Source organism: Pseudomonas sp. GW823-FHT03E05 (assembly GCF_058796855.1).
Window position 1 is genome coordinate 170717 of sequence record NZ_JBXAJB010000002.1, and the last position, 52830, is coordinate 223546.

Annotated in this window: 66 protein-coding genes and 2 pseudogenes (2 of these 68 only partly in view); 37 read left to right on the forward strand and 31 right to left on the reverse strand. The window is 62.2% G+C overall.

All coding sequences use genetic code 11. The features are described from left to right. From phhA to AC1RCO_RS08430, 3 genes are all read left to right on the forward strand, one after another. Positions 1 to 247, forward strand: partial view of a phenylalanine 4-monooxygenase gene (gene phhA / locus AC1RCO_RS08420; RefSeq protein WP_011059947.1) — the 3' portion only. It extends 545 nt beyond the left edge of the window; the window shows 247 of its 792 coding nt (coding positions 546–792); its start codon lies beyond the left edge, outside the window; its stop codon occupies positions 245 to 247. 70 nt (positions 248 to 317) lie between these two features. Beyond that, entirely contained in the window at positions 318 to 674 is a 357-nt protein-coding gene (locus tag AC1RCO_RS08425) for a 4a-hydroxytetrahydrobiopterin dehydratase (protein ID WP_007930096.1), read from the forward strand. After that, entirely contained in the window at positions 674 to 1870 is a 1197-nt protein-coding gene (locus AC1RCO_RS08430; RefSeq protein ID WP_065363354.1) for an amino acid aminotransferase, read from the forward strand. Before AC1RCO_RS08425 ends, AC1RCO_RS08430 begins: the two co-directional genes overlap by 1 nt. Before the next feature lie 104 nt (positions 1871 to 1974). Here AC1RCO_RS08430 and AC1RCO_RS08435 read toward each other — a convergent pair whose 3' ends face one another. Together AC1RCO_RS08435 and AC1RCO_RS08440 are read right to left on the reverse strand one after the other, a co-directional pair. Beyond that, complete coding sequence (locus AC1RCO_RS08435; protein WP_492617765.1) at positions 1975 to 2745, reverse strand: anti-sigma factor family protein; 771 nt, start codon at positions 2743 to 2745, stop codon at positions 1975 to 1977. After that, on the reverse strand, positions 2745 to 3251 hold the full coding sequence (locus AC1RCO_RS08440) for a sigma-70 family RNA polymerase sigma factor (RefSeq protein WP_065363353.1): 507 nt from the start codon (positions 3249 to 3251) through the stop codon (positions 2745 to 2747). The genes AC1RCO_RS08435 and AC1RCO_RS08440 overlap by 1 nt, the downstream gene beginning before the upstream one ends. Positions 3252 to 3399: 148 nt before the next feature. On the opposite strand from AC1RCO_RS08440, the gene AC1RCO_RS08445 reads away from it, so the two are divergent. From AC1RCO_RS08445 to AC1RCO_RS08465, 5 genes are all read left to right on the forward strand, one after another. After that, entirely contained in the window at positions 3400 to 4371 is a 972-nt protein-coding gene (locus AC1RCO_RS08445; protein ID WP_492617630.1) for a metallophosphoesterase family protein, read from the forward strand. Positions 4372 to 4383: 12 nt separating this feature from the next. Further along, positions 4384 to 4701: a plastocyanin/azurin family copper-binding protein gene (locus AC1RCO_RS08450; RefSeq protein ID WP_065363351.1), complete on the forward strand. Its 318-nt coding sequence runs from the start codon at positions 4384 to 4386 to the stop codon at positions 4699 to 4701. A gap of 228 nt (positions 4702 to 4929) precedes the next feature. Next, positions 4930 to 5061 (forward strand): hypothetical protein, encoded by a 132-nt coding sequence (locus AC1RCO_RS08455; RefSeq protein WP_015634613.1) that lies wholly within the window; start codon positions 4930 to 4932, stop codon positions 5059 to 5061. Positions 5062 to 5144: 83 nt separating this feature from the next. After that, positions 5145 to 5327, forward strand: coding sequence for a hypothetical protein (locus AC1RCO_RS08460; RefSeq protein WP_011059945.1), 183 nt, complete (start codon positions 5145 to 5147; stop codon positions 5325 to 5327). A gap of 116 nt (positions 5328 to 5443) precedes the next feature. After that, on the forward strand, positions 5444 to 6643 hold the full coding sequence (locus AC1RCO_RS08465) for an MFS transporter (RefSeq protein ID WP_011059944.1): 1200 nt from the start codon (positions 5444 to 5446) through the stop codon (positions 6641 to 6643). Here AC1RCO_RS08465 and arfB read toward each other — a convergent pair. The 3 genes from arfB to AC1RCO_RS08480 all read right to left on the reverse strand — a co-directional run bounded on the left by arfB (position 6640) and on the right by AC1RCO_RS08480 (position 9651). Further along, positions 6640 to 7053: an alternative ribosome rescue aminoacyl-tRNA hydrolase ArfB gene (arfB, locus tag AC1RCO_RS08470; RefSeq protein ID WP_011059943.1), complete on the reverse strand. Its 414-nt coding sequence runs from the start codon at positions 7051 to 7053 to the stop codon at positions 6640 to 6642. The two genes, AC1RCO_RS08465 and arfB, sit on opposite strands and share 4 nt — an antisense overlap. A gap of 204 nt (positions 7054 to 7257) precedes the next feature. Continuing rightward, positions 7258 to 8679 carry an amino acid permease gene (locus tag AC1RCO_RS08475; RefSeq protein ID WP_011059942.1) on the reverse strand — a complete coding sequence of 474 codons (1422 nt, stop codon included), beginning with the start codon at positions 8677 to 8679 and terminating at the stop codon, positions 7258 to 7260. A 651-nt stretch (positions 8680 to 9330) separates the two neighbouring features. Then, a complete protein-coding gene (locus AC1RCO_RS08480) occupies positions 9331 to 9651 on the reverse strand; it encodes a hypothetical protein (RefSeq protein ID WP_125062206.1) in 321 nt (106 codons plus the stop codon). A 49-nt stretch (positions 9652 to 9700) separates the two neighbouring features. Here AC1RCO_RS08480 and AC1RCO_RS08485 point away from each other — a divergent pair, with 49 nt between their 5' ends. Beyond that, complete coding sequence (locus AC1RCO_RS08485) at positions 9701 to 9838, forward strand: hypothetical protein (RefSeq protein ID WP_011059941.1); 138 nt, start codon at positions 9701 to 9703, stop codon at positions 9836 to 9838. A gap of 63 nt (positions 9839 to 9901) precedes the next feature. Then, positions 9902 to 10867: a CgnE/CgnB domain-containing protein gene (locus AC1RCO_RS08490; protein ID WP_015634612.1), complete on the forward strand. Its 966-nt coding sequence runs from the start codon at positions 9902 to 9904 to the stop codon at positions 10865 to 10867. 140 nt (positions 10868 to 11007) lie between these two features. Here AC1RCO_RS08490 and rluB read toward each other — a convergent pair whose 3' ends face one another. The 6 genes from rluB to AC1RCO_RS08520 all read right to left on the reverse strand — a co-directional run bounded on the left by rluB (position 11008) and on the right by AC1RCO_RS08520 (position 15961). Beyond that, positions 11008 to 12198, reverse strand: coding sequence for a 23S rRNA pseudouridine(2605) synthase RluB (gene rluB, locus AC1RCO_RS08495; RefSeq protein ID WP_041116636.1), 1191 nt, complete (start codon positions 12196 to 12198; stop codon positions 11008 to 11010). A gap of 145 nt (positions 12199 to 12343) precedes the next feature. After that, positions 12344 to 12535 carry a DUF1289 domain-containing protein gene (locus AC1RCO_RS08500; RefSeq protein ID WP_011059938.1) on the reverse strand — a complete coding sequence of 64 codons (192 nt, stop codon included), beginning with the start codon at positions 12533 to 12535 and terminating at the stop codon, positions 12344 to 12346. 77 nt (positions 12536 to 12612) lie between these two features. Beyond that, positions 12613 to 13626: an SMC-Scp complex subunit ScpB gene (scpB, locus tag AC1RCO_RS08505; protein ID WP_019093745.1), complete on the reverse strand. Its 1014-nt coding sequence runs from the start codon at positions 13624 to 13626 to the stop codon at positions 12613 to 12615. 12 nt (positions 13627 to 13638) lie between these two features. Beyond that, a complete protein-coding gene (locus AC1RCO_RS08510) occupies positions 13639 to 14457 on the reverse strand; it encodes a segregation and condensation protein A (RefSeq protein WP_011059936.1) in 819 nt (272 codons plus the stop codon). Continuing rightward, entirely contained in the window at positions 14458 to 15087 is a 630-nt protein-coding gene (locus AC1RCO_RS08515; RefSeq protein ID WP_041120586.1) for an L-threonylcarbamoyladenylate synthase, read from the reverse strand. It lies immediately after the preceding gene. Between the two features lie 13 nt (positions 15088 to 15100). Next, a complete protein-coding gene (locus AC1RCO_RS08520) occupies positions 15101 to 15961 on the reverse strand; it encodes a PHP domain-containing protein (RefSeq protein ID WP_011059934.1) in 861 nt (286 codons plus the stop codon). Positions 15962 to 16048: 87 nt separating this feature from the next. Between AC1RCO_RS08520 and AC1RCO_RS08525 the strand changes: the two genes are divergently transcribed. The 6 genes from AC1RCO_RS08525 to AC1RCO_RS08550 all read left to right on the forward strand — a co-directional run bounded on the left by AC1RCO_RS08525 (position 16049) and on the right by AC1RCO_RS08550 (position 20140). Next, positions 16049 to 16645, forward strand: a complete 597-nt coding sequence (locus tag AC1RCO_RS08525; RefSeq protein ID WP_011059933.1) for a septation protein A — start codon at positions 16049 to 16051, stop codon at positions 16643 to 16645. Between the two features lies 1 nt (position 16646). After that, a complete protein-coding gene (locus AC1RCO_RS08530; RefSeq protein WP_011059932.1) occupies positions 16647 to 16946 on the forward strand; it encodes a YciI family protein in 300 nt (99 codons plus the stop codon). Positions 16947 to 17056: 110 nt separating this feature from the next. After that, positions 17057 to 17467, forward strand: coding sequence for an SH3 domain-containing protein (locus AC1RCO_RS08535; protein WP_019093743.1), 411 nt, complete (start codon positions 17057 to 17059; stop codon positions 17465 to 17467). 7 nt (positions 17468 to 17474) lie between these two features. Further along, positions 17475 to 18152, forward strand: a complete 678-nt coding sequence (locus tag AC1RCO_RS08540; RefSeq protein WP_011059931.1) for a response regulator transcription factor — start codon at positions 17475 to 17477, stop codon at positions 18150 to 18152. A 143-nt stretch (positions 18153 to 18295) separates the two neighbouring features. After that, on the forward strand, positions 18296 to 18733 hold the full coding sequence (locus tag AC1RCO_RS08545; protein WP_015634603.1) for a Spy/CpxP family protein refolding chaperone: 438 nt from the start codon (positions 18296 to 18298) through the stop codon (positions 18731 to 18733). Between the two features lie 66 nt (positions 18734 to 18799). Next, positions 18800 to 20140 (forward strand): sensor histidine kinase, encoded by a 1341-nt coding sequence (locus AC1RCO_RS08550; protein ID WP_011059929.1) that lies wholly within the window; start codon positions 18800 to 18802, stop codon positions 20138 to 20140. Between the two features lie 81 nt (positions 20141 to 20221). On the opposite strand, the gene AC1RCO_RS08555 is transcribed toward AC1RCO_RS08550, so the two are convergent. Beyond that, entirely contained in the window at positions 20222 to 20788 is a 567-nt protein-coding gene (locus AC1RCO_RS08555) for a nitroreductase family protein (protein WP_011059928.1), read from the reverse strand. Positions 20789 to 20910: 122 nt separating this feature from the next. Between AC1RCO_RS08555 and AC1RCO_RS08560 the strand changes: the two genes are divergently transcribed. Next, positions 20911 to 22365, forward strand: coding sequence for a TrkH family potassium uptake protein (locus tag AC1RCO_RS08560; RefSeq protein ID WP_011059927.1), 1455 nt, complete (start codon positions 20911 to 20913; stop codon positions 22363 to 22365). On the opposite strand, the gene AC1RCO_RS08565 is transcribed toward AC1RCO_RS08560, so the two are convergent. Further along, positions 22322 to 23383, reverse strand: a complete 1062-nt coding sequence (locus AC1RCO_RS08565) for an AraC family transcriptional regulator (protein WP_492617631.1) — start codon at positions 23381 to 23383, stop codon at positions 22322 to 22324. The genes AC1RCO_RS08560 and AC1RCO_RS08565 overlap by 44 nt on opposite strands. A gap of 159 nt (positions 23384 to 23542) precedes the next feature. Between AC1RCO_RS08565 and AC1RCO_RS08570 the strand changes: the two genes are divergently transcribed. Further along, complete coding sequence (locus tag AC1RCO_RS08570; protein WP_011059925.1) at positions 23543 to 23854, forward strand: Mpo1-like protein; 312 nt, start codon at positions 23543 to 23545, stop codon at positions 23852 to 23854. A gap of 74 nt (positions 23855 to 23928) precedes the next feature. Further along, positions 23929 to 24519, forward strand: a complete 591-nt coding sequence (locus AC1RCO_RS08575; RefSeq protein WP_015634600.1) for an HD domain-containing protein — start codon at positions 23929 to 23931, stop codon at positions 24517 to 24519. Positions 24520 to 24541: 22 nt separating this feature from the next. Here AC1RCO_RS08575 and AC1RCO_RS08580 read toward each other — a convergent pair whose 3' ends face one another. Further along, entirely contained in the window at positions 24542 to 25363 is an 822-nt protein-coding gene (locus AC1RCO_RS08580; RefSeq protein ID WP_015634599.1) for a UDP-2,3-diacylglucosamine diphosphatase, read from the reverse strand. 132 nt (positions 25364 to 25495) lie between these two features. On the opposite strand from AC1RCO_RS08580, the gene AC1RCO_RS08585 reads away from it, so the two are divergent. Together AC1RCO_RS08585 and AC1RCO_RS08590 are read left to right on the forward strand one after the other, a co-directional pair. After that, entirely contained in the window at positions 25496 to 26311 is an 816-nt protein-coding gene (locus AC1RCO_RS08585) for an AraC family transcriptional regulator (protein ID WP_077933576.1), read from the forward strand. A gap of 51 nt (positions 26312 to 26362) precedes the next feature. Beyond that, positions 26363 to 27256 carry a DMT family transporter gene (locus AC1RCO_RS08590; RefSeq protein ID WP_015634597.1) on the forward strand — a complete coding sequence of 298 codons (894 nt, stop codon included), beginning with the start codon at positions 26363 to 26365 and terminating at the stop codon, positions 27254 to 27256. On the opposite strand, the gene AC1RCO_RS08595 is transcribed toward AC1RCO_RS08590, so the two are convergent. Beyond that, positions 27250 to 27537 (reverse strand): Rdx family protein, encoded by a 288-nt coding sequence (locus AC1RCO_RS08595; RefSeq protein ID WP_011059920.1) that lies wholly within the window; start codon positions 27535 to 27537, stop codon positions 27250 to 27252. The two genes, AC1RCO_RS08590 and AC1RCO_RS08595, sit on opposite strands and share 7 nt — an antisense overlap. 71 nt (positions 27538 to 27608) lie before the next feature. Between AC1RCO_RS08595 and AC1RCO_RS08600 the strand changes: the two genes are divergently transcribed. Further along, positions 27609 to 29798 (forward strand): patatin-like phospholipase family protein, encoded by a 2190-nt coding sequence (locus AC1RCO_RS08600; protein ID WP_492617632.1) that lies wholly within the window; start codon positions 27609 to 27611, stop codon positions 29796 to 29798. A gap of 96 nt (positions 29799 to 29894) precedes the next feature. Here AC1RCO_RS08600 and AC1RCO_RS08605 read toward each other — a convergent pair whose 3' ends face one another. Next, a complete protein-coding gene (locus AC1RCO_RS08605; protein ID WP_011059918.1) occupies positions 29895 to 30329 on the reverse strand; it encodes a MarR family transcriptional regulator in 435 nt (144 codons plus the stop codon). Between the two features lie 119 nt (positions 30330 to 30448). After that, positions 30449 to 32575: a DNA helicase RecQ gene (recQ, locus tag AC1RCO_RS08610; RefSeq protein ID WP_065363346.1), complete on the reverse strand. Its 2127-nt coding sequence runs from the start codon at positions 32573 to 32575 to the stop codon at positions 30449 to 30451. A 274-nt stretch (positions 32576 to 32849) separates the two neighbouring features. Between recQ and AC1RCO_RS08615 the strand changes: the two genes are divergently transcribed. After that, positions 32850 to 33437 (forward strand): UPF0149 family protein, encoded by a 588-nt coding sequence (locus AC1RCO_RS08615; RefSeq protein ID WP_041116614.1) that lies wholly within the window; start codon positions 32850 to 32852, stop codon positions 33435 to 33437. 10 nt (positions 33438 to 33447) lie between these two features. Beyond that, positions 33448 to 33843: a YbaN family protein gene (locus AC1RCO_RS08620; RefSeq protein ID WP_011059915.1), complete on the forward strand. Its 396-nt coding sequence runs from the start codon at positions 33448 to 33450 to the stop codon at positions 33841 to 33843. Between the two features lie 80 nt (positions 33844 to 33923). On the opposite strand, the gene AC1RCO_RS08625 is transcribed toward AC1RCO_RS08620, so the two are convergent. Both AC1RCO_RS08625 and AC1RCO_RS08630 read right to left on the reverse strand, forming a co-directional pair. After that, the gene (locus AC1RCO_RS08625; protein WP_015634594.1) at positions 33924 to 34520 is read right to left on the reverse strand and encodes a tRNA-uridine aminocarboxypropyltransferase; all 597 of its coding nucleotides are present in this window, start codon (positions 34518 to 34520) and stop codon (positions 33924 to 33926) included. Between the two features lie 9 nt (positions 34521 to 34529). Continuing rightward, positions 34530 to 35423 (reverse strand): LysR family transcriptional regulator, encoded by an 894-nt coding sequence (locus AC1RCO_RS08630; protein WP_011059913.1) that lies wholly within the window; start codon positions 35421 to 35423, stop codon positions 34530 to 34532. 359 nt (positions 35424 to 35782) lie between these two features. Here AC1RCO_RS08630 and speB point away from each other — a divergent pair, with 359 nt between their 5' ends. The 6 genes and pseudogenes from speB to AC1RCO_RS08660 all read left to right on the forward strand — a co-directional run bounded on the left by speB (position 35783) and on the right by AC1RCO_RS08660 (position 39689). Next, a complete protein-coding gene (speB, locus tag AC1RCO_RS08635) occupies positions 35783 to 36733 on the forward strand; it encodes an agmatinase (protein WP_011059912.1) in 951 nt (316 codons plus the stop codon). A gap of 165 nt (positions 36734 to 36898) precedes the next feature. Then, positions 36899 to 37090, forward strand: a pseudogene (locus tag AC1RCO_RS08640) (DUF4440 domain-containing protein); the annotation flags it as partial. Positions 37091 to 37111: 21 nt separating this feature from the next. Further along, positions 37112 to 37327, forward strand: a complete 216-nt coding sequence (locus AC1RCO_RS08645) for a hypothetical protein (RefSeq protein WP_053149687.1) — start codon at positions 37112 to 37114, stop codon at positions 37325 to 37327. A 132-nt stretch (positions 37328 to 37459) separates the two neighbouring features. After that, positions 37460 to 38839, forward strand: a complete 1380-nt coding sequence (locus tag AC1RCO_RS08650; protein ID WP_011059911.1) for a sodium:solute symporter family protein — start codon at positions 37460 to 37462, stop codon at positions 38837 to 38839. A 304-nt stretch (positions 38840 to 39143) separates the two neighbouring features. After that, entirely contained in the window at positions 39144 to 39401 is a 258-nt protein-coding gene (locus AC1RCO_RS08655; RefSeq protein ID WP_019093736.1) for an acyl carrier protein, read from the forward strand. Between the two features lie 27 nt (positions 39402 to 39428). After that, positions 39429 to 39689, forward strand: coding sequence for a hypothetical protein (locus tag AC1RCO_RS08660; RefSeq protein ID WP_011059909.1), 261 nt, complete (start codon positions 39429 to 39431; stop codon positions 39687 to 39689). An 88-nt stretch (positions 39690 to 39777) separates the two neighbouring features. Here the strand turns inward: AC1RCO_RS08660 and AC1RCO_RS08665 are convergent, their stop codons facing one another. Next, entirely contained in the window at positions 39778 to 39906 is a 129-nt protein-coding gene (locus AC1RCO_RS08665; protein ID WP_011059908.1) for a PA1414 family protein, read from the reverse strand. 133 nt (positions 39907 to 40039) lie between these two features. After that, positions 40040 to 40933, reverse strand: a complete 894-nt coding sequence (ptrR, locus tag AC1RCO_RS08670; RefSeq protein WP_011059907.1) for a putrescine utilization regulator PtrR — start codon at positions 40931 to 40933, stop codon at positions 40040 to 40042. A gap of 104 nt (positions 40934 to 41037) precedes the next feature. On the opposite strand from ptrR, the gene AC1RCO_RS08675 reads away from it, so the two are divergent. Continuing rightward, positions 41038 to 42198 (forward strand): YbfB/YjiJ family MFS transporter, encoded by a 1161-nt coding sequence (locus AC1RCO_RS08675; protein WP_053156889.1) that lies wholly within the window; start codon positions 41038 to 41040, stop codon positions 42196 to 42198. Between the two features lie 8 nt (positions 42199 to 42206). Here AC1RCO_RS08675 and AC1RCO_RS08680 read toward each other — a convergent pair whose 3' ends face one another. From AC1RCO_RS08680 to AC1RCO_RS08690, 3 genes are all read right to left on the reverse strand, one after another. Further along, on the reverse strand, positions 42207 to 43130 hold the full coding sequence (locus AC1RCO_RS08680; RefSeq protein WP_047284674.1) for a DMT family transporter: 924 nt from the start codon (positions 43128 to 43130) through the stop codon (positions 42207 to 42209). A gap of 86 nt (positions 43131 to 43216) precedes the next feature. Continuing rightward, positions 43217 to 43639, reverse strand: coding sequence for a DUF2177 family protein (locus tag AC1RCO_RS08685; RefSeq protein ID WP_072444252.1), 423 nt, complete (start codon positions 43637 to 43639; stop codon positions 43217 to 43219). A gap of 28 nt (positions 43640 to 43667) precedes the next feature. After that, a complete protein-coding gene (locus tag AC1RCO_RS08690) occupies positions 43668 to 44504 on the reverse strand; it encodes a CvfB family protein (RefSeq protein ID WP_026020046.1) in 837 nt (278 codons plus the stop codon). A gap of 342 nt (positions 44505 to 44846) precedes the next feature. Between AC1RCO_RS08690 and AC1RCO_RS08695 the strand changes: the two genes are divergently transcribed. The 3 genes from AC1RCO_RS08695 to AC1RCO_RS08705 all read left to right on the forward strand — a co-directional run bounded on the left by AC1RCO_RS08695 (position 44847) and on the right by AC1RCO_RS08705 (position 46887). Beyond that, positions 44847 to 45035, forward strand: a complete 189-nt coding sequence (locus tag AC1RCO_RS08695) for a PFL_1563 family small protein (protein WP_016962619.1) — start codon at positions 44847 to 44849, stop codon at positions 45033 to 45035. A gap of 197 nt (positions 45036 to 45232) precedes the next feature. Continuing rightward, positions 45233 to 45952: a TorF family putative porin gene (locus AC1RCO_RS08700; protein ID WP_065363342.1), complete on the forward strand. Its 720-nt coding sequence runs from the start codon at positions 45233 to 45235 to the stop codon at positions 45950 to 45952. Positions 45953 to 46017: 65 nt separating this feature from the next. Further along, the gene (locus tag AC1RCO_RS08705) at positions 46018 to 46887 is read left to right on the forward strand and encodes a DUF6279 family lipoprotein (protein ID WP_492617633.1); all 870 of its coding nucleotides are present in this window, start codon (positions 46018 to 46020) and stop codon (positions 46885 to 46887) included. A gap of 7 nt (positions 46888 to 46894) precedes the next feature. Here AC1RCO_RS08705 and AC1RCO_RS08710 read toward each other — a convergent pair whose 3' ends face one another. Further along, positions 46895 to 47287 carry a hypothetical protein gene (locus AC1RCO_RS08710; RefSeq protein WP_011059899.1) on the reverse strand — a complete coding sequence of 131 codons (393 nt, stop codon included), beginning with the start codon at positions 47285 to 47287 and terminating at the stop codon, positions 46895 to 46897. Between the two features lie 197 nt (positions 47288 to 47484). On the opposite strand from AC1RCO_RS08710, the gene AC1RCO_RS08715 reads away from it, so the two are divergent. Together AC1RCO_RS08715 and AC1RCO_RS08720 are read left to right on the forward strand one after the other, a co-directional pair. After that, on the forward strand, positions 47485 to 48228 hold the full coding sequence (locus AC1RCO_RS08715; protein WP_053149676.1) for a DUF899 domain-containing protein: 744 nt from the start codon (positions 47485 to 47487) through the stop codon (positions 48226 to 48228). A 117-nt stretch (positions 48229 to 48345) separates the two neighbouring features. Beyond that, positions 48346 to 49293, forward strand: a complete 948-nt coding sequence (locus tag AC1RCO_RS08720; protein WP_041116594.1) for an AraC family transcriptional regulator — start codon at positions 48346 to 48348, stop codon at positions 49291 to 49293. Between the two features lie 141 nt (positions 49294 to 49434). On the opposite strand, the pseudogene AC1RCO_RS08725 reads toward AC1RCO_RS08720, so the two are convergent. Continuing rightward, positions 49435 to 50016, reverse strand: a pseudogene (locus AC1RCO_RS08725) (hypothetical protein). Between the two features lie 291 nt (positions 50017 to 50307). Here AC1RCO_RS08725 and AC1RCO_RS08730 point away from each other — a divergent pair. Further along, on the forward strand, positions 50308 to 50580 hold the full coding sequence (locus AC1RCO_RS08730) for a hypothetical protein (RefSeq protein WP_492617634.1): 273 nt from the start codon (positions 50308 to 50310) through the stop codon (positions 50578 to 50580). A 69-nt stretch (positions 50581 to 50649) separates the two neighbouring features. On the opposite strand, the gene AC1RCO_RS08735 is transcribed toward AC1RCO_RS08730, so the two are convergent. From AC1RCO_RS08735 to AC1RCO_RS08755, 5 genes are all read right to left on the reverse strand, one after another. After that, complete coding sequence (locus AC1RCO_RS08735) at positions 50650 to 51042, reverse strand: DUF2846 domain-containing protein (protein ID WP_181000770.1); 393 nt, start codon at positions 51040 to 51042, stop codon at positions 50650 to 50652. Between the two features lie 180 nt (positions 51043 to 51222). After that, the gene (locus tag AC1RCO_RS08740; protein WP_492617635.1) at positions 51223 to 51708 is read right to left on the reverse strand and encodes an immunity protein RhsI2 family protein; all 486 of its coding nucleotides are present in this window, start codon (positions 51706 to 51708) and stop codon (positions 51223 to 51225) included. A 12-nt stretch (positions 51709 to 51720) separates the two neighbouring features. Next, on the reverse strand, positions 51721 to 51912 hold the full coding sequence (locus tag AC1RCO_RS08745) for a hypothetical protein (RefSeq protein WP_492617766.1): 192 nt from the start codon (positions 51910 to 51912) through the stop codon (positions 51721 to 51723). Between the two features lie 412 nt (positions 51913 to 52324). Next, complete coding sequence (locus AC1RCO_RS08750; RefSeq protein WP_259744395.1) at positions 52325 to 52531, reverse strand: RDD family protein; 207 nt, start codon at positions 52529 to 52531, stop codon at positions 52325 to 52327. Between the two features lie 186 nt (positions 52532 to 52717). Beyond that, positions 52718 to 52830 carry the 3' portion of a pentapeptide repeat-containing protein gene (locus tag AC1RCO_RS08755; protein WP_265577992.1) on the reverse strand. It continues 373 nt past the right edge of the window, so 113 of the gene's 486 nt are visible here — the last part of the coding sequence; its start codon lies beyond the right edge, outside the window — the gene reads right to left on this strand; its stop codon occupies positions 52718 to 52720.

Genomic DNA, 52830 nt, shown 5'->3' on the forward strand with positions numbered 1-52830 from the left:
CATCCTGTCCTCGCCCAAGGAGACCGTGTACAGCCTGTCCGAAGAGCCGGAACACCAGGCCTTCGACCCGCTGGAAGCCATGCGCACGCCGTATCGCATCGACATCCTGCAGCCGATCTATTTCACCCTGCCCAACCTCAAGCGCCTGTTCGACCTGGCCCACGAAGACATCATGGCCCTGGTCCACCAAGGCATGCAGCTGGGCCTGCACGCCCCCAAGTTTCCGCCAAAACCCAAGGCGGCCTGAGCGGCCCGCACTCGCGAGCCGCTGCGAAAGATAGTAACTTCCAACAAGAATTGAATCCTGGGAACCCACCATGACCGCTCTGAACCAAGCCCATTGCGAAGCCTGCCGTGCCGATGCTCCTCAAGTCAGCGACGAAGAACTGCCGGTACTGATCAAGCAGATCCCTGACTGGAACATCGAAGTTCGCGATGGCGTGATGCAGCTGGAAAAAGTCTTCCTGTTCAAGAACTTCAAATTTGCCCTGGCTTTCACCAACGCCATGGGCGAGATCTCCGAGGCCGAAGGCCACCACCCGGGCCTGCTCACCGAGTGGGGCAAGGTGACCGTGACCTGGTGGAGCCACTCGATCAAGGGCCTGCACCGCAACGACTTCATCATGGCAGCCCGCACCGATGAAGTGGCCAAGACCGCAGAAGGACGCAAGTAATGCACTTCGACGCCATCGGCCGGGTTCCCGGCGACCCGATTCTCGGCCTGATGGGGGCCTACGCCAACGATCCCAACCCGCGCAAGTTCGACCTCGGCGTGGGGGTCTACAAGGACTCCCAGGGCCTGACGCCGATCCCGCGCTCGGTGAAGCTGGCCGAACAGCGCCTGGTGGACAGCCAGGACACCAAGATCTACATCGGCGGCCATGGCGACGCGGCCTTCGGCAAGGTGATCAATGAACTGGTACTGGGCAGCGATTCGAAACTGATCGCCACCCAGCGTGCCGGCGCCACGCAGACCCCGGGCGGCACTGGCGCCCTGCGCCTGAGTGCCGACTTCATCGCCCACTGCCTGCCGGGCCGTGGCGTGTGGCTGAGCAACCCGACCTGGCCGATCCACGAGACCATCTTTGCCGCGGCCGGGGTCAAGGTCAGTCACTACCCCTATGTGGGCAGCGACAACCGCCTGGACGTCGAGGCCATGCTGGCGACCCTGAACCAGGTGCCCGAGGGCGACGTGGTGCTGCTGCACGCCTGCTGCCACAACCCCACCGGCTTCGACCTCGGCCACGCCGACTGGCAACGCGTGCTGGACGTGGTACGCAGCCGCAAGCTGCTGCCGCTGATCGACTTCGCCTACCAGGGCTTCGGCGACGGCCTGGAGCAGGATGCCTGGGCCGTGCGGCTGTTCGCCGCCGAACTGCCGGAAGTGCTGATCACCAGCTCCTGCTCGAAGAACTTCGGCCTGTACCGCGACCGGACCGGCGCTTTGATCGTCTGCACCCAGGACGCCGAGAAACTGCTCGATGTGCGCAGCCAACTGGCCCATATCGCCCGTAACCTGTGGTCCACGCCACCGGATCACGGCGCGGCGGTGGTCGCCACCATCCTCGGCGATCCGGAGCTGAAAAGCCTCTGGGCCGACGAAGTGGAAGCCATGCGCCTGCGGATCGCGCAACTGCGCGCCGGCCTGGTGGAAGCCTTGCAACCCCATGGCCTGGCCGAGCGCTTCGCCCATATCGGCGTGCAACGGGGAATGTTCTCCTACACCGGCCTGAGCCCTGCCCAGGTCCAGGAACTGCGTGACCACCACAGCGTGTACATGGTCAGCTCCGGCCGCGCCAACGTGGCCGGAATCGACGCCACGCGCCTGGACTTGCTGGCTAGCGCCATCGCCAGCGTCTGCAAGGGCTGATCCCTCCCCTACCGGCAAGCCCGGCCTCTGCACTGCGGTGCCGAGGCTGGGCTAGCTTCCCCAGTTCGCAAGCCCTGGCCCCACCCTCGCAACAACGCCCCGCCTCAAAGATCTTTCTGAATCAACTGCCCCAACGCCGCCAGCTCGCTCTGCTCCAGGTCGGACACCAGGATGAAGCGCAGGTGATTGCGCCGCCATGCCACCAGGTTATAGCCGCGCAAGGAGAGGTTTTGCGCTGCTGCATCGGCATCCGCCGTGGGCAGGATGAACAGGTTGATCAAGTGCCGCCCATGACCATAGGTCAGGGCCGCCGCACTTTGCTGCTGCAGGTAGTCCAGGCGCCCGCCCAGCAGCGGATAGCCCTGCTGACTGAAGTCGAAGACCGGCGGGGCAAAATCCAGCTTGCCGGTGAACCAGGGCTTGACCGTGTGCCGGTCCGAGGACACCACGTCATTCAAGTGATCAACCATCAGCGAACGCACATGACTGGACACTGCCTCATCCAGCCATGGCCGCTCGACAGTGGGCGCTGCCAGGTAGAACACCAGGGCCAGGGCCAGCGCCAGGCTCGAAAATCCCGGGGCCAGCCAGCGCCAGCCGCCACCTCCCAGCCAGCGCTGGAACAACCCCGCAGGAGGCGAGGCAGGTGCGTCGATGCTGGCCAGCAGACGCTGGGCCAAGCCTACCGGCGCCTGGTGATAGGACATGTGAGCCTTGAGCTGTGCCACCAGACGCCGGGCGTCGGCATATTCCCGAGCACATTCGGCACAGTGGCGTAGGTGCTCGGCCACCTCGGCAGCGGCATTGGTTTCCAACTCGTTGTCTAGGTAGCCATGCAGCCACGCCCTACAGGTCTTGCAGTCGATATCGTTGATCATGGCCGGGACTTCTGCAGTTGCAGCCGGAGCATGGAACGTGCCCTGGCAAGACGCGACATGACCGTTCCCAGGGGGATATCAACGATCTTCGCAATGTCCTTGTAGGGCATATCTTCCAACTCCTTGAGCACTATCACCTCACGAAACACCGGAGCCAGAGCCAGGAGCGCCTGCTGCAACTGCTCCACCTCCTGCCCCTGGATCAGTTGCCACTCCGGTGTTCGTCCATCGGCCAGGGCCGGATCGTCTTCGCCACAGGTCTCGTCGAAAGCCACCGCGCCCTGGCGTGCCGATGCCTTGAGCCAGTTGTAGCTTTCGTTGCGCACTATGGTCAGGAACCAGGCCTTGGCGTTGCTGCCGTCGAAACGATGGAGGAACTTCACTGCGCGAAACGCGCTTTCCTGAACCACGTCCTGGGCCGCGCTGTCGTTATCAGTCAGCCAACGCGCGAGGTTATAGGCCGCATTCAGATGCGGCAGGAACAGTTCCTCGAATCGCGTCATGGTGGCTCCGTCTCCTTTGCACCCTATAACGGTGAAAGCCGGCGTTTTATTCCCGAAATAAAAAACTTCTTTCCTGGAATAAAGCCCCGCACCGCACGGTTTTACAGATGTGAGACCCATCACTGTAGACCGCTACCGAGGGCGCACCATGGATACCCATGCCACATCGCACACCCGAGCCACCGACAGCCCGCAGAACCCCGACCGACGCACTTTGCTCAAGTGCTCGGCCTGGGCCGGCGCCGGCGTCATCTGGGCCTTGAGCGGAGGGATCCCGCGGGCCTTTGCCCTGGACCAGACAGGCCAGCCAAGCGACCCCACCGCACTGAACAGCAGCTTTCACTTCGTACAGATCAGCGACTCGCATATCGGCTTCAACAAGGAAGCCAACCCGGAACCGGTGAAGACCCTGCAAGTGGCCATCGACAAGGTCATTGCCCTACCCAGACGGCCCGCACTGATCCTCCATACCGGGGACATCACCCACCTCTCCCGGGCCGAAGAGTTCGACACCGCCGCCCAGTTGCTCAAGGGCCTGCCCTCCACCGTGCACTACGTACCGGGCGAGCATGACACCCTGGATGAAGGCGGCGGCCAGCTTTACCTGCAGCGCTATGGCAAGGGCACCCGGGGTAACGGCTGGTACAGCTTCGACCAGCAGGGTGTGCACTTCATTGCCCTGGTGAATGTCTTCAACCTGCAACCCGGACATGAAGCCACCCTGGGCGCCGAGCAACTGACCTGGCTGGCGGACGACCTGCGGGCAGTGGCCAGCAGCACGCCGATCGTAGTCTTCACCCATATCCCGCTGTGGACCATCTATCAGCCCTGGGGCTGGGGCACGGAGGACGGCGACCAGGCCATCGCCCTGCTGCGCCGCTTCGGCTCGGTGACTGTCCTCAACGGCCATATCCACCAGGTCATCCAGAAAGTCGAGGGCAACATCACCTTCCACACCGCTCGCGGCACGGCCTACCCGCAACCAGCCCCCGGTGCCGCGGCCAACCCCGGGCCGATGACCGTGGCTGCCGACCAGTTGCGCAATTACCTGGGCATCACCGATGTTCGCGCAACCCAGGGCGAGCACCCCCTGGCCCTGCTCGACTCCACTCTGGTCTGAGGTCCTCGTGCGATGAAGACATTGCTCACGCTGCTGCTTCTGGGTTGCCTGGCGACGCCGGCCTGGGCCCAGGAGGTGAAGATCGATATCCGCGCGTTCATGTACAACCCCCAGGATGTGCAAATCACCGCGGGCACCCGGGTCACCTGGGTCAATGACGACCAGATACCGCACACGGTGACCGAGACCCACAAGCTGTTCCGTTCCGCCGCACTGGACACCAACGACAGTTTTTCCTACCAGTTCGATACCCCCGGCATCTATCAGTACTTCTGCGTGCTGCACCCACAGATGATCGGCAAGATCATCGTCAACCCGCCACAACCCTAGGCAACAGGCCCGTTGCAACGCCTTATGCGGCGCTGCACCGGGCCGCCATCGCCGGCCCGCACATGCCGTTTCATGCGCGGCCAAAGCACCCAGAACCTGACGAATAACCCTCGACCGAGGGGAAATAAAAATCTTTCTGTCATTTGTACTGCTGTATCCTGCCCAGGCTTTTTAAAAGCGCGGATCTACCCAGCGATTTAAAAAACAGACTTTGCGAGGAGCAACGACATGCATGAGATCCCGAATCTCCCCTTCCCAAGCCTGCACGAAACTGAGCAGACAACTCCGCCACAAGCCAGTGCCGACAAGCCTGTAGTGCAAGAAGCCGCCGACAGCCGCAAGGCCGACAGCGAAGACTGAAAGCTGTAACCAGACCGTGTGGAAAGCGCTACTCAAGCGCTTTCCACACCGCCTGAAACCCTCCTCCCGAGCCCCGCCGCACCATGACCGAATCCTTCAGCGAAACCCAAGCCAGCGTGCTGATCGGCACTGCCGAACAGATGATCGACGTGTGGAATCGCCTCAGCGAAGAAAAACAGGCCGCTCTGCTGGCCCGCTTCGGCACCCAGGAAAATGCCCTGGCCGCCTTGGTCACCACCCGGTTGCTGGGCAACAATGACGCCTGAACCGACTCCGGCCAGGTAAAAATCTGAACAACACATCGATTTCCCCCACAACCCCTCCCTGCACATCGGTATCATAAGCAGCCTATCTATTGAGCTGTCGCAGTGGTCCGATCCCCATGCCAGATACCCAGCGCCCCTTGACGGTCACGCTGCACGTCGTCTCCATCGTCCTGTTCACCTTTATCGGCTACCTGAATATCGGCATTCCGCTGGCGGTGCTGCCGGGCTACGTGCACAGCGAACTGGGCTTTGGCGCGGTGATCGCCGGCCTGGTGATCAGCGTGCAATACCTGGCCACCCTGCTCAGCCGGCCCTATGCCGGGCGCATCATCGACAATCTGGGCAGCAAGCGCGCGGTGATGTACGGCCTGGCCGGCTGCGGCTTGAGCGGGGTGTTCATGCTGCTTTCGGCCTGGCTGCACAACCTGCCGACCCTGAGCCTGATCAGCCTGCTGATCGGCCGCCTGGTCCTGGGCAGCGCGGAAAGCCTGGTGGGCTCGGGCTCCATCGGCTGGGGCATCGGCCGGGTCGGGGCGCAGAATACCGCCAAGGTGATTTCCTGGAACGGCATCGCCAGCTACGGCGCCCTGGCCATTGGCGCGCCGCTGGGGGTGTGGCTGGTAAGCCGGCTGGGGCTGTGGAGCATGGGAGCGAGCATCATCCTGCTGGCGCTGCTCGGCCTGCTGCTGGCCTGGCCGAAACTCGCCGCGCCGATCGTTGCCGGCGAGCGCTTGCCGTTCATCCACGTGCTGGGCAAGGTGTTTCCCCACGGCTGCGGCCTGGCCCTGGGCTCCATCGGCTTTGGCACCATCGCCACCTTCATCACCCTGTACTACGCCACCCGGCACTGGGACAACGCCGTACTGTGCCTGAGCCTGTTCGGTGCCAGTTTCATCGGCGCGCGACTGCTGTTCGGCAACCTGATCAACCGTCTCGGCGGCTTTCGCGTGGCGATTGCCTGCCTGTCGGTGGAAACCCTCGGCCTGTTGCTGCTGTGGCTGGCCCCGGATGCCAATTGGGCCCTGGCCGGCGCAGCCCTGAGCGGCTTCGGCTTCTCCCTGGTATTCCCGGCCCTGGGGGTGGAAGCAGTGAACCTGGTGCCAGCCTCCAGCCGCGGCGCGGCAGTGGGGGCCTACTCGCTGTTCATCGACCTGTCGCTGGGCATCACCGGCCCGCTGGCGGGGGCGATTGCTGCCGGTTTCGGCTTTGCCTCGATCTTCCTGTTCGCCGCCATCGCTGCCTGCACCGGCCTGGTGCTGAGCCTGTACCTGTACCACCAGGCGCCCAAGCTGCGCCAGGAACGCGAGGCGCGCTAGAAGTCCACTTTGCCGCGCCCGGCCTTGATGCTGCCGCGCTTGGCCTTGGTCTCCAGGCGGCGCTTCTTCGAACCCAGGGTCGGCTTGGTCGGGCGGCGCTTCTTCTCCACCTTGATGGCGCTGAGAATCAGCTCGGTGAGGCGCTCCAGGGCATCGGCGCGGTTCTGCTCCTGGGTGCGGTACTGCTGGGCCTTGAGGATGATCACGCCGTCACTGGTGATGCGGCTGTCGCGCAGCGCCAGCAGGCGCTCCTTGTAGAACGGAGGCAGGGACGAAGCCGGAATGTCGAAGCGCAGGTGCACCGCGCTGGACACCTTGTTGACGTTCTGCCCACCGGCGCCCTGGGCACGGATGGCGGTCAGCTCGATCTCGGCATCCGGCAGATGCACGTTGTTTGAAATCACCAGCATGGAACAGGGATCCGTCTTCAGGGCGCATAGGATACCCCCATTCCCCACGCTCTTGCGGGTCTCTTCGCTGGCAAGCCAGCCCCCTACAGCGGGCAGGCACACCGTAGGAGCCGGCTTGCCGGCGAAAGCGATCTCAGCCCCCGACAAAAATCACGGCCATGAAAAACCCGGCCGGAGCCGGGTTAGTCGTTGCCAGGGCCGCGCTTACTTCAGCGAAGCACTGGCTGCCTGCAGCGCGTGCTGGGCACTGCGCTTGTTCTTGATGCAGTAGCAGACCCACATGAACACCACCCACACCGGGATCGCGTACACCGAGATCTGGATGCCCGGAATCATCAGCATGATGCCCAGGATGAACACCACGAACGCCAGGCAGACGTAGTTGCCGTAGGGGTACCACAGCGCCTTGAACAGCGAGGTCTGGCCGGTACGCTCCATGTGCTGGCGGAACTTGAAGTGCGAGTAGCTGATCATCGCCCAGTTGATCACCAGGGTCGCCACCACCAGGGACATCAGCAGCTCCAGGGCGTGCTGCGGAATCAGGTAGTTGAGCACCACGGCGACGAAGGTCACCAGCGCCGAAGCGAGGATCGACATCACCGGCACGCCGCGCTTGTCGATCTTGGCCAGGGCTTTGGGCGCATCGCCCTGCTCGGCCATGCCCAGGAGCATGCGGCTGTTGCAATAGGTGCCGCTGTTGTACACCGACAGCGCCGCGGTCAGGACCACGAAGTTGAGGATGTGCGCCGCGGTGTTGCTGCCCAGCATCGAGAACACCTGGACGAACGGGCTGCCGCTGTAGGCATCGCCGGAAGCGTTCAGGGTCACCAGCAGGGTGTCCCACGGCGTCAGCGACAGCAGCACCACCAGGGCGCCGATGTAGAAAATCAGGATGCGATAGATCACCTGATTGATCGCCTTGGGGATCACGGTCTTCGGCTTGTCGGCTTCCGCTGCAGTGAAACCGAGCATTTCCAGGCCGCCGAAGGAGAACATGATGATTGCCATGGCCATCACCAGGCCGCTGACCCCATTGGGGAAGAAGCCGCCGTGGGACCACAGGTTGCTCACCGAGGCCTGCGGGCCGCCGTGGCCGCTGACCAGCAGGTAGCTGCCCAGGGCGATCATGCCGACGATGGCGACCACCTTGATGATGGCGAACCAGAACTCGGCCTCGCCGAAGACCTTGACGTTGGCCAGGTTGATGGCGTTGATCATGACGAAGAACACGGCTGCCGAGGCCCAGGTCGGGACGTCCGGCCACCAGTAGTGCACATACTTGCCGACCGCGGTCAGCTCCGACATGCCCACCAGGATATAGAGGATCCAGCAGTTCCAGCCCGAGAGGAAACCGGCAAAGCCGCCCCAGTATTTATGGGCAAAGTGGCTGAAGGAGCCGGCCACCGGCTCCTCGACGATCATCTCGCCGAGCTGGCGCATGATCATGAAAGCGATGAAACCGCAGATGGCATAACCGAGGATCATCGACGGGCCGGCGGACTTGAGCACCCCGGCCGACCCCAGGAACAAACCGGTACCAATCGCGCCGCCCAGGGCGATCAGTTGAATATGGCGATTCTTCAGGCCGCGTTTCAGTTCGCCCGAATGCGAGTTTTGTCCACTCATGAAAAGGCTCTCACGCAAGGTAATGTGTGTCAGACGTTGCCGCCCGGTAAAGGCTTAAGCGGCGCGGATCAAACCCCAGCGCAGGCACCAGAAGTTCAGCGTTCTTTTAACGGTCATGCGTCACCTGTTTGTTTTTATCTGTGACGAAATCGAACCCACCACGCTCGTGACGCGGCGGAGTGAACAAGGTGGATAACCTTGAGTTTATTGGCCTTGCAGCGAGCTCTTCAGCGCCTCGCAAGCGGTCTGGAAAGCACGTTTCAGGCGCAAAATGCGCGGGTACGCAGTTGGGTCACAGTTAAAACGCCGCGCATTGTACACCCCTGACTCCCTGCCGCCAGACACCGCTTTATCAGCGTGCCGGTAACCGGAATCCTGCGGGGCCAGCCCGATGCTCGGCATCGGCGGCGCGAAAGTGGACGGACCGAGTGGGGTCGTCGATGAATGAGCGAAGGCCATCGCCCATCGAAGGGTGTGGGTGAAAATCGGTTACGGCGTTCATTGCGCCTCCTTCTTGTTATGCACCTGTACGCAGGCAGGTGTGCATCTCACCTGCCTTGGCGCCCCGGAACAAGCGGGCTAGAGCCTCGGCGGTGGCTTTCCCGAACAACTGCCGGCAGCTTTTCCTTACAGCACATCCATCGCCGCGGATTACAGGCGGATCACGGCGCATTTCGTAATTTTTTCTTTACGAGTCGTAACGATAAATTGCCAAACCAGATCAACTGGCGAACCGACTGCAAATTGACACCCACGCCGCCCGACAAGCGGAAAAGCCTTAGCTTTTTGTTTTCTGGGAATAAATATTTCACCTAAAAATAGAAAATAAAGTTCAGCAGAAAATAATCTAATTATTTTTTTGCACTTCAAAATGCCCTGAACTAGGTTTCCAGCCACTTGCCGGCTCAGCCAGCCGACAAGTTCCGGGAGTGGATGAGCGGCCCAGCAACCTTCCCGTTCTCCGCTGTTCAACTGCTCCGCCAATGGACTGCTTACACGCACTGTATCTAGGAGAGACACCATGCAAGCACTGGAACAAGACCTGGAAACCGAACTGCAACTGGACGACTGGTTCGAAGCCGCCACCCATGAAGCAGCAGTGGAAATGATGCAGGCTGACGCGGTGGTGCCATTCGGCACTGCCATGTGGCCGATGTAAGGCGCCCGGACCGGTGCAGGCCTGGTGCCTGCGCCGGTCACCTTTGTCCTCCAGGGAGGTTTTATGGACCAGACCCGCGCCATCCGCCATTTCCTGTACTACCTCGAGCGGCATCCGGCCTTGAGCGGCGCCCAGCCCTCCAGGGTGGTGATCGGCCACACCGCCGAGTACCAGGCCATGGTCAGCGCCATCCTCGAACAGTCGCGCCAGGCCACCCCACTGACGGTCAGCGCCCTGCGCCTGGACCAGGAGCCGGCGGCGACCCTTGCCCAGGCCATCATCGACTGTGACCTGTACATCTTCTTCTACGACTCCTCGACCCTGCCCCAGCCACGCCCCGACGGCCCGGAGTTCCTGCGGCCACTGCATGGGCTGATGGCCGAGCACTGGAAGAAATCCCTGCTGTTCAAGGATTACGGCGAGTACTTCTACGACACCTTCAGCGTCGAGCCGCAACGCATTGCCGACCTCAACGCCACTCTGATCCGCCGCCTGTCCCAGGCCACCACCCTGAGCTTCAGCGACCTTCAGGGCTCATATTTCGAAGCGCCCTTGAACAGCGTGAAGAAATGGACCGACATCAACGGCGTCGGCAACTACGACCTGGCACCGGGGGAAATCGCCACCCACAGCGATGCCATCAACGGCCATGTGAAGTTTCTCGGCACCTTCCTCAGCACCATCCCTTTCGCCCGCAAGTACGGGGTGCTGAAAGCACCGCTGGAACTGTGGATCGAGAACTCCAGCATCAGCCGGGTGGCCACCGAGGTGCCGGGGCTGGCCAATGACTTCAACAAGTACCTGGATGCCAACCCGTCCAACCGGCGCATAGAGGAACTGGGAATCGGCACCAACGAGGGCATCAGGTCCCTCTACGGGCGCAACTCCGGCTTCGAAGAGCGCCATTGCGGCCTGCACCTGGGCCTGGGGGGCGGCGCCAAAGGCAGCCATCACCTGGACCTGATCTTCAGTTCCGGAGTGCTGGCGGTGGACAACAAGCCTGTGTTCGACGGCCAGTTCGCCTTCTAGCGTAGGAGCTGGCAAGCGAAGGCCGCTATCAGCCTGCGCAAGCCGGGCGGCCCGGTTCGCCGGCAAGCCGGCTCCTGCGCAGTTGCAGGCAAAAAAAAACGCCAACCCGGAGGTTGGCGTTTTTGTCGGCAGGCCGGGAATCACTCCGGCTTGCGGCGACCAAAACCGGGACGCTGGCCGGAACCGGCCGGGGCGCCACGGCGCTTGCCGGACGGTGCGTCCTTGTCCAGCACCAGGCTTGGGCGCTTGGACTTGGGCGCCGGCTTGGCCGGACGCTTGGTGTCCGCCGGGCGTTCGGCCACCGGAGTGCCGCGGCCAGTAGCCGGACGCGGAGCACGGGAGCCACGCTCGCCATCCGGACGGGCAGCCGGCTTGCGGCCAGGGCGCTCGCCTTCGATCTGCGGCTCGCGGGAAACACGCGGGGTGGCAGCGCTGCCATTGGCCGGACGCAGGGTGCGCACGCGCTCGCTCTTGCCCACCGGACGCGAGGATTTGCGCTGCATGCGCTCCAGCTTGTCCTTGGACTTGGCATTGAGCTGCGGCATGGCCACCGGCGTCAGGCCGACTTCGGCGCTGAGCACATCGACTTCGTACTGGCTCATTTCGCGCCAGCGGCCCATGGGCAGGTCGGAGTTGAGGAACACCGGACCGAAGCGCACGCGCTTCAGGCGGCTGACCACCAGGCCCTGGGATTCCCACAAGCGGCGCACTTCACGGTTGCGACCTTCCATCACCACGCAGTGGTACCAGTGGTTGAAACCTTCGCCACCGGGCGCCTGCTGAATGTCGGTGAACTTGGCCGGGCCGTCTTCGAGCATGACGCCGGCCTTGAGGCGCTCGATCATCTCGTCGTCGACCTCGCCACGCACACGCACCGCGTACTCACGGTCCATCTCGTAGGAAGGGTGCATCAGGCGGTTGGCCAGCTCACCGTCGGTGGTGAACATCAAAAGACCGGTGGTGTTGATGTCCAGGCGGCCAATGTTGATCCAGCGGCCTTCGCGCGGACGCGGCAGCTTGTCGAACACGGTCGGGCGGCCTTCCGGGTCGTCGCGGGTGCAGATCTCGCCGTCGGGCTTGTTGTACATGATCACGCGGCGCACCGATTCGGCGGCCTCTTCGCGCTTGATCACCTTGCCATCGATGGAAATGGCGTCATGCAGGTCGACGCGCAGGCCCAGGGTGGCCTCTTTGCCGTTGACCTTGATACGGCCCTGGCTGATCCAGGACTCGACATCGCGGCGCGAGCCGACGCCGATGCGTGCGAGGACTTTCTGCAGTTTTTCGCCGGCTGGACGGATTTCCTGGTCGTTCTGATCGGTATCGCTCATCTGGGCACCTCCCGGTGTGTCGCTTCAGGCTTGAGCGGCCTGAAGGGTGGAAAACAGGGTCTGTGGCGAATGGATCGCCAAAGGGTCGCGAATCATACGCTCATGGCGGCGGTTGCGCATCACAGACTAGTTGATAAGTCGCCCCTCAGGACTTTTTCCGCCGGCCGGTGGCGCGCAATTGCAGCAGGCGCATGGCGGCTTCAGCCAGCACTTGACGGCGCTCGGCCTTGTCGAGCTTCTTCCAGGCCTTGATCTCACGCTTGCTGCGCCCGCAGCCGATGCAGATGTCATCGCTGAACTTGCACACGCTGATGCAGGGATCCTTGGCAGAACTCATCCATCACCTCTGTAGGAGCCGGCTTGCCGGCGAAAAAAACCGCCAGCCATGCGCCGAGCCGGCCAGCGACTACAAGGTCAATCGTCCAGCAGGCGGCGTTCGTTTTCGATGGCTTCTGCCAGGGCCAGGGCTTCGGCCTCTTCCTCGCTCAACTGCGGCGTAGCAGGCTCCAGTGCGGCTACTGCGGCGAGCAACTTGGCCCGGGCCTCGGCCACGCCCAGCACATCATCCTCTGCTTCGACCGGCGGCCGGTCCTCGGGTTCGACCGGGAATTCATCGGGCTCATCGGCGAGGAACTCAGATTCGGTCCGGGCCTCCTCCTGCGGGAGATCCGGCACCGGCTCTTGCACTCCTCCCTGCTCCGGTTCCACCACACCATCACGGTGCAAGTCTTCGAAGTCGGTCTTGATCCCCTCCTCCATGGAGTCCAGCTCCAGCAGCAGGGTATGGAAGCTGGTTTCTTCCTTGGGTTCCTCCGGCTCGGCGCTGGCATCGGCCAGTTGTTGCAGGTGCTCGGGCACCGGCGCGTCGTCGAATTCCAGTACCGGCTCGGCCTCGATCTCCCGCAGTTCCGCCAAAGGCGGCAGGTCGTCGAGGTTCTTCAGGTTGAAGTGATCGAGAAACGCCTTGGTGGTAGCGAACATCGCCGGCTTGCCCGGTACGTCGCGATACCCCACCACGCGGATCCACTCACGTTCCAGCAAGGTCTTGACGATATGGCTGTTGACCGCCACGCCACGCACGTCCTCGATCTCGCCCCGGGTGATGGGTTGGCGATAGGCGATCAGGGCCATGGTTTCCAGCATGGCGCGCGAGTAACGCTGTGGGCGCTCTTCCCACAGGCGGCCGACCCAGGGCGCGAACTTCTCGCGGATCTGCAGGCGATAGCCCGAGGCCACTTCCTTGAGCTCGAAGGCCCGCCCTTCGCAGGACTTGCCGAGCAGGGCCAGGGCTTTCTTGAAGACCGCCGGGTCCGGCCGCTCGGCTTCTTCGAAGAGCTCGAACAGGCGTTCCAGGGACTGGGGTTTTCCCGAGGCCAACAGAAAGGCTTCGAGCAGGGGCGCCAGCTCGCGGGGTTCATTCAGGTTCATGATTTAAGCTCGTTATTCGGCTCGCGCCCGTACGTGGATGGCCGCAAAGGGCTCATTCTGCACCAGCTCGACCAGGGATTCCTTGACCAGTTCGAGGATCGCCATGAAGGTCACCACCACCCCCAGGCGCCCTTCCTCGGCGGTGAACAGCTCGACAAAGGGCACGAAACCGCCGCCCTTGAGCCGCTCCAGCACATCGCTCATGCGCTCGCGGGTGGACAGCGCCTCGCGGCTCACCTGATGGCTTTCGAACATGTCGCCACGGCGCAGCACCTCGGCCATGGACATCAGCAACTCTTCCAGGGCCACATCCGGCAGCAGCTTGCGCGCCCGGGCCTCCGGGGCGTCGAGCTTGGGCACCAGCACATCGCGACCGACCCGGCTCAGGCCGTCGATGCCCTCGGCGGCCGCCTTGAAGCGCTCGTATTCCTGCAGGCGGCGGATCAGTTCGGCCCGCGGATCGTCCTCTTCTTCCTCGACCTCGGCTGAGCGCGGCAGGAGCATGCGCGACTTGATCTCGGCAAGCATCGCCGCCATCACCAGGTACTCGGCGGCCAGTTCCAAGCGCACCGACTGCATCAGCTCCACATAACCCATGTACTGGCGGGTGATCTCCGCCACCGGGATGTCGAGGATGTTGATGTTCTGCTTGCGGATCAGGTACAGCAGCAGGTCCAGCGGGCCTTCGAAGGCTTCGAGAAAGACTTCCAGGGCATCCGGGGGGATGTACAGGTCCAGGGGCATTTCCATGACCGCCTGGCCGTAGACCATGGCGAAGGGCAGTTCCTGCTGGGCGCCGGCCTGGTCGTCGACGGTTTCCACTGCGGACATCTAGGCCTCGGCCATGAACGGCGCGGGGTCGCCGCAACCGACGCGGATCACTTCCGGCTCGCCGTCGGCGAGGTTGATCACCGTGGACGACTCGGTGCTGCCGAAACCGCCATCGATGATCAGGTCCACCTGGTGCTCCAGCAACTGGCGCATCTCGTAGGGGTCGCTCAGGGCCTCGGTATCACCGGGCATGATCAGGCTGACGCTCATCAGCGGCTCGCCCAGCTCGGCCAGCAGCGCCAGGGCGATCGGGTTGCTCGGCACCCGCAGGCCGATGGTCCGGCGCTTGGGGTGCAGCAGCAGGCGCGGCACTTCCCGGGTGGCGTTGAGAATGAAGGTGTAGGGCCCCGGCACATGGGCCTTGAGCAGACGGAAAGTGCCCGTGTCGATCTTGGCGAACAGGCCCAACTGCGAAAGGTCGCTGCAGATCAGCGCGAAGTTGTGCTTGTCGTCCAGCTGGCGCAGGCGTCGAACCCGTTCGATTGCGCCCTTGTCGCCCATCTGGCAGGCGACGGCGTAGGACGAATCCGTGGGATAGATCACCACACCGCCGCTGCGAATGATCTCGACGGCCTGTTTGATCAGGCGTGGTTGGGGGTTTTCCGGGTGGATCTGGAAAAATTGACTCACTGTCTCTACCTGTTCAGGCGGCAATAATTGGCTCATGTTTGAACCGACACCAAAGGGGCGGCAGGTCTTCCGGGACCGGGCGATACTCACCAATCTCGGACCAGCCTCCAGGGCCATGAAAGTCACTGCCAGCGCTGACCAGCAGTCCGAATTCACGAGCAAGGATAGCCAAACTGCCCACTTGCTCTGCAGGTTGGTGGCCATTGACCACTTCGATAGCATGACCACCGGCTTGAATATAGTCGGCAATCAAGCGGCGACGCTTGCTGCGGGTGAAATCGTAATGCCAGGGATGGGCCAGGCTGACCCAGGCCCCCGCGGCCCGCAGTGTGCCGACGGTTTCTTCCAGGGTCGGCCAGTGCTGCTTGACGTCCCCCAGCTTGCCGGCCCCCAGCCATTTGCGAAACGCCTCGGCGCGATCCTTCACGAAACCGGCACGCACCAGGTAGTCGGCAAAGTGCGGCCGCGCCGGTGCATTGCCACTGTCCCCCAGTTCCTGCTGGATCGCCCGGGCGCCTTCCAGCGCTCCCGGCATGCCCTTGAGGGCCAGCTTGCGGCTGATCTCCTCCGAACGCAGCCAGCGGCCTTCGTGGAGCTTTTCGATGGCTTGCACCAAAGCCGGGGCCTGGGTATCGAAGCCGTAGCCCAGCACATGGATAGTGGCGCCGCCCCAGGTGCAGGAAAGCTCGACACCATTGACCAGCTGCATGCCCAGTTGCTGCGCCGCCTGGCGCGCTTCGTCCAGCCCTTCGAGGGTGTCGTGGTCGGTCAGGGACAGGATTCGCACGCCTCTCTCGTACGCACGCGCAACCAGAACCGCGGGCGCCAGGGCGCCGTCGGAGGCCGTGCTATGGCAGTGCAAATCAACATTCACAGGACGATAAAACCTCAAGTCAGCTGGCGCTTTCGCTACCAAGGATGTTTGTTATTATGCCGGGACATCCTGCTTCTGGCTGCCACTGTGAAACAATTCATCGACTTCATCCCGCTGTTCCTGTTTTTCATCGTCTATAAAATTGATCCCCGCGTCGTCGACCTTGCCGGTCACGAAGTCACCCTGGGCGGCATCTACAGCGCCACAGCGGTGCTGATCATCAGTTCACTGGTGGTGTATGGCGCCCTGTTCATCTCCCAGCGCAAGCTGGAAAAAAGCCAGTGGCTGACCCTGATCGCCTGCCTGGTCTTCGGCAGCCTGACCCTGGCCTTCCACAGCGAAACCTTCCTTAAATGGAAAGCTCCGGTGGTCAACTGGCTGTTCGCCCTGGCCTTCATCGGCAGCCACTTCGTCGGCGACCGCCTGCTGATCAAGCGCATCATGGGCCACGCCCTGACGTTGCCAGACCCGGTATGGACCCGCTTGAACATCGCCTGGATCGCCTTCTTCCTGTTCTGCGGCGCCGCCAACCTGTTTGTCGCCTTCACCTTCCAGAGCATCTGGGTCGACTTCAAGGTCTTCGGCAGCCTGGGCATGACCGTATTGTTCCTGGTGGGCCAGGGTATCTACCTCTCGCGCCACCTGCATGACGCCGATCCCACCACCCCGAAAACCGAGGACTGACATGCTTTACGCAATCATTGCCACAGACGTCGCCAACTCCCTGGAAAAACGCCTGGCCAACCGGCCGGCGCACCTGGAGCGGCTGCAAGTGCTCAAGGATCAGGGGCGCGTGGTACTCGCCGGCCCGCACCCGGCGATCGACAGCAATGACCCGGGCGCGGCCGGTTTCAGCGGCAGCCTGATCGTCGCCGAGTTCGACTCCCTGAGCGCCGCCCAGGCCTGGGCCGACGCCGACCCGTTCGTGACCTGCGGCGTCTACGCCCATGTACTGGTCAAGCCGTTCAAGCAATCGATGCCGTAAATCCTCCCGGGTGCGATGAACCTTCGCGGTTCATCGCGCTCTCAATCGCTCATTATTCTCGTTTGACTGCCGACAACCTGCCCAACACTCGATTGGAATCAGGAGTTTCGATGCGCCAAGGTCCGCTGTGCCTGCTGTTGGTCATGTTGTCGATCGGGGCTCCAGCCCTTGCCGAGGAAACCCAGGACACCGGCCATTCCACGCCGCTGTCCCTGAGCGCCGGCAGTCAGATCACCGAGTTGCAGCAACGCTTGAAAGAAAGCGAGCGCCTGCGCGATGAACTGAGCAAACAATTGCAAAATACCGATGCCGAACGGGAAAGCCCCCAACTGACCCGCTTGCGCCAGGAGAACCAGCGCCTCAAGCTGCAGCTCAAAGAGGCCCAGGCCAACCCGGCACCCCGCCTGTTGACCGATCAACAGCAGTGGTTCGTCACCGGCGGCGGCGTGGCCCTGCTGGCCCTGCTCTGCGGGATCTTCGCCAGTGGCGGGCATCGCAAGCGTCGACAATGGCTAAATTGAGAGATTCATGAGCGACCTGTTACTGATTGATGATGACCAGGAGCTGTGCGAGCTCCTGAGCAGCTGGCTGAGCCAGGAAGGTTTTCTGGTGCGGGCCTGCCACGATGGCCTGAGCGCCCGTCGCGCCCTGGCCGAAACGGCGCCGTCAGCGGTGGTACTGGACGTGATGCTGCCCGACGGCAGCGGCCTGGAGCTGCTCAAGCAACTGCGCAATGAGCACCCCGACCTGCCGGTGCTGATGCTCTCGGCTCGTGGCGAACCCCTGGATCGCATCCTCGGCCTGGAACTGGGTGCCGACGATTACCTGGCCAAGCCCTGCGACCCCCGTGAACTCACCGCCCGCCTGCGTGCCGTACTGCGCCGCAGCCATCCGGTGGCGGCCTCCAGCCAGATGGAACTGGGCGACCTGTGCTTCAGCCCGCTGCGCGGTGTGGTCAACATCGACGAGCAGGACATTACCCTGACCGTTTCCGAAAGCCGCCTGCTCGAAGCCCTGCTCAAGCAACCGGGCGAGCCCCTGGACAAGCAGGAGCTGGCGCAGATCGCCCTGGGCCGCAAGCTGACCCTGTATGACCGTAGCCTGGACATGCATGTCAGCAACCTGCGCAAGAAGATCGGCCCGCACCCCGACGGCCGTCCACGGATCGTCGCCCTGCGCAGCCGCGGCTACTACTACAGCCTCTGATCCCGATGTGCCCTGGCAGATATGTCAGGGCCGTGAAATACCTTCTTTACCCAAGCTTTACCCTCCGCTGACTGCCGCTGACCTTGATCTGGGTAACCTGAACTCATCCGGAACTTACCGGGAATGAGACAAGGAGACACACCATGCGCAAGACCCTGATCGCTCTGATGTTCGCCGCCGCCCTGCCAACCGTGGCCATGGCCATGCCGGAAGGTCACGGCCCGATGGGCCCCATGGACGGCCCTCGGCACAGCGAGCACATGCGCGGCAAAGGCCCTTTCAGCCAACTGGACCTGAGCCGCGAACAGCGCCAGCAGATCGGCAAGCTGATGGGCGAGCAAATGCACGACCGCAAGGCCGTGGTGGAAAAGTACCTGGAGAAACTCTCGCCGGCCGACCAGAAAGCCATGAAGGATGAGCTGACCGCCAAGCACCAGAAGACCCAGGCCGATATCCGCGCCCTGCTCAAGCCGGAGCAGCAGAAAGAGTTTGACGCCATCGTCAAGAAACAAGAGGAGCGTCGCGCCGAATGGGCCGAGTTCAAGGCCTGGAAAGCGCAGCAACCGCAAAAAGCGCAATAATGCGTTAGCGTCCACCCCCAGCCCAGTGGCCTCCCCCCACTGGGCTTTCGCGTTCGAGGAGTTCCTGTGCGTTCATTGTTCTGGCGCATCCTGGCCAGCTTCTGGCTGGCCATCACCCTGGTTGCAGGGCTGTCGATCCTGCTCGGGCACATGCTCAACCAGGATGCCTGGATCCTCAGCCGTCACCCCGGCCTCAACAGCCTGACCGAGGAATGGACACAGACCTACGAGAACCAGGGCGAGGACGCTGCCCAGGACATCCTCCAGCAGCGCAAGCGCCAGTACCACATCGATGTCCAGGTGCTCAACGAGAGCGGCGACCCAGTGGTTCGCGGCACCTTCCCGCGCCGCGCCGCGGCCTTCGAAGCCCGGCAGAACAATGACGACCGGCACCTGCCCTGGCGCCGCCTGACGGCGGAATACACCAGCCCGAAAACCGGCGACACCTACCTGTTCATCTATCGCATCCCCCATCCGGAACTGGACGCCTGGCACCGCGACAGCCTGACCTGGCCCCTCAGCGCCCTGGCCATCGCCCTGGTGGTGCTGACCCTGTTCAGCCTCCTGGTCACCCTGTCCATCACTCGTCCCCTGAGCCGCCTGCGCGGCGCGGTACACGACCTGGGCCAGGCCACCTACCAGCAGAACAGCCTGGCGCGCCTGTCCAACCGCCGCGACGAATTCGGTGTACTGGCCCGGGACTTCAACCGCATGGGCTCGCGCCTGCAGAGCCTGATCGGCAGCCAGCGCCAACTGCTGCGGGACGTGTCCCACGAACTGCGCTCGCCCCTGGCCCGCCTGCGCATCGCCCTGGCATTGGCGGAACGGGCCGCCCCCGAAGAACGGGAAAAGCTCTGGCCGCGGCTGACCCGCGAATGTGACCGCCTGGAAGCGCTGATCAGCGAGATTCTGGTGTTGGCCCGGGTCGATGCGGACAACGCCAGCGCCGAAGAAGTGGACCTCAACGCCTTGCTGGTCGCCGTGCAGAAAGACGCGCAACTGGCCTGCCCGGAACAGCCGGTGCTGATAACCGCCCCGCCACAGCTGCACCTGCGCGGTTGGCCGACCATGCTGGAGCGGGCAGTGGACAACCTGCTGCGCAACGCTCAGCGCTTCAACCCCGCCGGGCAAGCGATCGAAGTCACGGCCCAACGCCAGGGCGAGAAGATCCAGATCAGCGTGCGCGATCATGGACCCGGCGTAGAAGCCGAGCACTTGAGCCAGCTGGGAGAGCCCTTCTTCCGCGCCCCGGGGCAAAGCGCTCCGGGCCATGGCCTGGGGCTGGCCATCGCCCGCCGCGCCGCAGAGCGTCACGGTGGCAGCCTGCTGCTGGCCAACCACCCTCAGGGCGGATTCATCGCCACCCTGGAACTGCCCCTGGTCCCCGGCGCCGTGGTGCAGGCCTGAATGCAACGCGGGCAAGCCGCTGCCGCCGGGTCCGGCAACAGCGGGCTTGCCCGCGAGGTAAACAGCGTTAGAAGAGGAAAATCAGGCCTTGGCAGTCCAGGCGCTGACGAACTCGGCGGTATCGACCTTGGGGGCGATCCGCGGCTCATTCAGCGGCGTGCCAAGATACAGGAAGGCAATGATCTCTTCGCCGTCCTCCAGGCCCAGGCCCTTGGCTACATGGGGCGAGTAGGACAACTCGCCAGTACGCCACACCGCGCCGATCCCCTGGGCGTAGGCCGCCAGCAGGATACCGTGGGCCGCGCAGCCCGCTGCCAGCAACTGCTCGCTCCTGGGCACCTTGAAGTGCTCCTGCAAACGGGCGACCACCACAACCACCAGTGGTGCGCGCAGGGGCATGGCCCGGGCCTTGTCCAGGGCCGCCTGGGTCACTTCGCCGCCCTGCAGCTGTACCGCTTCCACCAGCAACTCGCCCAACTGCTCGCGTGCCGCACCTTCGACGGTAAGGAACCGCCAGGGGCGCAACTGGCCATGATCCGGCGCGCGCAGGGCGGCGGCGAACAAGGCTTCGCGCTGCGCGGCGCTAGGCGCGGGCTCCACCAGGCGCGGCACGGAAACACGATTGAGCAAAGCGTCGAGAGCCTCCATCGGCCACCTCCTGAAAAAAATGTCCGGCCATTCTAGCGGGATCTGCCGGCCGGGTGCCGGTTTACATGCCCTGCCCCGCAGGTAGAATGGGCGCCCTTCATCTACCAGCCCGAGCGGAACACATGGCGTTGCCGACCTTAAGGATCATTGGTTTCATCATCGGCATCTTCCTCATCACCCTGGCGATCGCCATGGTGGTGCCGATGGCGACCCTGGTGGTCTTCGAACGTACCGGCGACCTGCCGTCCTTCCTCTGGGCCAGCATGATCACCTTTATCGCCGGCCTGGCCCTGGTGATCCCCGGGCGCCCCGAGCACGTTCATCTGCGCCCCCGCGACATGTACCTGCTGACCGTCTCCAGTTGGCTGGTGGTGTGCATCTTTGCCGCCCTGCCATTCCTGCTGACCCAGCACATCAGCTACACCGATTCCTTCTTTGAAAGCATGTCCGGCATCACCGCCACCGGCGCCACGGTACTCAGCGGCCTGGACAGCATGTCGCCTGGGATCCTGATCTGGCGTTCGATGCTGCACTGGCTGGGGGGCATCGGCTTCATCGGCATGGCGGTGGCGATCCTGCCGTTGCTGCGTATCGGTGGTATGCGCCTGTTCCAGACCGAATCCTCGGACCGCTCGGAAAAGGTCATGCCGCGCTCGCACATGGTCGCCCGGCTGATCGTCGCCACCTACGTGGGCATTACCATCTTTGGCAGCCTGGCGTTCTGGTGGGCCGGGATGAACGTGTTCGATGCCATCAACCACGCCATGTCGGCGATCTCCACCGGCGGTTTCTCCACCTCGGACGATTCCCTGGCCCACTGGAAACAACCGGCGGTGCACTGGGTGGCGGTGGTGGTGATGATCCTCGGCAGCCTGCCCTTCACCCTCTATGTGGCCACTTTGCGTGGCAACCGCCGGGCGCTGATCAAGGATCAGCAGGTCCAGGGCCTGCTCGGGCTGCTGCTGGTGACCTGGCTGGTACTCGGCACCTGGTACTGGTGGACCACCAACCTGCACTGGCTCGAGGCCCTGCGCCACGTGGCGCTGAACGTGACGTCGGTGGTCACCACCACCGGCTTCGCCCTGGGCGACTACAGCCTGTGGGGCAATTTCTCACTGATGCTGTTCTTTTACCTGGGGTTTGTCGGCGGCTGTTCCGGCTCCACTGCCGGCGGGATCAAGATCTTCCGCTTCCAGGTCGCCTACATCCTGCTCAAGGCCAACCTCAATCAACTGATTCACCCGAGGGCGGTGATCAAGCAGAAGTACAACGGCCATCGCCTGGACGAAGAAATCGTCCGCTCGATCCTGACCTTCTCGTTCTTCTTCGCCATCACCATCTGCATGATCGCCCTGGCCCTTTCGCTGCTGGGCCTGGACTGGATGACCGCCCTCACCGGTGCCGCCAGCACCGTGTCGGGCGTGGGCCCGGGCCTGGGTGAAACCATCGGCCCGGCCGGCAACTTCTCGACCCTGCCGGACGCCGCCAAGTGGATCCTGTCCCTGGGCATGCTCCTGGGCCGGCTGGAAATCATCACGGTGTTCGTGTTGTGTATTCCGGCATTCTGGCGTCATTGACCGTGGCCGGCGCGGCCTGTAACCGCGCCCGGTACTCACCGGGCGTGGCATCGAACCAGCGGCGGAATGCACGGAAGAAGTTGCTCGGGTCGGCAAACCCCAGCAAGTAGGCAATTTCCAGCAGGGTCATGCGCGGCTGCGCCAGGTACTGCTCTGCCAGTTCCCGGCGGGTGTCATCCAGCAGCGCCTGGAAGCTGGTGCCCTCTTCCTGCAGGCGGCGCTGCAAGGTGCGCTGGGACAGGTGCAGCGTCTGCGCCACCATCTCGCGCTTGGGCTCCCCCTGGGGCAGCAGGCGACACAAGACCTGCCGCGCCTTGTGGGTCACCCGGCTTTCGGAGAAGCGCGCCAGGTATTCGCCGGCGAAACGATCGTGCAGCAGGGCCATGGCCTCGTTGGCGGTGGGCAGCGTGGCCTCCATGTCGGCACGCTCGAAGATCAGCGCATCAAAGGGCGCGGCAAACACCAGGGGCGCGTGGAACATGTCCTTGTAGGGTTGCAGGTCCCCGGGCTGCTCGCCCTGCAGCAACACCTTGCGCGGCTGCAACGCGCGCCCCGTCAGCCAGCCGCACAAGGCCAGGGCGCAGGCCAGCGAAGCCTCGGCACTTTGCCGGGTGGGCGGTAGATGGTCGCCATGCACCGTCAGGATCAGTGCATAGCCCTCGGGAAGAAGGCGGAAACTCAAGTCAGCGCTTTCGGCAATGATCCGCTGATAACGCACCAGCCGCTGAAACCCCTCCGCCAGGGTACGACTCGACATCAATGCATACCCGGCCACGTGAAAAGACGCCGGACGCACCACCTTGCCCATGTTCAGGCCGATCGCCGGGTTGCCGGAAAGCTCGACGGCGCGCTGCCAGAGCCGGGTCATGGAGTCCTGGGTGAAGCGCGCGTCGGGATCTTCCAGGGCACCGTAGTCGAGCCCCAGCTGCTTGAACAGGGCCCGGCAATCCAGGCCGTCCATCTCCAGGGCCTTGACGATTCCCAGGGTCCAGCTTGCAGAAGTCGTTCGTTCGCTCATGAGGGGTTCTTACATGATGAGCCGCATGCTACGGCCAATTTCCCAAGGATACTAAAGTGGCGCCTATTGTCACTGGCCTGCGCCGCCAAGGACTCTAGACTCAAATAAGCTCCCCGCCGAACATCCGCCGACAGAACAACAGACACAGAGATCGCGGCCATGGAAAACATCCGACAGTTCAACAGCTTCGCCGAGTTCTACCCCTACTACCTGAGCGAGCACAGCGACAGCACCTGCCGACGCCTGCACTTCATCGGCACCAGCCTGGTGATCTTCATCCTCGCCCTGGCCATCGGCAAAGGCGCCTGGTGGCTGCTGCTGGTGTTGCCGATAGCCGGCTATGGCTTCGCCTGGGTCGGGCATTTCTTCTTCGAGAAAAACCGCCCGGCCACCTTCCAGCATCCGCTGTACAGCCTGCTGGGGGACTTCGTCATGTACCGCGACATGATCCTCGGCAAGGTGCCCTTCTAGACCCCAGGGCCGCCAGCGGCTCCCCACAGGGCCAGGCCTTGCAGACCCGCCCCATGACAACAAGAGGATGGCCGATGAACACCCATGCGCGCTTTACCCATATGCAGGACGGTACCCAGGAGGACTGGGCGATCATCGCCGCGGATTTCAGTGCCTACGCCAAGCAGTTGCCGACACGCATCCTGGCCCACCTGCAATTGCTGGAAGGCGACTTCGGCGGCTTCCCGGTGGACCGCCTGACCCATTCGCTGCAGACCGCCAGCCGCGCCTGGCACGACGGGCGCGACGAGGAATACGTGGTCTGCGCCCTGCTCCACGACATTGGCGATACCCTGGGTTCCTATAACCACCCGGATATCGCCGCCGCCATTCTCAAGCCCTTTGTCAGCCCGGAAAACCTGTGGATGGTGGAGAAGCACGGGATCTTCCAGGGTTACTACTTCTTCCATCACCTGGGCATGGATCGCCACCTGCGCGAGCAGTTCAGTGACCACCCGCTGTACCAGTACACCGCCGAGTTCTGCGCCAAGTACGACGCCGCCGCCTTCGATCCGGCCTACGAGAGCCTGCCCCTGAGCTTCTTCGAGCCCATGCTGCAACGGCTGTTCGCCCAGCCCCGGCAGTCGCTGTACAAGGCGGCCATGGAGCAGGCCAGCCCGGCCTGAAAAACCGTGTTCGGCCCAGGGCTCAGGCCGGCTCCGCGACTTTCATCCGCTCAGCCTTGAGCAGGGCCTCACGGGCCTGGGCCTCGGCCAGGCGATAGAGTTCGATGCTGCCGTCCCAGTGCTCGATCAGGGCCGTGCAGGACTCCACCCAGTCACCGCAATTGAGGTAATCCACCTCGCCCACCTTGCGGATCTCGGCATGGTGAATATGGCCACAGACCACCCCGTGCAACTCGCGCTTGACGCATTCGTGGGCAATGGCTTCCTCGAAATCGCTGATGAAGCTCACCGCCGTCTTGACCTTGTGCTTGAGGTAGGCCGACAGCGACCAGTAGCCATAGCCATAACGCGCCCGCCAGTGGTTGAGCCAGCGGTTGAGGGTCAGGGTGAATTCGTAGGCCGAGTCGCCGAGAAAGGCCAGCCAGCGGTGATAGCGAGTAATCACATCGAACTGATCGCCGTGGATCACCAGCAGATGACGCCCGTCCGCAGTGACATGCACCGCCTCGTCCACCAGTTGGATATTGCCGAGAATCAGCCTCGAGTAGCGCCGCAGGAATTCGTCGTGGTTGCCGGTGACGTAGATCACCTCGGTACCACGCTTGCTCATGGTCAGCAGGCGCCGGATCACGTTGGTATGGGCCTGGGGCCAGTACATGCCGCCGCGCAGCTTCCAACCATCGATGATGTCGCCCACCAGATAGATGCGATCGGCGTGATAGGCCTTGAGAAAGCGTGCCAGGTGCTCGGCCTGGCAATCCCGGGTGCCCAGGTGCACATCTGAAATCCACAGGGTCCGCACCCGTTGCTTGCGGCTGGGCTTGGCGAGTTCGGCATGGGTCATGGACGCTCTCCTGGATTTTTTGCGAGCTTGCGCCCCAGCGATTAATAGCCCATGACACAAATGCGGCAGTGCGATGACAGCGCGAAACGCCCGACCGCCGGTGTAGACTGGCCGCCTGCCAAGGAGACCGTGATGGGATCTATCCTCACCCTGCGCCACTACACCCATGACCTGATCGCCCACAGCCATGAACATGCGCAACTGGTGTTCGGCCTGCGTGGCCAGCTCGATTTCGAAGTCGAAGGCCAGGGCAGCCGGGTGCAGCAGCAGAGCTTCGTGGTGGTGCCGGCCGGCGCCCGGCATGTCTGCGGCAGCCCCAGCGGCAGCCATTGCCTGGTGCTGGACATACCCGGCGAACACTGGGTGCAGCAATCGTTGGGGGAACATGCCGAGGCCAGTCGGCGTTTGCTCGATGCGCCCCGACACCAGGTCCTGGGGCCGAGCCAGAGCCGCCTGGTCAACTGGCTGGCGGACAGCCCGGTGGACGACCCCTTGATTGCCCAGCAAGGCGCGGTCTTGCTGCTGGCCAGCCTCAATCATCGCGCCGACAGCCAGCCCCGCGAGCGCCGCCTGCCCTATGCCGCCCTGAATGCCCATATCGATCATCACGCCGCCCACCCCTTGCAGGTGGCCGACCTGGCCCGTATCGCCGGGCTGTCCGCTGCCCGCCTGCATGCACGGTTCATCGCCGAGTGCGGGGCCAGCCCCATGGAATACGTGCGACGCCGGCGCTTGCACATGGCCCTGGAACTGTTGCGCGGATCGACCTTGCCCATGGGCGAAATCGCCAGCCGCGTGGGTTACAGCTCCCAGAGTGCCTTTGCCGCGGCGATACTGCGGCAGTACGGCCACTCGCCGCGCCAACTGCGCCAAGGGGCAGACGCTAGTCCCTCGACAAAAAACGCCAGGATCGCGACAGACCAACAGGCCGCCCCGCCCGTAGACTGAACCCATTGCCGCCTAAGGCCATTACTGCCCGTCTTGTGGTTAAGGATAAAAATGACTCCGCGTACCGCCCTTGGCGCCTTGCATATCGGTGCCCTGATGTTCGGCCTGACCGGTGTATTCGGTAAGCTCGCCGCCGCTTCGCCCGCGGTCATCGTCTTCGGCCGTGCAGCCTTTGCCGTGCTCGCCCTGGGCGTCTTCGCCCGCCTGGCGAGCAACACCCCCTGGCAGAAACTGGCCGCCACCGATTGGCGGCGCCTGCTGCTCAGCGGCCTGCTGCTGGCCGGGCACTGGGTGAGTTTCTTCGTGGCGGTGAAGGTCGCGGGGGTGGCTATCGCGACCCTGGGCTTTGCCAGCTTTCCGGCGTTCACGGTGATTCTCGAAGGCCTGATCTTCCGCGAGCGGATCCGCTTCAACGAAATGCTGTTGGTGCTGCTGGTCAGCATCGGCCTGGTGCTGGTGACCCCGGACTTCGACCTGGCCAGCCAGGCCACCACCGGCCTGCTCTGGGCCGTGGGCTCGGGCCTGCTGTTTGCGCTGCTGTCACTGAACAACCGTGCCAGCTCCGGGCGGATCCCCGCGGTGCAGGCGGCGCTCTGTCAAAACGTGGTGGTCGCCCTGTGCCTGTTGCCGGTGGCGGCTCCCGAGCTTGGCCAGGTGCGGGCCATGGACTGGCTGTGGATCAGCCTGCTGGGAATTTTCTGCACCGGTCTGGCCCACAGCCTGTTTGTCGCCAGCCTGGCAGTGATCAAGGCGCGCACCGCAGCGGTGGTGTTTGCCCTGGAACCGGTCTACGGAATTACCGTGGCCTGGTTGCTGTTCGGCGAAAACCCGACCCTGCGCATGTTGTTCGGTGGGGCCTTGATCATCGTTGCCATCGTGGTTTCAAGCCGCCTGTCGGCGGGTTCGGGCAGCAAGGCAGCCACGGCTGAAGCCGGCTCTCACTGAGTACGGTCGTTGTGGCCCAGGTCGCGCTCGGGGTCGATCTGGTCGCGAACCCGCTGCTTCAGCACCTTGGCCTCGGGAAAGCCACCATCGGCCTTGCGTTCCCAGATCTGCACGCCATCGCAGGTGATGCGAAAGGCCCCGCCGGTTGCCGGCTCCAGGGACACCTTGCCCAGGTCGTCGCTGAAGGTGCTCAACAGCTCCTGGGCCAGCCACGCCGCCCGCAGTAGCCACTGGCATTGGGTGCAATAGGTGATGATCACTTCGGGTTTACGTTCAGTCATGGTACGGCCGACTCCTGGATTCAAGGGCGTCGTTATAATAGCCGGCTTTATCGCCCGCCCCGAGAACCGTAATGCGCCGCCTGCTGTCCTGCCTGTTCCTCTGCCTGCTGCCCTTGCTTGCTCAATCTGCCGAAGCGCCACGACCGAAAATCGGCCTGGTGCTGTCTGGGGGCGCCGCCCGCGGCCTGGCCCACATCGGGGTGCTCAAGGCCCTGGAGGAACAGGGCATCCGCATCGACGCCATCGCCGGCACCAGCATGGGCGCGGTGATCGGCGGGCTGTATGCCTCGGGCTACAAGATCGACGAGCTGGAAAAGCTTGCGCTGAACATCGACTGGCGACAGGCCTTGTCCGATGCCCCGCCCCGGGAAGACGTGCCGTTCCGGCGCAAGCAGGACGACCGGGATTTTCTGGTCAAGCAGAAGCTCAGCTTCCGCGACGATGGCAGCCTGGGCCTGCCGCTGGGGGTGATCCAGGGACAGAACCTGGCACTGCTGCTGGAAAGCAAGCTGGCCCACGCCAGCGATACCCGTGACTTCGACAAGCTGCCGATCCCCTTCCGGGCCGTGGCCACCGATATCGCCAGCGGCGAGAAAGTGGTGTTTCGCAAGGGCCACCTGCCCCAGGTGATCCGCGCCAGCATGTCGATCCCGGCGGTCTTCGCACCGGTGGAACTGGATGGCCGTCTGCTGGTGGACGGCGGCATGACCGATAACATTCCCCTGGACGTGGCGCGGGACATGAGAGTCGACATCGCCATCGTGGTGGACATCGGCACACCGCTGCGTTCGCGCAAGCAACTCAATACCGTGGTCGACGTGCTCAACCAGTCCATCACCCTGATGACCCGGCGCAACTCGGAGGTGCAACTGGCGGCACTGCACAAGGACGACGTGCTGATCCAGCCAGCGCTGTCGAGCTTTGGCGTTACCGACTTTGGCCGGGCCCAGGAAATGATCGACGCCGGCTACCGCGCCACCCGTATCCTCGACGCGCGCCTGGCCCGTCTGCGTCCGGCCCATGCGCTGGATGCCGAACTGACCGCTGCGCGCCAGCCCAGCCAGCGCACTCCGATCATCAGCGCGATCAAGGTGGAAAACGACTCCAAGGTCAGCGACGAAGTGATCCGCTACTACATCCGCCAGCGCATCGGCGAGCCGCTGGACCTGGGCCGCCTGGAAACCGACATGGGCACCCTGTACGGCCTGGATTTCTTCGAACAGGTGCAGTATCGCGTAGCCCACAAGGGGCAGGACAACACCCTGGTGATCAGCGCCCGGGGCAAGCGCAGTGGTACCGACTACCTGCGCCTGGGGCTGAACCTGTCCGATGACATGCGTGGCGACAGCGCGTTCAATATCGGCGCCAGCTACCGCATGAACGGCATCAACAGCCTGGGTGCAGAATGGCTGACCCGGGTGCAGATCGGTGATCAGCAGGAACTCTACAGCGAGTTCTACCAGCCACTGGATGCCGGTTCACGCTACTTCATTGCGCCCTTCATCGCCGCCGAAGCGCAGAACGTCGAGGCGGTGCTGGACAACGACCCGATCGCCGAATATCGCGTGGAACGCTACGGTTTCGGGCTCAACCTAGGGCGCCAGATCGGCAACAGCGGCGAAGTGCGTTTCGGCGTCGGCGAGGCCTGGGGCAAGGCCGATGTGCGCATCGGCGACCATAACCTGCCCAGCGAAAACTTCAACGAAGGCTACTACCAGTTGCAGTACTCCTTCGACTCGCTGGACAACGTCTACTTTCCTCACTCCGGCGAAGACATCAAGCTGAGCCTGCGCCAGTTCGAACCGAGCCTGGGTTCGGACAATCGCTACCGGCAGTGGGAGTTCAAGCTGGACAAGGCGCTGAGCAGCGGCCCCAATACCTTTGTCCTAGGCGGTCGCTATGGCCGGACCCTGGACAACGCCGACGTGGTGACGTCCAGCTTCCTGCTCGGTGGAGCTCGACAACTGTCCGGTTTCCGTCAGGACGCCCTCTCCGGGCAGAACATCAGCCTGGCTCGCGCCGTGTACTTCCGTCGCCTGACACCGCGCTCCTATCTGCCCCTGGACTTTCCACTGTACCTGGGAGGCTCGCTGGAGCGGGGCCGGGTGTGGAACAACGACAATGCCTTCGACAGCGGCTACATCAACGCGGCGAGCATCTTTCTCGGCTTCGACACGCCGCTGGGGCCGCTGAACTTCAGCTACGGCTTCAACGACGACAACCAGAAAGCCCTGTCACTGAATCTGGGCCAGACCTTTTGACAGGCACGCAAAAAACGCCCCTGGGCGCAGCAGGCTTGAATTCAGAATGGCAGAGGAACAAGACAAACCGGGGTCAGGCAACCCCGGTTGAAGGCGTCAGGATTTTTCCAGATTGGCCAGGATGCGCTCATGAACGCGAATGCAGACCCGCAGGTCTTCTTCGTCAACGCCAACGAACAGCTCATGACGCAAGGCGGTGGCGATGGTTTCGATCTGTTCGATCAAGGGCCGGGCGGACGGACAGAGAACGATTTTCTTCGCCCGGCGATCTTCCACCACCGACTGGCGCTGAACCAGGCCCTGGGTTTCCAGGCTGTCCAGCAGCCGGGCCAGGGTCGGCCCTTCTACGCCGACGCTTTGCGCCAGCTCGCGCTGAGTGGGCGCCTCTTCGAAGCGGGCCAAATGCAACAGCACCAGCCAGCGGGCCTGGGACAGGCCGAGCCCCGCCAGGCGGCGGTCCAGTTCGGCACGCCAGCCGCGAGACATATGCGCCAGCTGCATACCAAAACGGTGTTCATCGGTTAACGGCATAAAACACTCATGATCAGACTGAAAATAAAGAAAAACTAATTATTAGTCAGCTAAGCATGCCCCTTGCCCGGAGGCAAGGCCTGTAAGGGACTGAATCGTTACAACATTGACGCACCCCTTCACATTTCAAACTCCGACTCCAAGGCCGCACGTACGCAATACAGCACCCCTTCCGGCACCCTTCCGGCAAACACCGGGATAACCTCGGCTACTGGCGGCAACTCGCCCTCGCCGTCGAGGAACGCATCCTGGATCTCTCCCAGCAGGTCTTCCGGCAAGTCCAGGGCCTGTTCCAGCGACAGCTGCTGCTTGCCGATGGCTTCGGCGAGCAGGGTGTAGACGTTCTTTTCCGTGCACTGCAACTGGCCGGCGATCTGCACCGGAGTCATCCCCGCGCGAGCCAGGGTGATCAGTTCATGGCGCAGGTCGGCAACCACTTTCGGCGCCTCGACACCGCCGCCGAGGACTTCGAGGAAGGCTGCGCCATAACGCTCCAGCTTGCGCGCACCCACGCCGCTGACCTCGGCCATTTCGGCCATGGAGCCGGGCTGGCTGCGGAGCATTTCGAGCAAGGTGGAATCGGGAAAAATGACATAAGGCGGCACCCCATGTTCTTCCGCCAGCTTGCGTCGCAGGGCCCGCAGCGCTTCCCACTGCTCGCGCTCCTCGCCCCGTACCAGCTGGCTGGCCTGGCTGGTGCTGCTCTTGGGGGTGGTTTGCGGCTTGAGATCACGACGCAACTCCAGGGTCACTTCGCCCTTGAGCAGCGGGCGGCAGCTGTCGCTCAGGCGCAGGCCGCCATAACCTTCCAGATCGATGTCGGCCAGGCCGCGGGCCACCAACTGGCGGAACAGCGAGCGCCATTCGCCTTCGCTGCGGGCCTTGCCGACACCAAATACCGACAGGTGCTGATGGCCGAAACTGCGGACCTTTTCCGTGTCCTTGCCCAGCAGCACATCCACCAGGTGACCGACGCCGTAGCGCTGGCCAGTGCGATAGATCGCCGACAGCGCCTGGCGTGCCGGCTCGGTGGCGTCCCAGGTCTGTACCCCATCGACGCAGTTGTCGCAGTGACCGCAGGGTTGCGGCATGTCTTCATCGAAATAGGCCAGCAGGGTCTGGCGCCGGCAACGGGTTTCCTCGCACAGGGCCAGCATCGCATCGAGCTTGTGCTGCTCAAGACGCTTGTGGCGCTCGTCGCCCTCGGAGTTCTGCAGCATCTGCTTGAGCATCAGCACGTCCTGCAGCCCGTAAGCCATCCAGGCGTCTGCCGGCAGGCCGTCACGGCCGGCGCGACCGGTCTCCTGGTAGTAGGCTTCCAGCGACTTGGGCAAGTCCATGTGGGCCACGAAGCGCACGTTGGGCTTGTCGATGCCCATGCCGAAGGCAATGGTGGCCACCATGATCAGGCCTTCTTCGTTGAGGAAGCGCTTCTGGTGATAGGCCCGCAGCTCATTGGGCAACCCGGCATGGTAGGGCAGCGCGGTGAAACCCTGTTCGCAGAGAAATGCAGCCACTTCGTCGACCTTTTTGCGCGACAGGCAATAGACGATCCCGGCATCGCTGCGCCGCTCGTTGAGGAAGGCCTGCAACTGCTTGCGTGGCTGCTCCTTGGGCACGATGCGATAGAAGATGTTCGGCCGGTCGAAGCTGGAGAGAAAACGCTCGGCGTCCTGCAGGTGCAGGCGATTGACGATCTCTTCCCGGGTGCGCTTGTCAGCCGTGGCGGTCAGGGCAATGCGCGGCACCTGGGGGAACATTTCCGCCAGTTGCCCCAATTGCAGGTATTCGGGGCGGAAGTCGTGGCCCCACTGGGACACACAGTGGGCTTCATCAATCGCGAACAAGGCGATTTCCAAGCTCTGCAGAAACGCCAGCATGCGCGGCTGGACCAGGCGCTCGGGGGCCAGGTAGAGCATCTTCACTTCGCCGCGCCGGATGCGCGCGGCCAGGTCACGCTGCTGCTCGGGGCTGAGGGTGGAGTTCAGGGCTGCCGCTGCGACACCGAGTTCCTCCAGGGTCGCAACCTGGTCGTCCATCAGCGCGATCAGCGGCGAAACCACCACCGCCAGCCCTTCGCGAAGTAGCGCCGGGACCTGGAAACACAGCGACTTGCCACCACCGGTGGGCATCAGTACCAAGGCATCGCCGCCGCTGGCCACGCGCTCAATGATCGCACCTTGGCGACCACGGAAACTGTCGTAGCCGAAGATGTCCTTGAGGACGCGTTGAGCCTGTTCGAGCATGAAAAACTCCAAAAATCGCTGAAATCCCTGGGGGCAGACTGGACGAAAAGCCGGCACGCTTCACCGACATTTGCGTTAGCGGACTTGTCCGGAGCGGACGACCAGCCTGCAGGGCATCACAAAACGCGCGAGTATACCCGACCCCTTCCCGGCAGAGGGCACCGACAATGGACCGCTGGTAACCTTTAGAACCGCTCAAATCGGCACCGCGGCTGGCTTGAGCGCGCAAGAAAGCCTAGAATTCAGCATCGTTTATTCCCCAAGGTAGCCGTCAATGTCCTTCGCTGAGCAACTAACCCGCCTGCAAGTCTTCCTCGATGCAGATGATCTGCACGACGAGGCGCTGGACTACGTGGCCGCTCACGGCTACCTGACCGCGCTGTCCATCTGCTCGGAAAGCGTTCCGGACCGTGAATGGATCGACGCCCTGTTCGCCGAAGAGCCGCACTACCGTGACGACGCCGAACGCGAAGCCATCGAGTCGACCCTGCTGGCCCTCAAGGCACACATCGCCCGCCAACTGGCTTCCGACGAAGAATTCGAGCTGCCCTGCGAACTCGACCTGGGCGACGACCCGGACGACTCCGACCTGCGCGGCTGGTGCATCGGCTTCATGGAAGGCGTGTTCCTGCGTGAAGCGGCCTGGTTCGAAACCGCCGAGGAAGAAGTCAGCGAGATGCTGCTGCCGATCATGGTGGGTTCCGGCCTGTTCGATGAACAGCCGGAGTTCTCCGACATCGCCAGCGATGCCAACCTGATGGACGACATGATCGTGCAGATCCCGGAAGCGCTGACCGCGCTGTACCTGCTGTGCAACGCCCCCGACGAAAAACCTGCGCTGCTCAAGCCGCGCCACCACTGAGTCGTTGCCTATGGCCAAGCCCATAGGCCAACGCCCCCTGCTATGGCGTTACGTTCTGCTGGCCATCGGCTGGTCGAGCGTAGCGCTGGGGGTAGTGGGCATCTTCCTTCCTGTATTGCCTACCACGCCTTTCCTGCTGCTGGCAGCCGCCTGCTTTGCCCGTAGCTCGCCACGCTTCTACCAATGGCTGGTGCAACACCCACGCCTGGGTCCGTGGATCCGCGACTATCTCGACGGCAACGGCATTCCGCTCAAGGGCAAGGTCTACGCCATCGGCCTGATGTGGTTGAGCATCGGTTTCTCCTGCTACCTGGTGCCATCGCCCTGGGCCCGGGGTTTCATGCTGACCAGCGCAGTGCTGGTGAGTCTCTATATCCTGCGGCAGAAGACTCTGCGGCGCTCCTGAAGGTTTATGGGGTGGCCGGCAAGAACGGGGCCACCGCGCGCCATTGCCGCCTGCGGCAGCGGCGCCAGATTCGGGAGCGGTCAGGATTTGGCGTGGTTGCGCTGGTAGGTGTCTTCGCCCATCGCGGCAATCTGCCCTTCGATCAGGGCCTCGAAAGGCCGCAACAGCGGCTCGAACGAAGCAGGAGCTTCAAGTACCTGCAATGCCTGAACGATCGCTTCCACAGTGGACAAGGCTCCCGGCCCCGGGGCCTTGCGCAGGCGATAGCGAGACTCCACCCCAGTCGCCAGGGTCACCCTTGGCAGCGCCGCCAGCAACGGATTGAGGTGCAGCAACTTGCGCGCCTTGCGCCAGGTGCCGTCGGGCACCACCAGCAGCAGCGGTGCATCCGTCTCGGCATAGGCCTGCAATGGCCGGGCATCATCCGCCGGGAACAGCAGGCATGCTCGATATCCGGGCTGGTCGAGCAACGCCGGCAGCTCCTCGAACACCTCCCCCACCACCAGTTCGGCGTTGTTCAGCCCCAGCGCCGCCAGACGTGCGGTGTTCAAGGCATGATTGACCTCACTGGGATGCTGCAACAACAGCACTCGGGTGCGGCTGGGTAGCTGGGGAATCAGCGGGCACAGACAATGGCCCGCAGGGCGCAGGCAACGCTCGCAGCGTGCTCGAGACATGGGACCTCCTTATGACTGGTTGAGCTGCGCCTTGAGCAGGTCGCGAAAGGTCTGGATCAGCGGCTCTCGACCGCGTCCGCGACGCATGATCATGGAGAACGGCGCCTGGTAGCCAAAGGTTGCCGGCAGCAGCACCCGCAAGTCGCCCTTGTCCGCCCAGGCCTGGGCGTAATGCTCCGGCAGGTAGCCGATGTAGGCGCCGGACAGCACCAGGATCAACTGCGCCTCCATGCTCTCCACCGTCGCCGCACTGTGCTTGAAGCCGTGCCGGGCCAGTTCGGCCTGGCTCCAGTAGCCGCGGCCGACCATGCGTTGCTGGGTGATCACCTGCTCGGGAATGCGCCGCTCGCTGTACAGCGGGTGACGGTTGCTGCAATACAGCCAATGCTGCTCGCGGTAAAGCGGCATGTACACCAGGCCGCTCATGCGCGTGGAAAAGGCACCGATGGCCAGGTCCAGGCGATTGTCCTGCACCCCCAGCTGCAACTCGTGGGGGCTCATCACCGACAGGTGCAGGTGCACCGCCGGATGCTCCTGGCTGTAGGCGCCGATGGCCTCGGCAAACGGCAGGGCCTTATCGCTCACCGTGGAGTCGATCACCCCCAGGTTCAGGGTCCCGCGAAGCTCGCCCTTGAGGGCTGCGGCGTACTGTTCGAAACCTTCCAGCTCGCCCAGCAGGCGCAGGGTTTCCTGGTGGAACAGCTCGCCCTTGCTGGTCAGGCTGAAACCGCCCCGGCCACGGTGGCAGAGCACCAGGCCCAGGGATGCCTCCAGCTGGCTCATGTAGGTGCTGATGGCCGAGGTGGAAAGATTGAGTTCGTGCTGGGCGTTGGCGAACCCCTGATGCCGCACCACGCTGACGAAGATGCGTAATAGTTTCAGATCAGGTAAAGCGTTGGCCATGACAGGCTCCGATAACAGGCAAAACGACAACGTCCCTGCGGCGAGGGTGCGGGTTCTCGCCGAGCGGCAAAGCAACCCCGATGGCCTCCATGCCCGCTTTCAATCCAACCCTGCAACCCGGATAACGGTGGCTGCACCACCGGACGGGAGCAAGCTCCCTCGCCACCAAGGGCCCGGGGAGCAGCGCGGGAGTCTAGCGCGCCATCGGCCATTAGTTTAGAAAAATCTGAACTAAGTATTTGTTCGTAGCGATTCTTTCCCCGCACTACATTTCGCAGAATCGGCCCCACTCGGTTGCTCGGGCAGGATTCGCTGCGCCGTCGACCCCATAAATATAAAACAACGATGAGGCCTATCCCGTGGACAAGATTCTCCACCAACCACTGGGCGGCAACGAAATGCCGCGCTTCGGCGGCATCGCCACCATGATGCGTCTTCCCCATCTGCAATCCGCTGCCGGCCTGGACGCTGCGTTCGTCGGCGTGCCCCTGGACATCGGCACCTCGCTGCGTGCCGGCACCCGTTTCGGCCCGCGGGAAATCCGTGCCGAATCAGTCATGATCCGCCCTTACAACATGGCCACCGGTGCTGCCCCGTTCGACTCGCTGTCGGTGGCCGACATCGGCGACGTAGCGATCAACACCTTCAACCTGCTGGACGCGGTGCGCATCATCGAAGAAGCCTATGACGGCATCCTCGAACACAACGTGATTCCCCTGACCCTGGGCGGCGACCACACCATCACCCTGCCGATCCTGCGGGCCATCCACAAGAAACACGGCAAGGTCGGGCTGGTGCACATCGATGCCCACGCCGATGTCAACGACCACATGTTCGGTGAGAAAATCGCCCACGGCACCACCTTCCGCCGCGCCGTGGAAGAAGGCCTGCTGGACTGCGACCGCGTGGTGCAGATCGGCCTGCGCGCCCAGGGCTACACCGCCGAAGACTTCAACTGGAGCCGCAAGCAGGGCTTTCGCGTGGTCCAGGCCGAAGAATGCTGGCACAAATCCCTGGAGCCCTTGATGGCTGAAGTCCGCGAGAAAGTCGGCAACGGCCCGGTGTACCTGAGCTTCGACATCGACGGCATCGACCCGGCCTGGGCCCCAGGTACCGGCACCCCGGAAATCGGTGGCCTGACCACCATCCAGGCCATCGAGATTGTCCGTGGCTGTCAGGGCCTGGACCTGGTGGGCTGCGACCTGGTGGAGGTTTCGCCGCCTTATGACACCACCGGCAATACCTCGCTGCTGGGCGCCAACCTGCTGTACGAAATGCTCTGCGTACTGCCTGGCGTCGCCCATCGCTGAGACTCGGCACATGCTGCGCGCCGCCAGACCGTTTGCGGCGCAAAGCGGTACTACCCGCTTCATCTTTACCCCGTCCTCGGCTGCTGTTGCGCAATGCCTGCCAGGCATTAGCCGGGCCGATGACGGGCCAAGGATGGTTCCGAGGTGCGGTGACGCATCCCGGACAACGCCGTCGTCCGCCCACAAGGGGACGGCGCCGGATTGACTCATGACGTAGCCACGAAGCTGCGCATGCAAGGGGAGCAAGACTTCAGCCAGGAACGCGAAACCATTGGGTCTCGCACAAAACAACAAGGCCTCTGGCTGGCCTGTCACAACCATTTGTCCGCTGTGCCGGAAGGGCTGCCACCCCCTTAGCCAATGTGATCGGAGCAGATCATGAATAACAACAAAGAAAAAAACCCTAGCAACATCGCAACCAACAGGATCGGACAGATCCTCGAGCACCAGCGCGACACCAGGCCTTGCGACCTGTTTCGCCTACCCTCCGGCCTGGCCAGCACCGCCATCGCCACTCTCGAAACTGCGCACTCCAGCATGGCCAGCCGCTGTACCAGCGGGCTGCTGGCAAGTCGCGCGCTACTGCCCGGATAACCTCCTGGAGCGGCCCGTCTCGCGATAGAGCCCCTGGGTCTTGCACAAGACTTGACCCCGCCTTCGCTGAGCAGCCAGCACCTGCATGAACCGTTTGTTTCACATAAAAAAGATAATCGGAGACACGCCACCATGGCTTTAGATCTATTTGTCGTACTCATCTATGCCGCCGGCATGCTCGTACTCGGCTACTACGGCATGCGCAAGGCCAAGACCCACGAGGACTACCTGGTGGCCGGCCGCAACCTGGGCCCCACCCTGTACATGGGCACCATGGCCGCCACGGTCCTGGGCGGTGCCTCCACCGTCGGCACCGTGCGCCTGGGCTATGTCCACGGCATTTCCGGTTTCTGGCTGTGCGCCGCCCTGGGGGCGGGGATCATTGCCCTGAACCTGCTGCTGGCCAAGCCGCTGCTCAAGCTGCGCATCTTCACCGTCACCCAGGTGCTGGAGAAGCGCTACAACCCCATGGCCCGCCAGGCCAGCGCAGTGATCATGCTGGCCTACGCGCTGATGATCGGGGTGACTTCGATCCTCGCCATCGGCACCGTTCTGCAAGTGCTGTTCGGCCTGCCGTTCTGGGTTTCGGTTTTGCTGGGGGGCGGCGTGGTGGTGGTGTACTCGGCGATCGGCGGCATGTGGTCGCTGACCCTGACCGACATCGTCCAGTTCGTGATCAAGACCGTGGGCCTGATGTTCATCCTGTTGCCGATCTGCCTGTACCGCGTAGGCGGCTGGGATGAATTGGTGGCCAAGCTGCCAGCGTCCAGTTTCAGCTTCACCGCCATCGGCTGGGACACCATCATCACCTACTTCATGATCTACTTCTTCGGCATCCTGATCGGCCAGGACATCTGGCAACGGGTGTTCACCGCCAAGACCGAGAAAGTCGCGCAATACGCCGGCACCCTGGCGGGCTTCTACTGCATCCTCTACGGCCTGGCCTGCGCCCTGATCGGCATGGCCGCCCATGTTCTGCTGCCGGACCTGGACAACGTCAACAACGCCTTTGCCGCCATCGTCAAAGCCTCGCTGCCGGACGGCATCCGTGGCCTGGTGATCGCTGCGGCGCTGGCCGCCATGATGTCCACTGCCAGCGCCGGCCTGCTGGCCGCCTCCACCACCCTGACCGAAGACCTGCTGCCAAGGCTGCGCGGCGGCAAGCAATCGAGCCTGGGGATCAACCGCCTGTTCACCTTCCTCACCGGCATCGTGGTGCTGGGCATTGCCCTGGTGGTCAACGACGTGATCAGCGCCCTGACCCTGGCCTACAACCTGTTGGTGGGCGGCATGCTGATCCCGCTGATCGGCGCCATTTTCTGGAAACGCGCCACCACTGCCGGCGCTATCGCCAGCATGGGCCTGGGCTTCGTCACGGCTCTGGCCTTCATGTTCAAGGACGGCCTGGATGCCAACACACCGATCTACTACAGCCTGGCCGTGGGCCTGGTGAGTTTCGTGGTGGTGAGCCTGGCTTCCCGGCGCCCTGCGCCCCTGGCCAACGCAATCTGACGTGAAGCCGGAGGTCTGAAGCTTTTCTTCGACGGGTGCGGCGTCGGTGGCCGCACCCGTTTTTTTTCGCCTGGCAAAAGCCTCGCGGCAGCGACGGGCAAAGCCCGCAGCCATTTTCGTCAGGGCCATGAATGGACGAATGGTTACCCCGCCGGAAAAAAACCTGTGCTGTACTCAGATCCAGCGACGACTGTTCCCGCAGGAAAACAGTACAAGGATCGCTGGCCGCCTCAGTGCACGCTATCGCTTCACCCTTGGATGGGGTCATAAAACAATAAGAGCCTCTCCCTGCCCCGAGGTGTTTATGGACCGTTTCTCCATCCAGCAAAGCATCCGTCATGCCATCGATGCACAAATGGCCCAGAAGTGGCCAACCCCGCCCTGCCAGGCCCGCGAACACGACACCTACTCCCTGGACCTCAAGGCCCTGCTGCACAGCCTGGAGCGAGAGTTCAACATTCGCCTGGATCCCGACCGCGACCTGTATCGAATCAGCAGCATCAGCGAGCTGAGCCTGTTCATCCTGGAAAAGACCCGCGCCGACGCTGCCCGTCCCGCCTGACCTGCTGTCGTATCGGGAGCAACGCAGATGAATCGGGCCCAAGCGCGCGCGGCAGTGCACCTGCTCATTCGCCACTGGCTGGATGAGCCTGTGGATTTCGATGACCAGAGCGGTCTCTCTGAACTGGGGCTGGACAGGGATGATATCGAGGCGCTGCTGTGGCGCCTGGAGGACAGGTTCGACCTGGGTGTCTTGCCCCGTGAAGAGCAGCGAGCGCTAGGGCAGCTGGAAAGGGTGGATGACCTGGTGCAATGGTTATTGGAAAAGGCCCGGCAAAACCAGGATTGACCCGATTGCCCCAGGCCTGTGGCCCAGCGACTGCCGGCTAGAAAACATCCGCGAGAGCCGGAGCCTGCACTCCGCTCTCGCCTCTGCTTCAGCGACGACGTTGTTGACGGCGCCGCAGCTCTTCGTCGGTAGGAATCGGCACCGGTTGCAGCGGTGGCTCGATCAGGCCCAGTGCGACGCCAAGGTCGTGCAGCCAGCTTTGCAGTTTGTCTTTCATAGTGCCCCCTCAGGGTCGTGCCGAGCGGCGATACTGCGCCGCCTCAAGCAGATAATAGCCCTATCTTTTCCAGCGCGCTGCTGCGCAATGGCAATGAACTGTTACTGGATTAAAGCCAATGGCCATCGGGTGCTCAAGCATGGGCCCGCGCCTGCTGCGCAAGCTGCACGCCAGCGCCCTGTTGCAGCTCGATCCAGGCATTGAGGTTGGCCCCGACCATGCCCTTGCGCCACATCAGCCAGGTAGTGGCACGGGCAAAAGGCTCGGCCAGGGCATGCACCGCCACGCTTTCGCGCCCCGGCAGGCTGTCGAGCATCGACTGAGCCATCAGCGCCACCCCGGAACCGGCGATCACACAGGCCAGCATGCCCTGATAGGACTCGATCTCCATGGCCCGCCCCATCGCGGCGTGGTAGTGGGCAAACCAGGATTCCAGACGCATGCGATAGGAGCATCCCTGGCGAAAGGTGAACACCGCACGGCCCTCCACGTCCCGGGCCGTACGCACCGGCGGATGGTCGGCTTCGCTGATCAGTACCAGGGTCTCGTCGCACAGGGGCACGCCATCCAGGCCTGCCAGCTCCAGCGGCCCGTCCACCAGGGCTGCATCCAGGCGCCCGGTGAGCAAGCCTTCGAGCAACTCGCCGCTGGGCCCGGACTGCACCTGCAGGTTCACCGCCGGATAAGCCCGGTGATAACGCGCCAGCAACGCAGGCAAGTGAATCGCCGCGGTGCTGTACATGGTGCCCAGGACAAACTCCCCGGCCGGCTGACCGCCCTGCACCGCGGCATGGGCCTCGTCGTGCAAGGCGAACAGGCGCGCGGCGTAATCCAGCAGCACCTTGCCCGCCGGCGACAACTGCAGGCGCTGACGCTCGCGCAGGAACAGTTCGACCCCCAGTTGCTCCTCCAGTTGCTTGAGCCGGGTCGAGAGGTTCGACGGCACTCGGTGCAGGCGCTCGGCGGCGCGAGTGATGGAGCCTTCCTCGGCCACGGCCTGGAAGATGCGCAATTGGCTGAACTCCATGACTTTCTCCAAAACTGAACAAGTTACTCAATATTATTCATTTTTAAAGAAAGTCAATCAGCCCTAGCCTGACGGTCATTGTCCCCATCGATGGAAAGCCGACCATGTCTCCCCTGCTCCGCCTGCTCGCCAGCTTCATTGCCCTGATGATGGCCATGGGCATTGGCCGCTTCGCCCTGACCCCGCAACTGCCGCACCTGATCAGCGAAGGCCAGGTCGACCTGACCGCCGCCGGGCTGATTGCCGCCGCCAATTACCTGGGCTATTTCCTTGGAGCCCTGGACGCCATGTTCGCCCGGCGTCCGGCCCAGGTGCGCCTGCGCCTGCTGGGCGGCTTGTGGCTGTGCGTGCTGCTGACCCTGGCCTCGTTCTGGGCCCAGGGCTTCTGGCCGCACCTGCTGCTGCGCTTCGGCACCGGGGTGGCCAGCGCCTGGGTGCTGGTGATGATCACGGCCCTGAGCCAACCCCTGGCCCAGGCGGCGGGCCGGCCACGCCTCGGGGCCCTGGTGTTCGCCGGCCCGGGGCTGGGCATCATGCTCACCGGGCTACTGGCCCTGGGCTCCAATCTTCTGGGGCAAAGCTCGGCCAACCTGTGGCTGCTGTATGCCGCGGTCGCCTTGTTGATGCTGCTGGTGATCCTGCCGATCCTGCCCCCGGCCTCGGCGCGCCCCAGTGGCGAAACGCAGAGCGCCTGCGCCACCGAGCACAGCGTGGCGCGCCTGGGGCTGGTCTACGCCCTGTATGGCGTGGGCTACATCATCCCCGCGACCTTCCTTTCGCAGATGGCCAATGCGCGCTTCCAGGGCCAGTGGCAGGCCGACCTGTTCTGGCCCGGTTTCGGCCTGGCCGCGGCCGTAGGCGTGGCCCTGGCCAGCCTGCGTCGGCACACCCCACACAGCACCCGGCAATGGCTGATGGCGACCTTGTGGCTGCAGGCCGCCGGGGTCTTTGCCTGCCTGCTGGGCAGTGGCCTGGGGCTGGTATTGGGCGTGTTGCTGTGCGGCACGCCGTTCCTGGCCTGCATGCAGTTGGTGATGCAGCGCTCCCGGGAACTGGCGCCGCAGTCGGCCCAGCGCAACGCCGGCCTGCTCACTGCCTGCTTTGCCGTGGGCCAGTTGAGCGGCCCGTTGCTGGCCGCCCTGAGCAGCCACTTCAGCGGCGACCTGCAGCTGGCGCTGGTGGTGGCGGGCTGCGGCTTGCTGATCGGCGCCAGCCTGCTCTGGCAACTGCGACCAACGGCACAGCGCTGTGCGGTCGTCTCGTGAAGCGCGGGCTACAACAAGCGCTGGATCCGCCGCCGCAGCCACTGTTCGGCGCTGACGAAGGTAATACCCAGCAGCACCAGCATTGCCCCCAGCACGAAGTTGAGGCTCAAGGGCTCGCCCAGTAACAGCACGCCGAAGGTCACGCCGAACATCGGGGTCATGAAGGAAAACACTGCCAGGTTCGCCGCCAGATAACGCCGCAGCAGCCAGAACCAGGTCAGGTAGCTGAAGAACGATACCACCAGCCCCTGGAACAACACGCTGGCCACCGCTACCGGAGTCAGGCTGACCTGGGTCACCTGGCCGCTGAGCACGGCGATCAGCAACAGGCCGACGAAACCGACGATCAACTGATAGAACAGGGTCAGGGTCGCCGGCGCCTCGGACAGGCGCGAAGCCCGCACCACCACTGTGGTCGCGCCCCAGGCCAGCCCCGCCAGCAATCCCAGAATGTCGCCCAGGAGCATGCGCCGGTCCAGGTTGTCCAGGGAGATCCCGCCGGCAAAGGCAATGCTGATGCCGATAAACGCCAGGACGATCCCCAACCATTGCAAGGGCCGCAAGCGTTCGCTGGGCAACAGCCAATTGACCCCAAGGGCGGTGAAGATCGGTGCGGTGTAGAGAAACACCGACATGTGCGCGGCACTGGTGAGCTTCAGGCCTTCGGCGATAAACAGGAACTCCAGGCCAAACAGAGCGCCGGCCAGCAAGCCGCCGCGCCAGGTACTGGAAACCTGGGACCAGCCGCCTTTCCAGCACATCAGTACAGCCACCAGCAGCGCCGAGATCCCCGAACGGGCGGCCGCCTGCATGATGGGCGCGATGTCCGCCGCGGCCCACTTGATCATCACCTGCTGCACGCCCCAGATCAGGCACAGCCCCAACATCACCTGCAGGGCAAACCCATCGGCGTTGCGCCGTTCGATGCTCACCGCCGTACCTCACATTGATTCAATGACATGACCCCTACCCGAAATAAAGAACTGCCGCCGCGCCTGACGGGTCCCCTGGAGCAGACCTAGTTCCCGTCGTTTGCGCCAGGCGCCCAGCGGCAGGCACAGAAGACGCCGAAACTGCAGGCCAGGGCACTGGCCAGCATGCCCCAGGCCATGTCCAGCAGCGCCAGGGAAGCCGACCAGCCCTGCAAGGTCGCCCAGTTGCTCAGGTCATAAGTGCCGTAGGCCACCAGCCCGAGCAGCGCCCCCAGGCACGCAGCCCGGCGCCAGCCGCCCTGCTGCAGGGCGGGCCGCACGGCGAACAGCAGGCAACCGCTAACGTAGAGGAGGTAGAACAGCGCTGCCGGCAACAGCCGTGGCTGTTCCAGCAGCAGCGCCCCCAACTGGGCCCGGTAGGTTTCGCCCATCATCAGCCCCAGCCAGAGCGCGTCGAGTAGCAGGAACGCCAGCAAGGTGGCGAGCCAGGCAACCAGCGTGGTTTTCATAAGCCTCGCCCGCCGCGTGAAGTGAGTCTCAGCTTAGCTCGATACGATCCGCGTGAATGACAATCTGGCCCTGCTTGTAGAGGGCACCGATGGCCTTCTTGAAGTTGCCCTTGCTAACCCCGAACAAACTGCTGATCAAGGCCGGGTCGCTCTTGTCGCTGACCGCCAGCGAGCCATCGTTTTCCCGCAACTTGGCGAGGATCTTCGAGTTCAGGCTGGTGGCCGCCTGTTCACCGACAGGTTGCAGACTCAGGCTGATCTTGCCGTCGGCGCGCACTTCCTTGATGAAACCTTTCTCTTGCATCCCCGAGCGCAGGAACTTGAACACTTCGTTCTTGTGGATCAGGCCCCAGTGCTTGTTGTTGATGATGGCCTTGAAGCCCATGTCGGTGGACTCGGCCACCAGCAAGTCGACTTCCTGGCCGGCCTTGTAGTTGGCCGGCGTCTTGTCCAGGTAGCGGTCCAGACGGGCCGTGGCGGTGATACGGCGAGTGTGCTTGTCCAGGTAGACATGCACCACGCAGTATTCGCCGGCGTTCATCTGGCGCTTTTCCTCGGAGTACGGCAGCAGCAGATCCTTGGGCAGCCCCCAGTCCAGGAACACCCCGATACTGTTAACTTCGACGACTTTAAGACTGGCGAACTCACCAACTTGAACTTTCGGCTTTTCGGTAGTTGCGATTAACTTGTCAGCACTGTCCAAGTAAACAAAAACATTCAGCCAGTCTTCATCTTCACTGGGAATGTCCTTGGGGATATAACGATTGGGCAGCAATATTTCGCCGTCCGCCCCACCGTCCAGATACAAACCAAAGTTAGTGTGTTTAACCACTTGCAAACTGTTGTAGCGCCCGACTAAAGCCATTTCCAATACCCTCATTGCGTGGGCGGCATTCTACCTGTTTTCCAGGCCTGCGTTGATGCTCCTGAATCGCCGGCCACGAAATCCTTGATTTTTCTGGCGTTCCCAGCGCTCAACCGGCCGCTCGTCAGGCAAACAGCCGTGCATAGAGCCTTTGCGGAGCACAGCGAGAGGGCATTTTTTTCGATGGGTCCTTAGTTAAAACAGCGACTTAGGAAAATATCCGAAAAATAAACTTAGGAAAAACAGCAGGAAGCGCCTTTCTGTTCCAGGGGATATTTACCAAGCAATTGTCAAGTATTTCTGATAAGATGCCTGGCCAAATTAATTTTCCCGAAAGGTTAAATGGCCGCCATGCGAGTAAAAGCCTCCAACAGCAAAGCAAAACCAGCTCCCGCCGTTGAAACCAGTGAATCGATCAACGAACAGATCGCAGCGTTCCTGAAATCGGGCGGCGAAATCCAGCAGATCGCCAAAGGCGTCAGCGGCCAGACTTTCGGCCCGTCCAAGCAGATCAGCCTGGGCAAGAAGTAACTCCCCCGCGCATTATCCTGGTCCCTTAGCGCTTTGCCCTCAAAGCGCTAGGACTGGCACCCGCTCTCCTCCCCACTACCAGCAAATCGACGAACGGCCTTCAGCCAATGGCATTCGCCGGTATCCTTTACCCCCTCTAGATCAATCGTTTCAGCCGCCTTTCAGGTTGTCGCTCCGCGCAGTTCAGGGAGTGCTGCATGCTCAAATCCGCGTTGCTGGCCTGCAGCCTGCTGTTGGCCTGCCCCATTGCCCATGGGCAAATCTTCCAGCGCGAGCTGGGGGATTTCGACCTCAAGCTGGGCACCAGCCCCAGCCGCAGCATGGCCCAGGGCCTGGTCAAGCCGTCCTCAAGCGGCTCGTTCCACGGCGGCCTCGACCTGAGCCACGACAGTGGCTGGTATGCCGGCCAGTGGGCCCCCAGCATGGGCCTGAGCCCCTCCAGCAAACTGGAGGTGGATTCCTACCTGGGCTTCAAGCAGCCCTTCGACCAGACCCTGGGCTACGAACTGGGAATGATCCACTACAACTACCCGCAGTTGCGGACCCAGGACAGCCAGGAATTCTACGGCGGCCTGACCCTGCTCGGCAGCCGCTTCGGCGCGGCGTTCAGCAATGACCCGGACAAACGCAACAGCACCCTGTTCGCTGACCTGGGCGGCAACGTACCGTTCGGCATTGGCGTCAGCGTCAAATACACCACCCATCAACTGAACAATGGCGTCTCGATCGCCGACGGCGGCTACGTGGCCGGCTTCAATGACTGGTCGATCAAGCTCTCGCGCCCCTGGCTGGGGATCGACCTGAACCTGATCTACAGTGACTCCAGCCTCAGCGGCAACGACTGCAGCGCCTACTCCGGGCATAACCCGCAATGCGACGGCCTGCTCACCTTCAAGGCCGAACGGGCGTTCTACTGAACGTCTGAACTGCGAGGCGCCTTCAGGGTTCAGATACAGCAACCCGCACTCGCAAGGACTCGAACATGGCGCGCCGCTGGCACCTACTCATTCCGCTCCTGATCATCAGCCTGCTGCTGGGCGCCTGTAGCCGGGTCGGCCTGGCCTATCGCAACCTGGATGTGATCATTCCCTGGAACCTCAACGACTACCTGGACATGAACAGCGACCAGAAGAGCTGGTTCAACCAGCGCCTGCAGCAGCACCTGAGCTGGCATTGCACCACCCAGCTTCCGGGTTACCTGGACTGGCTCGACCGCCTGCAACTGATGGTGCAGAACAACCAGGTCAGCGACCAGGGCTTGCAAGAGCGCACCCGGGAAGCCAAGCAAGCCATCGCCGAAACCGCCCAGCAGATCACCCCGTCCGCCGTGGAGCTGCTCCAGGGTCTGAACGACCAGCAAGTCAAAGAGATGAATTCTGCCTTCGCCAAGGACCTGCAGGAACACCAGGAGCAATACCTCAAGCCGCCGTTGGCGCAACAGATAGAGCAGCGCAGCCAACGCATGAGCAAGCGCCTGAACGCCTGGCTCGGCCCCTTGAGCCCGAGCCAGCAGCAACGGGTGGAACAATGGTCCAGCAGCCTGGGCCAGCAGAACCAGCAGTGGATCGCCAACCGAGCCCACTGGCAGGCGCAATTCAGCGCGGCTGTGGAGCAACGGCAAAACAGCGATTTCCCACAACGTATCGAGCAATTGCTGGTACACCGCGAGAGCTTATGGACGCCGGACTATCGCCAGGCCTACGCCCACACCGAACAGGCCGCACGCAGCCTGCTGGTGGACCTGATGGCACAAAGCACCCCGGCCCAGCGCCAGCGCCTGCTGAAGAAAATCGACGGAGTGCGCAAGGACTTCGCCGAGCTCAAATGCCTGCAGAACGCCCGCCAGGGCTAGGCGCAACCTAGGCGATCTGGGCCTTGGAGGCCACCTGATCGAAGGTCGCCGGATCCAGCGCATCGGCCTGCTCATCCAGCACCTGGCGCGGGTGATCATTGCCCGGGATGCTGCTGTCGATCAGGCACAGCAGGCTGGAACCACGGGGCGTGAGCACGAAGTTCTCGCCATTGCCCCCCTCCTCTTCCGGCCGGCTTTCGATAAAGCCACGGTCCAGCAGTAACTTTTCGTACTCGGTGGCGGTGACTTTCAGGTCATCCAGATTGCCGGTGGGCTCGCCTTCCGCCGCCTTGGCCGCCGCATGCTGCTCGGCATAGGGTCGCGGAGTGAAGCTGTGGCCGGCGCCGTTCTGCACTTCGTGCAGCAGTCGTTCGATCAGATCCCAGTTATAAGTCGTCATCCTGATTCAACCTCCAGACAAGAGAATGAAATGCCTTCACAAGTTGTGACCGGCAGGCCATTCAGCCGTTCAGGAAATCCACCCCAGGCCGCCGCCCCCTGATCGGAAAACCGCTGGGCGGTTTGTCGATCCACTCCAGCGCCAAACGACTAGCGTGTGTAAGACCCATCGCCCCCACTGCCTTGAGGAGAGATGTCATGTCCGTTACCGAGCATCCCGTGGTCTCCCGGGAACAATGGCTGCAAGCCCGCAAACAGCACCTGATCCACGAAAAGGCCTTTACCCGCCAGCGCGACCAGCTCAGCGCCGAACGCCGGGCGCTGCCCTGGGTAAAAATCGACAAGCCCTATCAGTTTCATGGCCCCGATGGCCCGCTGGGCCTGGCCGATCTGTTTGGCGACCACAGCCAACTGCTGGTCTACCACTTCATGTTTGCCGAAGGTTGGGAGGAAGGCTGCAAGGGCTGCTCGTTCGTCGCCGACCACTTCGATGGCGCCAACCAGCACCTGGCCCACCACGATGTAGCGCTGGTGGCCATCTCCCACGCCCCTTATGCCGAGTTCCAGGCCTTTCGCCAGCGCATGGGTTGGCATTTCGATTGGTATTCCAGCGCCGGCGACGACTTCAACCAGGACTTCGGCGTCAGCCTCAGCGCCGAGCAACTGGCCCAGGGCACTGCCAGCTACAACTACGAACAGGCCAGTGGCGATGAGCAGGAGTTGCCCGGGCTCAGCGTGTTCTACCGCAACCCGCAAGGTGAGATATTCCACACCTATTCCACCTATGCCCGCGGGCTGGACCTGTTGCTGGGGGCCTACAACTTCCTCGACCTGACGCCCAAGGGGCGCAACGAAGAGCAGATCATGGGCTGGGTCCGGCACCACGATCGCTACCAGGCAACGCCCCAGGGCAAGAGCAGCAGTTGCTGTTGTGACGATTGAGAACCTGTTCGCCGGCAGAACCTGCCGCAGGAGCCAGCTTGCCGGCGAATCGCACTCACAAACGGCACGAATCTGCGGCAGACTGTGACGACCCACCCAGCCAACTAAGCTGTAGACATGAGCGCCGCCTATCACAGCCTCCACGAATACACCCTGCGCATGAGCCGGGTGCTGGAGCATATCGACCAACACCTGGACCAACCCCTGGAGCTGGCGGACCTGGCGCGGGTCGCACATTTCTCGCCCTACCACTTCCACCGCCTGTTCAGCGCCTGGGTCGGCGAGCCCCTGGGTGCCTACCTGCGCCGCCGACGCCTGGCCTGCGGCGCCTACCTCATGGCCAGCCGCCCCTCGGCCTCAGTGCTGGAAATTGCCCTGGAAGTCGGCTTCGGCTCCGGCGAGGCATTTTCCCGGGCCTTCAAACAGCACTTCTCGGTCTCCCCCAGCACCTGGCGCGATACCGAGCCCAAACGCTGGCACCGCCGCCTGGACGACATCCGCGAACGCCGTCTGCGTGAATTGCGCAATCCTGATCAGACCCACATCCCCGCCTTCGACGATCCTGACGCCTTCATTCACCTGAAGGAAACCGCGATGAAGGTCACCCTGCAGCAACTACCCGCCACCCGCGTGGCCTACCTGCGCTACATCGGCGCCTACGGCCCGGGCATTGGCGTTTTCTGGCGCGAAACCGCAGCGCCATGGATGCTCGAACATCAACTTTTCAACCGCGTGCGCTACGGCATCGGCCACGACGACCCGGACCTCACCCCCGCCGACAAATGCCGCTACGACGCCTGCGTGGAAGTGCCCGAAGACTTCAAGGCCAGCGCCCCCGCGGTCGTCACTACCCTGCCCGGCGGCCTCTACGCCGTGGCCCACTACCGCGGCCTGGGCCCGGCTATCGCCGACGCCTGGATCGAACTATGCCGCGACTGGCTGCCCAAGAGCGGCCTGCAATTCGACCCGCGCCCGGCCTTCGAACGCTACCCGGGGGATGCCTTCTACGACGTCAAGACCGGGGAGCTGGAGTGTGAGATCTGCATTCCGGTGAAAAAGCTATAACCCAAAAAGCACGTTGATCCCCCTGTAGGAGCGAGCTCGCTCGCGAACAACGCCAACGATAACGCGCCGCTACTGAAAGAACGCGACGCCCTGGCGCTCATCGCGAGCGAGCTCGCTCCTACAATCCCTCCACACACTCACTCAACGAGAAGGAATGGCCGTGATATCGCGAACGATGAACCTCGGCAGAGCACGAATGTAGAAGTTCTCCACATCCGAATTACCGCTGTTGGTGATCGCCCCCAACATGGTCTTCATATTGCGCAACTAGCCCATGGCCCCGGCAGGCTGCAAACCATTGCGCTCCTGGGCGAAATGCAACACCTCGGCGCCGTCGCGCTTGACCTGCACCTTGTAGCCAAAGTCGACACTGGCAAGGATCGTATTGTCATCGACGACCATCGACACCAGCCCGCCCTGGGAATCACTGAGGCGGCGCTTGTACACCGCATCTACATCCAGCAGGTAGTCGGCACTGTCCTTGGTGGCGGCGTAGCGATTGGCATTGCCCAACTGCCGGATCAACTCCATGCCCAGTTGCTGACGCAACTTGTCCTCGGGCAGAAAGCGCTCGCTCTCGCCGACCAACTGCAGGTTGAAGGTATCGATCCAGTAAGTGGCGGTAGCGGTAATCCGTACCGGTTTGGGCGAGATGTAATAGTCCGGAGTGGAGGCGCAACCGGCGAGCAAAGCGAGGGTGAAGAGCAGAGACAACAGACGCATGACGGATCTTCCTTGAGAAGGTTTTCAACAACGCACCGCCACCTGAAAACCACCTGTGGCATGGCGATAAGCGGCGGCATTGTAAGCCAGGAAAATCACGGCGGACCGGCTTGAACAGGTCCTCTCGACAAATTAGGAATTGCCTTACAGCAGAAGCAGACAATCCAGTAGGAATGAGGCTTAAAGGACAGGGGGGGGAACGCTGGATATAGTCGAGGGAGCGTTGAAAGAACGACCGGGTTTGGCGACCTGATCTACAGAGCCCCCAGCCAAACCAAAAACGCTCAATAAATGACGCGTTATCAAGCTATAACCGGCCACGACTGCAACATCCCCTCCCTGCTGATCGATACCCAAGCTCCCATGGACGTCCTGCACGATGCAGCGGGGTATCGCATTCGCGCCGTGACTCAATTGCTGGAGAACTTCGCGATTTCTGATGACGCGCCCAGAGGTGCAGTGGTGCTGCAGGAACTATCGCTGGTGTGCAGCATTCTGCTGCGAGATGGGTGTGATTTGATGGATGTGACGACGAGGCGGATGCAGGAGCAGGTGCTCCAGTAAGCAAAAAAGGGCGGCTTGAAGGTCGCCCTTTTTCTCTCGCAGTAGATCGTACACCGATCGGTCAAAGGCTTACTTGCTTTCTTTGGCAATAGTGCCCAGGCCTGCATCCTTGACCAGATAACGGCCTTCCACATCGCCTAACACCTTTAAGCTGTTGCGAGCCATCATCACACCAACTTCCACTTCTTGCTTGAGGTAGATAACCTCGCCTGCTTTCACCGTCACAGGCATGTCTGCCCAGTTTTCAGCCTTGGAGCTAATAACGTGCTGACCAGGGGTGACGTAGAAATAAATGTATTGGTTACCACGGTTGTAGCCCATTTCCGAGTCGGCTTCCTTGTCATCCAGGAAGACATTGAAACGTACCATCATTCCCACATTGCTAGGACGAACGACGTATACCAAGCCTTTATCGGCAACTGCAGATTTAGGTAGTGAGTACTGCGCGACCTCGGCTTGCATCTTTTCCATAGATGGGGCTGAGGCACAGCCATAAAGCAAGACTATAGAGACAACAGAGGCGACCTTGCAGACAATCTTAATCATGTAAATCTTCCCTATTACACGTAGTTTTATAATTTCCTACAAACTAGAAAAATCGCTCCACTGCCGAAATCAATATCTGCCTGTGATTTCAACTAATCAAACGTTCGCCCTCCCAACCGAAACCGCAACCTCTATTACTATTTTAGAAGCGCCAGACTGATCACGAGACAAACTTTCATCCTTCAGTGGATCAAGCACATAAAAAACTTCAACACGTGAGCCAACCTGATAAAAACTGACATCCTCTTCATCATGAACATAAATACCCTCAGTACACAAAACACCTTCATCCAGCATCACATCCATTGTATTATCAGGCATATCACCATCCTGACCAGAATAATAGGTCCTAACTATAACACCAGAAATTTTCTTTGCAGGCATAACGCCACAACTAATATTACCCCACCACTCCTTAGAACCAAAAAGCCCAAAACTTCCCTTAAGCCCTAACAAAGGTCTATTTTTATCCAAAGTCAACGACTGCACTAAAAAAACCTGCTCTGGATCACGCCTAAGCTCCTCAACCAATTGATAAACTAATCTCATGGGCACACGACTCTCAGCCAAAGATAAAAACATCCCCACCCCCACCTAACGTAATATTTCAACACGAAGAATATTTTCATTAAAAATATCCAATACAGCCCCCTTGCCCAACTGAGTATTCAACACTCCGGCACCGCCACTTACATGAGCCTCTCCAGTCGCCTCCACTTTAAAGCGAGAATTTTTTTGATCCCACCCTCCCGTTTGTTTCGACATACTTGGAAGCTGCTTTGTCATTGGAGAGTTTGCGAAAGCCCCATCTCCTTGAAGCAAGGCTTACTTGCTTTTCTTGGCGATAGCTGCCTTGGGCTGCATCCTTGATCAGATAACGGCCTCCCAAATAGCCCAGCACCTTCGTACTTCGTCAAACACTCCGCACGTACAAGACAAGCCCCATACTATTCAAACATTTCGCTAATACTCTTAACAAAATTAAAAATAGATCTTACTTCGCTCACCCTTAGCCACAAATTGACTCCAGCGTAAAGCTGCATCAGTGCCCTCTTTTCCTTTGGCACCGTTCTTTTCGGCCTCAACTTTCACAAATTGATAACAACAGTTCTAGCCAACATATCGCCAAGTCTTCGACGCAAACCAAACAATACAAATACACCATCAAAAATACTGAATAACGCTTTAGGAAAATTTGTCAAGGCTGATTGAAGAGGGGTACAGGATGTCCATAAGGAAAGCCAACCACAGTCATCTTGAATAGACGCTTCCCCAGACTTTGCCCATTGGGCAGCGCATCGCAAAACAAAAAGTAGGCGAGAGCAAGCAAAGTCAAGAAATAATCAACACCCTGAAAAACCGTCAGACCCAGTTCTGAGCTGAAGCGAACAGAAAAATGCAGCATGAAACTTTTCAAAAAGCAGAATAAAGAATACAACCGCCATATCAACAACGTATCCAGCCAGACGTTTTATAGAGCTTGCCAGATCATAAGCACCTATTGGACCGGTTAACTCTACCTGACTCAAAATGTATCTCTCCATCGATAAAATAGAGCTATCGCCGCAAACACTTACTTAAAAATCCAACACTAAGCCTTAACCTTAACTGCACCGTGGAGCTCAGGATAAAACCCTTCTGGCCATAGAGTTTTTTCATCATATTTAGCACCAAAAAAATCAGCTTCCTCTATTCGCTTGACGT

Coding starts and splice junctions, on each gene's coding strand:
- AC1RCO_RS08690 (WP_026020046.1), bottom strand. CDS start 44,504: ATGGCTTTAGTCGGGCGCTACAACAGTTTGCAAGTGGTTAAACACACT.
- AC1RCO_RS08745 (WP_492617766.1), bottom strand. CDS start 51,912: ATGACAAAGCAGCTTCCAAGTATGTCGAAACAAACGGGAGGGTGGGAT.
- AC1RCO_RS08700 (WP_065363342.1), top strand. CDS start 45,233: ATGCTCAAATCCGCGTTGCTGGCCTGCAGCCTGCTGTTGGCCTGCCCC.
- rluB (WP_041116636.1), bottom strand. CDS start 12,198: ATGAGCGATACCGATCAGAACGACCAGGAAATCCGTCCAGCCGGCGAA.
- AC1RCO_RS08740 (WP_492617635.1), bottom strand. CDS start 51,708: ATGTTTTTATCTTTGGCTGAGAGTCGTGTGCCCATGAGATTAGTTTAT.
- AC1RCO_RS08750 (WP_259744395.1), bottom strand. CDS start 52,531: ATGCTGCATTTTTCTGTTCGCTTCAGCTCAGAACTGGGTCTGACGGTT.
- AC1RCO_RS08615 (WP_041116614.1), top strand. CDS start 32,850: ATGTCCTTCGCTGAGCAACTAACCCGCCTGCAAGTCTTCCTCGATGCA.
- AC1RCO_RS08535 (WP_019093743.1), top strand. CDS start 17,057: ATGCGCCAAGGTCCGCTGTGCCTGCTGTTGGTCATGTTGTCGATCGGG.
- AC1RCO_RS08485 (WP_011059941.1), top strand. CDS start 9,701: ATGCAAGCACTGGAACAAGACCTGGAAACCGAACTGCAACTGGACGAC.
- scpB (WP_019093745.1), bottom strand. CDS start 13,626: ATGAACCTGAATGAACCCCGCGAGCTGGCGCCCCTGCTCGAAGCCTTT.
- AC1RCO_RS08620 (WP_011059915.1), top strand. CDS start 33,448: ATGGCCAAGCCCATAGGCCAACGCCCCCTGCTATGGCGTTACGTTCTG.
- AC1RCO_RS08705 (WP_492617633.1), top strand. CDS start 46,018: ATGGCGCGCCGCTGGCACCTACTCATTCCGCTCCTGATCATCAGCCTG.
- AC1RCO_RS08730 (WP_492617634.1), top strand. CDS start 50,308: ATGACGCGTTATCAAGCTATAACCGGCCACGACTGCAACATCCCCTCC.
- ptrR (WP_011059907.1), bottom strand. CDS start 40,933: ATGGAGTTCAGCCAATTGCGCATCTTCCAGGCCGTGGCCGAGGAAGGC.
- AC1RCO_RS08460 (WP_011059945.1), top strand. CDS start 5,145: ATGACCGAATCCTTCAGCGAAACCCAAGCCAGCGTGCTGATCGGCACT.
- AC1RCO_RS08580 (WP_015634599.1), bottom strand. CDS start 25,363: ATGACCCATGCCGAACTCGCCAAGCCCAGCCGCAAGCAACGGGTGCGG.
- AC1RCO_RS08645 (WP_053149687.1), top strand. CDS start 37,112: ATGAATAACAACAAAGAAAAAAACCCTAGCAACATCGCAACCAACAGG.
- AC1RCO_RS08650 (WP_011059911.1), top strand. CDS start 37,460: ATGGCTTTAGATCTATTTGTCGTACTCATCTATGCCGCCGGCATGCTC.
- AC1RCO_RS08560 (WP_011059927.1), top strand. CDS start 20,911: ATGGCGTTGCCGACCTTAAGGATCATTGGTTTCATCATCGGCATCTTC.
- AC1RCO_RS08605 (WP_011059918.1), bottom strand. CDS start 30,329: ATGCCGTTAACCGATGAACACCGTTTTGGTATGCAGCTGGCGCATATG.
- AC1RCO_RS08665 (WP_011059908.1), bottom strand. CDS start 39,906: ATGAAAGACAAACTGCAAAGCTGGCTGCACGACCTTGGCGTCGCACTG.
- AC1RCO_RS08710 (WP_011059899.1), bottom strand. CDS start 47,287: ATGACGACTTATAACTGGGATCTGATCGAACGACTGCTGCACGAAGTG.
- AC1RCO_RS08695 (WP_016962619.1), top strand. CDS start 44,847: ATGGCCGCCATGCGAGTAAAAGCCTCCAACAGCAAAGCAAAACCAGCT.
- AC1RCO_RS08585 (WP_077933576.1), top strand. CDS start 25,496: ATGGGATCTATCCTCACCCTGCGCCACTACACCCATGACCTGATCGCC.
- AC1RCO_RS08530 (WP_011059932.1), top strand. CDS start 16,647: ATGCTTTACGCAATCATTGCCACAGACGTCGCCAACTCCCTGGAAAAA.
- AC1RCO_RS08720 (WP_041116594.1), top strand. CDS start 48,346: ATGAGCGCCGCCTATCACAGCCTCCACGAATACACCCTGCGCATGAGC.
- AC1RCO_RS08425 (WP_007930096.1), top strand. CDS start 318: ATGACCGCTCTGAACCAAGCCCATTGCGAAGCCTGCCGTGCCGATGCT.
- AC1RCO_RS08685 (WP_072444252.1), bottom strand. CDS start 43,639: ATGAAAACCACGCTGGTTGCCTGGCTCGCCACCTTGCTGGCGTTCCTG.
- AC1RCO_RS08570 (WP_011059925.1), top strand. CDS start 23,543: ATGGAAAACATCCGACAGTTCAACAGCTTCGCCGAGTTCTACCCCTAC.
- AC1RCO_RS08655 (WP_019093736.1), top strand. CDS start 39,144: ATGGACCGTTTCTCCATCCAGCAAAGCATCCGTCATGCCATCGATGCA.
- recQ (WP_065363346.1), bottom strand. CDS start 32,575: ATGCTCGAACAGGCTCAACGCGTCCTCAAGGACATCTTCGGCTACGAC.
- AC1RCO_RS08500 (WP_011059938.1), bottom strand. CDS start 12,535: ATGAGTTCTGCCAAGGATCCCTGCATCAGCGTGTGCAAGTTCAGCGAT.
- AC1RCO_RS08450 (WP_065363351.1), top strand. CDS start 4,384: ATGAAGACATTGCTCACGCTGCTGCTTCTGGGTTGCCTGGCGACGCCG.
- AC1RCO_RS08625 (WP_015634594.1), bottom strand. CDS start 34,520: ATGTCTCGAGCACGCTGCGAGCGTTGCCTGCGCCCTGCGGGCCATTGT.
- AC1RCO_RS08510 (WP_011059936.1), bottom strand. CDS start 14,457: ATGTCCGCAGTGGAAACCGTCGACGACCAGGCCGGCGCCCAGCAGGAA.
- AC1RCO_RS08675 (WP_053156889.1), top strand. CDS start 41,038: ATGTCTCCCCTGCTCCGCCTGCTCGCCAGCTTCATTGCCCTGATGATG.
- AC1RCO_RS08565 (WP_492617631.1), bottom strand. CDS start 23,383: ATGAGCGAACGAACGACTTCTGCAAGCTGGACCCTGGGAATCGTCAAG.
- AC1RCO_RS08590 (WP_015634597.1), top strand. CDS start 26,363: ATGACTCCGCGTACCGCCCTTGGCGCCTTGCATATCGGTGCCCTGATG.
- arfB (WP_011059943.1), bottom strand. CDS start 7,053: ATGCTGGTGATTTCAAACAACGTGCATCTGCCGGATGCCGAGATCGAG.
- AC1RCO_RS08465 (WP_011059944.1), top strand. CDS start 5,444: ATGCCAGATACCCAGCGCCCCTTGACGGTCACGCTGCACGTCGTCTCC.
- AC1RCO_RS08540 (WP_011059931.1), top strand. CDS start 17,475: ATGAGCGACCTGTTACTGATTGATGATGACCAGGAGCTGTGCGAGCTC.
- AC1RCO_RS08490 (WP_015634612.1), top strand. CDS start 9,902: ATGGACCAGACCCGCGCCATCCGCCATTTCCTGTACTACCTCGAGCGG.
- AC1RCO_RS08445 (WP_492617630.1), top strand. CDS start 3,400: ATGGATACCCATGCCACATCGCACACCCGAGCCACCGACAGCCCGCAG.
- AC1RCO_RS08715 (WP_053149676.1), top strand. CDS start 47,485: ATGTCCGTTACCGAGCATCCCGTGGTCTCCCGGGAACAATGGCTGCAA.
- AC1RCO_RS08455 (WP_015634613.1), top strand. CDS start 4,930: ATGCATGAGATCCCGAATCTCCCCTTCCCAAGCCTGCACGAAACTGAG.
- AC1RCO_RS08575 (WP_015634600.1), top strand. CDS start 23,929: ATGAACACCCATGCGCGCTTTACCCATATGCAGGACGGTACCCAGGAG.
- AC1RCO_RS08475 (WP_011059942.1), bottom strand. CDS start 8,679: ATGAGTGGACAAAACTCGCATTCGGGCGAACTGAAACGCGGCCTGAAG.
- AC1RCO_RS08430 (WP_065363354.1), top strand. CDS start 674: ATGCACTTCGACGCCATCGGCCGGGTTCCCGGCGACCCGATTCTCGGC.
- AC1RCO_RS08600 (WP_492617632.1), top strand. CDS start 27,609: ATGCGCCGCCTGCTGTCCTGCCTGTTCCTCTGCCTGCTGCCCTTGCTT.
- AC1RCO_RS08545 (WP_015634603.1), top strand. CDS start 18,296: ATGCGCAAGACCCTGATCGCTCTGATGTTCGCCGCCGCCCTGCCAACC.
- AC1RCO_RS08440 (WP_065363353.1), bottom strand. CDS start 3,251: ATGACGCGATTCGAGGAACTGTTCCTGCCGCATCTGAATGCGGCCTAT.
- AC1RCO_RS08630 (WP_011059913.1), bottom strand. CDS start 35,423: ATGGCCAACGCTTTACCTGATCTGAAACTATTACGCATCTTCGTCAGC.
- AC1RCO_RS08660 (WP_011059909.1), top strand. CDS start 39,429: ATGAATCGGGCCCAAGCGCGCGCGGCAGTGCACCTGCTCATTCGCCAC.
- AC1RCO_RS08555 (WP_011059928.1), bottom strand. CDS start 20,788: ATGGAGGCTCTCGACGCTTTGCTCAATCGTGTTTCCGTGCCGCGCCTG.
- AC1RCO_RS08595 (WP_011059920.1), bottom strand. CDS start 27,537: ATGACTGAACGTAAACCCGAAGTGATCATCACCTATTGCACCCAATGC.
- AC1RCO_RS08735 (WP_181000770.1), bottom strand. CDS start 51,042: ATGCAAGCCGAGGTCGCGCAGTACTCACTACCTAAATCTGCAGTTGCC.